The organism is Neobacillus piezotolerans (genome assembly GCF_003362805.1).
In the GTDB taxonomy this organism is placed as follows: Bacteria; Bacillota; Bacilli; order Bacillales; family Cytobacillaceae; genus Bacillus_D; species Bacillus_D piezotolerans.
The window spans coordinates 1-56,950 of the sequence record NZ_QNQT01000009.1; the positions used below are offsets into that span (position 1 = coordinate 1).

General features: G+C 46.5%; 63 protein-coding genes and 1 pseudogene (1 of these 64 cut by a window edge). 44 read left to right on the top strand and 20 right to left on the bottom strand.

Annotation, left to right across the window (positions count from 1 at the left end; translation table 11 throughout):
• Window positions 1-63: 63 nt before the first annotated feature.
• Complete coding sequence (locus DRW41_RS17145; protein ID WP_115453251.1) at window positions 64-1,494, bottom strand: recombinase family protein; 1,431 nt, start codon at window positions 1,492-1,494, stop codon at window positions 64-66.
• 4 nt (window positions 1,495-1,498) lie between these two features.
• Window positions 1,499-1,960, bottom strand: a complete 462-nt coding sequence (locus tag DRW41_RS17150; protein WP_181884622.1) for a helix-turn-helix domain-containing protein — start codon at window positions 1,958-1,960, stop codon at window positions 1,499-1,501.
• 167 nt (window positions 1,961-2,127) lie between these two features.
• Between DRW41_RS17150 and DRW41_RS17155 the strand changes: the two genes are divergently transcribed.
• The 16 genes from DRW41_RS17155 (at window position 2,128) to DRW41_RS17225 (ending at window position 11,655) form a co-directional block, all read left to right on the top strand.
• On the top strand, window positions 2,128-2,304 hold the full coding sequence (locus tag DRW41_RS17155) for a helix-turn-helix domain-containing protein (protein ID WP_245959485.1): 177 nt from the start codon (window positions 2,128-2,130) through the stop codon (window positions 2,302-2,304).
• Window positions 2,305-2,361: 57 nt separating this feature from the next.
• Window positions 2,362-2,487 (top strand): hypothetical protein, encoded by a 126-nt coding sequence (locus tag DRW41_RS23675; protein ID WP_281272330.1) that lies wholly within the window; start codon window positions 2,362-2,364, stop codon window positions 2,485-2,487.
• A 262-nt stretch (window positions 2,488-2,749) separates the two neighbouring features.
• The gene (locus DRW41_RS17160) at window positions 2,750-3,040 is read left to right on the top strand and encodes a hypothetical protein (RefSeq protein ID WP_115453254.1); all 291 of its coding nucleotides are present in this window, start codon (window positions 2,750-2,752) and stop codon (window positions 3,038-3,040) included.
• 28 nt (window positions 3,041-3,068) lie between these two features.
• Window positions 3,069-3,392 carry a hypothetical protein gene (locus tag DRW41_RS17165; protein ID WP_115453255.1) on the top strand — a complete coding sequence of 108 codons (324 nt, stop codon included), beginning with the start codon at window positions 3,069-3,071 and terminating at the stop codon, window positions 3,390-3,392.
• Between the two features lie 9 nt (window positions 3,393-3,401).
• Window positions 3,402-4,331 carry a hypothetical protein gene (locus DRW41_RS17170; RefSeq protein WP_115453256.1) on the top strand — a complete coding sequence of 310 codons (930 nt, stop codon included), beginning with the start codon at window positions 3,402-3,404 and terminating at the stop codon, window positions 4,329-4,331.
• An 18-nt stretch (window positions 4,332-4,349) separates the two neighbouring features.
• Window positions 4,350-4,550: a hypothetical protein gene (locus DRW41_RS17175; RefSeq protein WP_115453257.1), complete on the top strand. Its 201-nt coding sequence runs from the start codon at window positions 4,350-4,352 to the stop codon at window positions 4,548-4,550.
• A gap of 21 nt (window positions 4,551-4,571) precedes the next feature.
• Entirely contained in the window at window positions 4,572-4,862 is a 291-nt protein-coding gene (locus DRW41_RS17180; protein WP_115453258.1) for a hypothetical protein, read from the top strand.
• 56 nt (window positions 4,863-4,918) lie between these two features.
• Window positions 4,919-5,383, top strand: a complete 465-nt coding sequence (locus DRW41_RS17185; RefSeq protein WP_115453259.1) for an ArpU family phage packaging/lysis transcriptional regulator — start codon at window positions 4,919-4,921, stop codon at window positions 5,381-5,383.
• A gap of 50 nt (window positions 5,384-5,433) precedes the next feature.
• Window positions 5,434-5,709: a hypothetical protein gene (locus DRW41_RS17190; RefSeq protein WP_115453260.1), complete on the top strand. Its 276-nt coding sequence runs from the start codon at window positions 5,434-5,436 to the stop codon at window positions 5,707-5,709.
• A 4-nt stretch (window positions 5,710-5,713) separates the two neighbouring features.
• Window positions 5,714-6,001, top strand: a complete 288-nt coding sequence (locus DRW41_RS17195; RefSeq protein WP_115453261.1) for a hypothetical protein — start codon at window positions 5,714-5,716, stop codon at window positions 5,999-6,001.
• Window positions 6,002-6,149: 148 nt separating this feature from the next.
• Window positions 6,150-6,746 carry a hypothetical protein gene (locus tag DRW41_RS17200; RefSeq protein WP_115453262.1) on the top strand — a complete coding sequence of 199 codons (597 nt, stop codon included), beginning with the start codon at window positions 6,150-6,152 and terminating at the stop codon, window positions 6,744-6,746.
• 3 nt (window positions 6,747-6,749) lie between these two features.
• Window positions 6,750-7,469, top strand: a complete 720-nt coding sequence (locus DRW41_RS17205) for a head maturation protease, ClpP-related (protein WP_115453263.1) — start codon at window positions 6,750-6,752, stop codon at window positions 7,467-7,469.
• Window positions 7,469-7,774, top strand: a complete 306-nt coding sequence (locus DRW41_RS17210; RefSeq protein ID WP_115453264.1) for a hypothetical protein — start codon at window positions 7,469-7,471, stop codon at window positions 7,772-7,774. Before DRW41_RS17205 ends, DRW41_RS17210 begins: the two co-directional genes overlap by 1 nt.
• A gap of 13 nt (window positions 7,775-7,787) precedes the next feature.
• The gene (locus DRW41_RS17215; RefSeq protein WP_115453265.1) at window positions 7,788-7,946 is read left to right on the top strand and encodes a zinc finger domain-containing protein; all 159 of its coding nucleotides are present in this window, start codon (window positions 7,788-7,790) and stop codon (window positions 7,944-7,946) included.
• A gap of 87 nt (window positions 7,947-8,033) precedes the next feature.
• The gene (locus DRW41_RS17220; RefSeq protein WP_115453266.1) at window positions 8,034-11,291 is read left to right on the top strand and encodes a phage tail tape measure protein; all 3,258 of its coding nucleotides are present in this window, start codon (window positions 8,034-8,036) and stop codon (window positions 11,289-11,291) included.
• A 4-nt stretch (window positions 11,292-11,295) separates the two neighbouring features.
• Complete coding sequence (locus tag DRW41_RS17225) at window positions 11,296-11,655, top strand: hypothetical protein (protein ID WP_115453267.1); 360 nt, start codon at window positions 11,296-11,298, stop codon at window positions 11,653-11,655.
• A gap of 240 nt (window positions 11,656-11,895) precedes the next feature.
• On the opposite strand, the gene DRW41_RS17230 is transcribed toward DRW41_RS17225, so the two are convergent.
• From DRW41_RS17230 to DRW41_RS17245, 4 genes are all read right to left on the bottom strand, one after another.
• Window positions 11,896-12,108, bottom strand: coding sequence for a hypothetical protein (locus DRW41_RS17230; RefSeq protein WP_115453268.1), 213 nt, complete (start codon window positions 12,106-12,108; stop codon window positions 11,896-11,898).
• Between the two features lie 264 nt (window positions 12,109-12,372).
• The gene (locus tag DRW41_RS17235; RefSeq protein WP_115453269.1) at window positions 12,373-13,020 is read right to left on the bottom strand and encodes a replication-relaxation family protein; all 648 of its coding nucleotides are present in this window, start codon (window positions 13,018-13,020) and stop codon (window positions 12,373-12,375) included.
• The gene (locus DRW41_RS17240) at window positions 13,017-14,165 is read right to left on the bottom strand and encodes an FtsK/SpoIIIE domain-containing protein (RefSeq protein ID WP_115453270.1); all 1,149 of its coding nucleotides are present in this window, start codon (window positions 14,163-14,165) and stop codon (window positions 13,017-13,019) included. The genes DRW41_RS17235 and DRW41_RS17240 overlap by 4 nt, the downstream gene beginning before the upstream one ends.
• Entirely contained in the window at window positions 14,162-14,350 is a 189-nt protein-coding gene (locus tag DRW41_RS17245; RefSeq protein ID WP_115453271.1) for a hypothetical protein, read from the bottom strand. The genes DRW41_RS17240 and DRW41_RS17245 overlap by 4 nt, the downstream gene beginning before the upstream one ends.
• 355 nt (window positions 14,351-14,705) lie before the next feature.
• Between DRW41_RS17245 and DRW41_RS17250 the strand changes: the two genes are divergently transcribed.
• From DRW41_RS17250 to DRW41_RS17260, 3 genes are all read left to right on the top strand, one after another.
• Window positions 14,706-14,942, top strand: a complete 237-nt coding sequence (locus tag DRW41_RS17250) for a helix-turn-helix domain-containing protein (RefSeq protein ID WP_115453272.1) — start codon at window positions 14,706-14,708, stop codon at window positions 14,940-14,942.
• A 373-nt stretch (window positions 14,943-15,315) separates the two neighbouring features.
• Window positions 15,316-16,209, top strand: a complete 894-nt coding sequence (locus DRW41_RS17255) for a DUF4747 family protein (RefSeq protein ID WP_115453273.1) — start codon at window positions 15,316-15,318, stop codon at window positions 16,207-16,209.
• Entirely contained in the window at window positions 16,206-16,739 is a 534-nt protein-coding gene (locus DRW41_RS17260; RefSeq protein ID WP_115453274.1) for a hypothetical protein, read from the top strand. Before DRW41_RS17255 ends, DRW41_RS17260 begins: the two co-directional genes overlap by 4 nt.
• A 66-nt stretch (window positions 16,740-16,805) precedes the next feature.
• Here DRW41_RS17260 and DRW41_RS17265 read toward each other — a convergent pair.
• Window positions 16,806-17,252: pseudogene (locus DRW41_RS17265) on the bottom strand (hypothetical protein); the annotation flags it as partial.
• A gap of 193 nt (window positions 17,253-17,445) precedes the next feature.
• Window positions 17,446-17,943: an antibiotic biosynthesis monooxygenase family protein gene (locus DRW41_RS17270; RefSeq protein WP_115453275.1), complete on the bottom strand. Its 498-nt coding sequence runs from the start codon at window positions 17,941-17,943 to the stop codon at window positions 17,446-17,448.
• A 244-nt stretch (window positions 17,944-18,187) separates the two neighbouring features.
• On the opposite strand from DRW41_RS17270, the gene hemE reads away from it, so the two are divergent.
• The 10 genes from hemE to DRW41_RS17330 all read left to right on the top strand — a co-directional run bounded on the left by hemE (window position 18,188) and on the right by DRW41_RS17330 (window position 30,418).
• Window positions 18,188-19,231, top strand: coding sequence for a uroporphyrinogen decarboxylase (gene hemE, locus DRW41_RS17275; protein WP_115453276.1), 1,044 nt, complete (start codon window positions 18,188-18,190; stop codon window positions 19,229-19,231).
• 250 nt (window positions 19,232-19,481) lie between these two features.
• Window positions 19,482-20,420: a ferrochelatase gene (hemH, locus tag DRW41_RS17285; protein WP_115453278.1), complete on the top strand. Its 939-nt coding sequence runs from the start codon at window positions 19,482-19,484 to the stop codon at window positions 20,418-20,420.
• Between the two features lie 27 nt (window positions 20,421-20,447).
• Window positions 20,448-21,866, top strand: coding sequence for a protoporphyrinogen oxidase (gene hemY, locus DRW41_RS17290; protein ID WP_115453279.1), 1,419 nt, complete (start codon window positions 20,448-20,450; stop codon window positions 21,864-21,866).
• 220 nt (window positions 21,867-22,086) lie between these two features.
• A complete protein-coding gene (locus DRW41_RS17295; RefSeq protein ID WP_115453280.1) occupies window positions 22,087-22,302 on the top strand; it encodes a hypothetical protein in 216 nt (71 codons plus the stop codon).
• Window positions 22,303-22,648: 346 nt separating this feature from the next.
• On the top strand, window positions 22,649-23,221 hold the full coding sequence (locus DRW41_RS17305) for a TetR/AcrR family transcriptional regulator (RefSeq protein ID WP_115453282.1): 573 nt from the start codon (window positions 22,649-22,651) through the stop codon (window positions 23,219-23,221).
• A gap of 75 nt (window positions 23,222-23,296) precedes the next feature.
• Entirely contained in the window at window positions 23,297-25,492 is a 2,196-nt protein-coding gene (locus DRW41_RS17310; RefSeq protein WP_245959480.1) for a YhgE/Pip domain-containing protein, read from the top strand.
• Between the two features lie 476 nt (window positions 25,493-25,968).
• The gene (locus DRW41_RS17315; protein ID WP_115453284.1) at window positions 25,969-26,703 is read left to right on the top strand and encodes an MBL fold metallo-hydrolase; all 735 of its coding nucleotides are present in this window, start codon (window positions 25,969-25,971) and stop codon (window positions 26,701-26,703) included.
• Between the two features lie 69 nt (window positions 26,704-26,772).
• Window positions 26,773-27,762 carry a lipoate--protein ligase gene (gene lplA, locus DRW41_RS17320; protein WP_115453285.1) on the top strand — a complete coding sequence of 330 codons (990 nt, stop codon included), beginning with the start codon at window positions 26,773-26,775 and terminating at the stop codon, window positions 27,760-27,762.
• 180 nt (window positions 27,763-27,942) lie between these two features.
• Window positions 27,943-29,505, top strand: a complete 1,563-nt coding sequence (locus tag DRW41_RS17325; RefSeq protein WP_115453286.1) for a fatty acid--CoA ligase family protein — start codon at window positions 27,943-27,945, stop codon at window positions 29,503-29,505.
• A 136-nt stretch (window positions 29,506-29,641) separates the two neighbouring features.
• The gene (locus DRW41_RS17330; RefSeq protein ID WP_115453287.1) at window positions 29,642-30,418 is read left to right on the top strand and encodes an enoyl-CoA hydratase-related protein; all 777 of its coding nucleotides are present in this window, start codon (window positions 29,642-29,644) and stop codon (window positions 30,416-30,418) included.
• Window positions 30,419-30,586: 168 nt separating this feature from the next.
• On the opposite strand, the gene DRW41_RS17335 is transcribed toward DRW41_RS17330, so the two are convergent.
• From DRW41_RS17335 to DRW41_RS17350, 4 genes are all read right to left on the bottom strand, one after another.
• Complete coding sequence (locus tag DRW41_RS17335) at window positions 30,587-31,651, bottom strand: DUF871 domain-containing protein (RefSeq protein WP_115453288.1); 1,065 nt, start codon at window positions 31,649-31,651, stop codon at window positions 30,587-30,589.
• 84 nt (window positions 31,652-31,735) lie between these two features.
• Complete coding sequence (locus tag DRW41_RS17340) at window positions 31,736-33,109, bottom strand: PTS transporter subunit EIIC (RefSeq protein WP_115453289.1); 1,374 nt, start codon at window positions 33,107-33,109, stop codon at window positions 31,736-31,738.
• Window positions 33,110-33,120: 11 nt separating this feature from the next.
• Entirely contained in the window at window positions 33,121-34,005 is an 885-nt protein-coding gene (murQ, locus tag DRW41_RS17345) for an N-acetylmuramic acid 6-phosphate etherase (RefSeq protein WP_115453290.1), read from the bottom strand.
• 198 nt (window positions 34,006-34,203) lie between these two features.
• A complete protein-coding gene (locus DRW41_RS17350) occupies window positions 34,204-35,052 on the bottom strand; it encodes a MurR/RpiR family transcriptional regulator (RefSeq protein WP_115453427.1) in 849 nt (282 codons plus the stop codon).
• A gap of 176 nt (window positions 35,053-35,228) precedes the next feature.
• On the opposite strand from DRW41_RS17350, the gene DRW41_RS17355 reads away from it, so the two are divergent.
• The 5 genes from DRW41_RS17355 (at window position 35,229) to DRW41_RS17375 (ending at window position 39,798) form a co-directional block, all read left to right on the top strand.
• A complete protein-coding gene (locus DRW41_RS17355; RefSeq protein ID WP_115453291.1) occupies window positions 35,229-35,963 on the top strand; it encodes an AzlC family ABC transporter permease in 735 nt (244 codons plus the stop codon).
• Complete coding sequence (locus DRW41_RS17360; RefSeq protein WP_115453292.1) at window positions 35,953-36,258, top strand: AzlD domain-containing protein; 306 nt, start codon at window positions 35,953-35,955, stop codon at window positions 36,256-36,258. The genes DRW41_RS17355 and DRW41_RS17360 overlap by 11 nt, the downstream gene beginning before the upstream one ends.
• 127 nt (window positions 36,259-36,385) lie before the next feature.
• Window positions 36,386-37,657: a M48 family metallopeptidase gene (locus DRW41_RS17365; protein WP_115453293.1), complete on the top strand. Its 1,272-nt coding sequence runs from the start codon at window positions 36,386-36,388 to the stop codon at window positions 37,655-37,657.
• Between the two features lie 148 nt (window positions 37,658-37,805).
• The gene (locus tag DRW41_RS17370) at window positions 37,806-38,996 is read left to right on the top strand and encodes a M14 family metallopeptidase (RefSeq protein WP_115453294.1); all 1,191 of its coding nucleotides are present in this window, start codon (window positions 37,806-37,808) and stop codon (window positions 38,994-38,996) included.
• Window positions 38,997-39,129: 133 nt separating this feature from the next.
• A complete protein-coding gene (locus DRW41_RS17375) occupies window positions 39,130-39,798 on the top strand; it encodes an SOS response-associated peptidase (RefSeq protein ID WP_115453295.1) in 669 nt (222 codons plus the stop codon).
• Window positions 39,799-39,857: 59 nt separating this feature from the next.
• Here DRW41_RS17375 and DRW41_RS17380 read toward each other — a convergent pair whose 3' ends face one another.
• Window positions 39,858-40,094, bottom strand: a complete 237-nt coding sequence (locus DRW41_RS17380) for an IDEAL domain-containing protein (protein WP_115453296.1) — start codon at window positions 40,092-40,094, stop codon at window positions 39,858-39,860.
• A 199-nt stretch (window positions 40,095-40,293) separates the two neighbouring features.
• Here DRW41_RS17380 and DRW41_RS17385 point away from each other — a divergent pair, with 199 nt between their 5' ends.
• Entirely contained in the window at window positions 40,294-40,866 is a 573-nt protein-coding gene (locus DRW41_RS17385) for a competence protein ComK (RefSeq protein ID WP_115453297.1), read from the top strand.
• On the opposite strand, the gene DRW41_RS17390 is transcribed toward DRW41_RS17385, so the two are convergent.
• Window positions 40,863-41,246 (bottom strand): YhjD family protein, encoded by a 384-nt coding sequence (locus DRW41_RS17390; protein WP_115453428.1) that lies wholly within the window; start codon window positions 41,244-41,246, stop codon window positions 40,863-40,865. The genes DRW41_RS17385 and DRW41_RS17390 overlap by 4 nt on opposite strands.
• Window positions 41,247-41,533: 287 nt before the next feature.
• On the opposite strand from DRW41_RS17390, the gene DRW41_RS17395 reads away from it, so the two are divergent.
• The 7 genes from DRW41_RS17395 (at window position 41,534) to addA (ending at window position 53,525) form a co-directional block, all read left to right on the top strand.
• A complete protein-coding gene (locus DRW41_RS17395) occupies window positions 41,534-43,528 on the top strand; it encodes a S9 family peptidase (RefSeq protein ID WP_115453298.1) in 1,995 nt (664 codons plus the stop codon).
• Between the two features lie 78 nt (window positions 43,529-43,606).
• A complete protein-coding gene (locus DRW41_RS17400) occupies window positions 43,607-43,861 on the top strand; it encodes a hypothetical protein (RefSeq protein ID WP_115453299.1) in 255 nt (84 codons plus the stop codon).
• Window positions 43,862-43,945: 84 nt separating this feature from the next.
• A complete protein-coding gene (locus DRW41_RS17405; protein WP_115453300.1) occupies window positions 43,946-44,884 on the top strand; it encodes an LCP family protein in 939 nt (312 codons plus the stop codon).
• Window positions 44,885-44,960: 76 nt separating this feature from the next.
• Window positions 44,961-45,569 (top strand): TVP38/TMEM64 family protein, encoded by a 609-nt coding sequence (locus DRW41_RS17410; RefSeq protein ID WP_115453301.1) that lies wholly within the window; start codon window positions 44,961-44,963, stop codon window positions 45,567-45,569.
• 22 nt (window positions 45,570-45,591) lie between these two features.
• Window positions 45,592-46,143 (top strand): signal peptidase I, encoded by a 552-nt coding sequence (lepB, locus tag DRW41_RS17415; protein WP_115453302.1) that lies wholly within the window; start codon window positions 45,592-45,594, stop codon window positions 46,141-46,143.
• A 127-nt stretch (window positions 46,144-46,270) separates the two neighbouring features.
• Window positions 46,271-49,768, top strand: a complete 3,498-nt coding sequence (gene addB, locus DRW41_RS17420; RefSeq protein WP_115453303.1) for a helicase-exonuclease AddAB subunit AddB — start codon at window positions 46,271-46,273, stop codon at window positions 49,766-49,768.
• Window positions 49,761-53,525, top strand: coding sequence for a helicase-exonuclease AddAB subunit AddA (gene addA, locus DRW41_RS17425; protein ID WP_115453304.1), 3,765 nt, complete (start codon window positions 49,761-49,763; stop codon window positions 53,523-53,525). Before addB ends, addA begins: the two co-directional genes overlap by 8 nt.
• Before the next feature lie 57 nt (window positions 53,526-53,582).
• Here addA and DRW41_RS17430 read toward each other — a convergent pair whose 3' ends face one another.
• Genes DRW41_RS17430 through DRW41_RS17455 form a run of 6 tightly spaced genes read right to left on the bottom strand, consistent with a single transcriptional unit; the run spans window position 53,583 to window position 55,517 of the window.
• Entirely contained in the window at window positions 53,583-53,801 is a 219-nt protein-coding gene (locus tag DRW41_RS17430) for a spore germination protein (protein ID WP_115453305.1), read from the bottom strand.
• Between the two features lie 39 nt (window positions 53,802-53,840).
• Window positions 53,841-54,221 (bottom strand): spore germination protein GerPE, encoded by a 381-nt coding sequence (locus DRW41_RS17435; RefSeq protein WP_115453306.1) that lies wholly within the window; start codon window positions 54,219-54,221, stop codon window positions 53,841-53,843.
• Between the two features lie 4 nt (window positions 54,222-54,225).
• A complete protein-coding gene (locus tag DRW41_RS17440) occupies window positions 54,226-54,405 on the bottom strand; it encodes a spore germination protein GerPD (protein WP_115453307.1) in 180 nt (59 codons plus the stop codon).
• Window positions 54,402-55,001, bottom strand: a complete 600-nt coding sequence (gene gerPC / locus DRW41_RS17445; protein ID WP_115453308.1) for a spore germination protein GerPC — start codon at window positions 54,999-55,001, stop codon at window positions 54,402-54,404. The genes DRW41_RS17440 and gerPC overlap by 4 nt, the downstream gene beginning before the upstream one ends.
• Window positions 55,002-55,041: 40 nt before the next feature.
• Entirely contained in the window at window positions 55,042-55,281 is a 240-nt protein-coding gene (locus tag DRW41_RS17450; RefSeq protein ID WP_115453309.1) for a spore germination protein GerPB, read from the bottom strand.
• A 14-nt stretch (window positions 55,282-55,295) separates the two neighbouring features.
• Entirely contained in the window at window positions 55,296-55,517 is a 222-nt protein-coding gene (locus DRW41_RS17455; RefSeq protein WP_115453310.1) for a spore germination protein, read from the bottom strand.
• Window positions 55,518-55,726: 209 nt separating this feature from the next.
• On the opposite strand from DRW41_RS17455, the gene DRW41_RS17460 reads away from it, so the two are divergent.
• Window positions 55,727-56,914 carry a DUF418 domain-containing protein gene (locus DRW41_RS17460; RefSeq protein ID WP_245959481.1) on the top strand — a complete coding sequence of 396 codons (1,188 nt, stop codon included), beginning with the start codon at window positions 55,727-55,729 and terminating at the stop codon, window positions 56,912-56,914.
• Window positions 56,911-56,950, top strand: the 5' portion of a protein-coding gene (locus DRW41_RS17465) for a DNA topology modulation protein (protein WP_115453311.1). Its footprint extends 485 nt past the window's final position; 40 of the gene's 525 nt are visible here — the first part of the coding sequence; the start codon lies at window positions 56,911-56,913; the stop codon falls past the right edge of the window. Before DRW41_RS17460 ends, DRW41_RS17465 begins: the two co-directional genes overlap by 4 nt.

The following is a 56,950-nucleotide window of genomic DNA, read 5'->3' on the forward strand; positions in this document are numbered from 1 at the left end:
GGCGATCCCGTGGCCGAACAAGTTCATCGCCATTGCGACGCCAAGTGCCAACAAAGGAACCTGTTATTTAAGCGAGAATTCTCTTATTTTTACTGCAGCAGATTGGCGGGATCCACGCGAGTAATCGCTTGGGATATCAACCACAATGGTATCAAAAAGTTCATTAATAAAACTTTTCTTTTCAAAGTCGTTTGCAGTGCTCCAAAGGCCTGGAAGGGAGTTTAGAAGGTCAATAATGGAATCCCTATCGTAAGCAGTTTTCTCAACAGATAATTGGCCCAGCTGCTCTTTTATAAGTGCTTCCCTTTTTGCATCCTCTTGTGTCATTTCAATGTAATCCTCTTGAGAAATTACACCATTACCTAGAGATAACATCCAATTCTTTTTCCTGAGCTTGATTGCTGCAAGTTCCCTTTCCAGGTCCTTGATAAGTTCGGTTTCAGCGACGTTATCCTCGATGTCTAAGTTAAAATTCTTTGCCAGTTGGAAAAAGCGATCCGGATCTTCCGAGCTTACTTCTTGAAAGAATGTATCAGTTAGTGCGGTTTCTGTAAACATGGGAAGGTCACAAGTGCCTTTGTTCTTCTTGTTTATACAGATATAATGCTTGGAACCCCTTGCTTTTTTAAAATATCCGGAGAGCGCGGATCCGCACCTGGCACACCTCAAAACACCTGAAAAATGATAAGGAGAGGTGGCCTTTTTCCCTTCTTTGCTGTTATTGCTCCTAATTGCTTGAGCCCTTTCAAATACTTCTTCGGAAATAATGGCAGGGTGCTGGATTGAATCAGAAATAATTTCATCCATCTTGGAATTCTTACCCCATCGAATTTTTCCACAATAAACGGGATTCTCAATCATTCGGCCAATGGTCCTAATATCCTTGTTGACGTTGAATTGCTGTAAATAAAGGACAATGGACCGAATTCCTTTCCCTGAATTATAAAGCCTGAACATTTCCCTTACGAATCTTGCTTCCGCTTCGTTAATCACCAACTGGCCATCTTTCAAATCATAACCATAAGGGGCCCTGCCGCCGTTACGCTCGCCCAGGGTGGCTTTCTTGGCCATATTGACCACTACCCTTTCAGAGATCGTTTCGCGCTCCCATTGGGCCATAGAAGCAACCAGGAAGATGAAAAAGCGGCCCATTGCTGAAGTAGTATCATATACCTCAGTGACGGACCTTATTTTCACGTTGTATTCTTCGAAAGTTTTCAACAAGTAATCCAAATCGCCTACAGAGCGGACTAAGCGATCAAGCCGATAGAAAACAACGACATCAAATTTCTGAGCTTTTGCATCAGCTATAAGCCGTTGCATGGCTGGCCGATTAAGATTTTTGGCGCTGTATCCATCATCGACATAAGATCCAACCGGTTCCCATCCCTGAGATTGTATGAACTTAAAATTATTCTCTTTCTGGCTATCGATACTATAACCTGTTTTAGCCTGTTCATCCGTAGAAACACGGTCATAATCAACGGCTCGCACGGCATTAATCCTCCTTCAACCTACTTGCAAAGAGTGTATCTAAATACACCTTTATTAACTCCCTATCCTGGGTTGTTACTTCTCTATCCTTATAACTAATTTCCGGCAAGTTAAGGATGTTCGCTAAGTCTAAATAAAAATGCTCTTCGTTATCATCAGGATCCATACTTTCAATTTCTTTTCTTGCCTCAATATAACTTCCTTCGGTGACAAGCAGCTGTCCATCCGTCATTATGGTTCCTTTAGCTATATATCCAGCCTCTAGTAAAAGAAGTGCGTAATGTACTCCCAGATGTTTTGCCAATTTAATTAACACTTCCGATGATGGAAAACTTTTAAGTTTCCCATTCTCTATTTGAGAAATGTAAGGATGAGAAACCCCTGATAATTCAGCAAGCTTCGCTAGTGTTAATCCCTTATCTTTTCTAAGTTTTTTGATATAGGATCCAAAATCATTAATGTCCAAAACCCTTCCCCCTTTCCTCCCTATCATAACTTTTTTTCGTTGAAACAACAACAAACACAAAAAAATATTAACAAATATGTTGACGCGTCAACAATTAGATATTATATTTGATGTATCAACAATTTGTTAAAACATCAACAACGGAGGGGGTATGAAAATTGGAACGCATGACTGTTAAAGAAGCGGCACCTTATATCGGTTCTTCGGAATACAAATTAAGGGAGATGGCCCGCCAAAAGCAGATTCCTCACTACAGAGTAGGCAACCGCATCATGTTTAGGAAAACTTCACTGGACGTATGGATTTCAAAACAGGAAGAAGAAAACCTTCGCGAACAGGCCTAACGAATTGGATATTGGACAATCAGCGGCTCATAAATTGAAGGTAAGGAGGCGATCTAGTTGATTAAGATTCCAGCTGAGAAGTTGGCGGCCGCGGTGGAAAAACATTTACTTCCTGGATTGCTTAGGAGCTTGGCAGCTCAGCAAGCTGAAGAAAAACGCAAACCAGAATTGAAGGCTCAATGAAATTAGAGAAGAGGTGAAAATTTGATGAAAAAGGACCTACTACCTCAAAGAATTGCTTATTTTACCCGGAAATGTGCGGAAAAGGGTGCCGTTCACCCAGCAAGGAAGCAGCCAATAGCATTTAAGTACCGCAATAAGCGCCTGGCATTATACAAGAAACTAATGCACCAACAGATTGAAGCAGCCGGTTATAAATGAAACCCCTCGGGGTTCTTCTTTTTCAGTGGTTTGCAAAAATTGCAGAAACAGGGAGTGAAAAACATTGAATGATATCGAAACAAAAAAGGCAATTGTCGGAGGCCTGCTCGAAATCATGAAAGCGGCTGTCGAAGAAGAAAACCGCCTAATGTTAGTCGGGGTTAAATCAAAATTAGGATTTCTGCAGGATAAAGTTTGGGGATGTATTAAAGCTGTAGTCGGAATGCCAGTTGAGGAAGCTGCAGGAGGCTTTCAAAGCGATTTGTGGTTGAAGGATGCTTTGGACTTCGCTGTAGGGAAGCTTTCGAAAGAAGAAGCTGTAAACCGGATTGTTAACTGGGATAAACGGGTTTGAAAAATTACCATTGCAAAGGATGCTAGGCATGAACAAGAAAGTTGATATCGAATATGAAATTAAAAAGGTAATTGTCGGTCACTTAATGGATTTAATGTGCTATGCATGGAAGGAAAGTCAAAGGTTTTCTGATTTTGGAGTAAACATTCAAGCGTTTGGAGAAATGGAAGATAAATTATGGAAGAGCATTAAGTTTGTTGTTGGAATGCCGGAAATAGAAGAGCTTGGCGTTTGGGTTAGTGATTACTGGCTTGAAGTTTTTGCGGAGTATGTGAATGCGGAAATCCCAAAAGACAAAGCAATGCAAACAATAATCAATTGGCGTAACCAGGATTTCGACAATACAAAGTAGGTGAGGTGAATGAGCAATCCGAAAATTCCAGGCGGTTACATTATAGTTTCACGAAAGATTGTAGAAAGCGAGATATGGGGGAAACCGCCACTTTACCTAAAGGTATGGATATACCTTTTGACCCTTGCTCAGCATGCTAATTATAAAAATCTTAAGCGGGGGCAGCTGATAACTTCAGTCCCAGACATTGTAGAAGCATGCAAATGGAAAGTTGGCTATAGGACCGAACGACCAACCGAAAAAGAAGTTCGGGGAGTAATTAACTGGTTACGAAAGCTCGGCGAAGGGGAGCATGAAGGTCCAACGAAGGGAACCATGATAAGCACTACGAAGGTCACTCACGGATTCCTTATAAACATTGATAACTACAGCTTTTATCAAGACCCTAAAAACTACGAAGGTCACTCTGAAGGTAATAGCGAAGGCTTTACGAAGGACGAACGAAAGGAGGAGCAAGGTCACAATATAAACAAGAATGTAAAGAATGAGAAGAATGAAAAGAAAAAAGACTATTCTCTGCAAATTGCTAATTTGCGACAAAGGTATTCTTCAGAACAATTAAAAGCCATTGATGATTACTTTGAAATGCTAAGGCATACAAGAACAAGCGGAAAAGTTTCTGAAACAATTATTCTCAAGGCTTACCAGGATTGGGATAAGTTCCCGACTGTATGCGTTGAATATGGGGTTAGGACCCATACAATAAATCCTGCTTACCACAGTAGAAAAGAAAATTACACATTAGGGATTATAAGAAATACTTCAGCAGATGAAGCTGCAGCAAGGCTTTCTCAGGGGAATAAAAACTCTTCAGCTCCTATGGTGAAAAAGGATTCGAGAGATTGGGAAATTGCTTTTAATCAATGGGTGAATGAAGGGCACGATCCGAGTACCGAAGAGTTTCCATGGGACTGGTATAAAGGTAGGTTGGACAATTAGCCTTTAGGGGTTGGAGTTATGAGGAACAGCAAAAAATTAAAGAAAAAATTCCCGTTTCACCAATCGACTGACGAAGAAATAGAACAATACCTCAAAACAGCAAAACTCATGATTAATCAATACGTAAGAGAACGGGATTTCGATATTCATATTGTGGCGATGGGCATCACGTTAGTACAGCTGGAGGAAGAAGCGGAAATCAGAAAGGTAAAACACTAATTTAATAGGGGGATTCTTAAAATGAATCAAAACAAAATAGTCGGCCAGGTTGGACAAGACATCAACGTGCTTCGGGAACTGAGCTCTTTAAAAGCAAACCTTTTGACACTTGCCAGTGAGTTAATCGACGGTGGGGGCGGAATGACTAATCGCCAGATAGCTTATGACCTGCTAATGCAAATCGACCAGCTTGGTGATATAGAAAGACGGCAGATGGTTGGATCCAGGGGAAAGAGCTTCCGCCAGCTGTCCAACCTTTGTGAACAGGAAGAGGCTCTGGAAGAAACAAAAATGGCCGGCTCCACCCTGTGAGAAGTGAACCGACCCTTATATATCCACCCACATTATAGCATACGAGGGGTGGCTGTGTGAGTCTATTAAAATCTTTAACCACTGCTGAAAAGAAAAAAATTCAAAAGGCGGTAGAAAAAGAATTAGAGCGCTACAGGATATATTCAACAACCGCCTTTTTCAAAAGAGAAGCTAACCTAACCACATCCTATGTGCCACGTTATCATGGTTCCACAAACCAAACTGGGGACAGTACTGCAGCGGCTGCCATACATAATGCTGATGCAGAACGCAAAAGAATTGAGCACTGCCAACGGATTGATGAAGCTGTCAACCGGCTCCCAGAAATGGAAAGAAAGTTGATACAGGAGCGGTACATGGATAAAGACAGCGATTATATGACTGATTTGAAATACTACAGCTTTGTTATGGATCCACCTGTAAGCCAGTCGAAATTTAACTGCATACGGCAAAGCGCAATGATAAAGCTGGCTTTAATGCTCGGAATAGATGCAGGGGTGGATATATCCAGATTGCTTTAGATAAGGATCCAAAAGGGAGTGTACAAATATGTTTTGGAGATTAGTAGTAAGTGAGTTTTTATAAATTTCCAAGCGTTTGGAATTTTAAAGAAAGGGGGCGCGGACCTCCAAACAAGTGGGCGGTTCGGATGAAAATGGAAATTAAAAACGTATATGTTGCAGGCTTGATAGGCAAGAGACTGCAGGAGTTAGAAACATTGCAAAGTCGTTGCCATACTTTTATCGATATCCTGCAGAAGGATCTGGATGTAGTTAAACAAAACCTCAAAGAGTATCAGGCAGAACAGAAAGAGCTTGATGGCTTCTTAAAGAAGGAGAGGCGATAGAAGTGTGAGGAAGGAAATCTATGATGAATCCAGGTTAATAGAGCTTTGCGGCACTGTCAAAAGATTCATTAGCAAGAGCTATACGAAGATTATGTTTACTTTCGAGGACGAGATACACGGGGAATTAATCCTTGTCGCTCATTATGATTCGATTCTCTATTACAACTTAAAAAGAAAAGGAAAGTATCGGCTCTTTGTAGCATTGAAAGGCCATGTAAACCATAAAGAAAGCGGACAGATCTTCACCAACAACGCTTTGGTGGTGAGGAAAGTTGTACAACCCCCCCGGTAAAAAACTTTGCCCTTTTTTCTTTTTGCCGGGCACCGGGGGTGGGGTCTACTGTCCAAATTTTTTCTCAAAAAAACCCTCGTATTAGGGGGGTAGCAAAAAAAGAGGGGGGGGTAAGCGCCATCCCCTACACAAAAAAGGAGATGAAAAAATGAAATTAGATTTGCCAAGAACCAGAGAAATCTGGAGAAAATTCCAAGAGGCAACGAACACAGTTAATTTACACAGTAAACGGCAACAAATCATCAATCAGATGGTAGACGTAAACACGCAGCTAAATTTGGCGAAGACAATGGAGGAATATGATTCTTTGTCAGAAGATATGCAAGCACTAAAAAGGCAACTTACTGAGGTGGATATTCAAATTCGTGTTAAGCCGGTCCAGGAAAGAAGTGTACGAAACAATGAACTAAAGCAATTACCAAACGTGTACAACGAAGAATTCCAGCCATACTACGACAGTTATGTAAAGCTAGATAAGCAACTAAAAAAGCAGCTTGAAAAATTCGTTGAAGATACCGCACCAATCATAAACGAAATGCTTGCAATAGAAAATCTGGAAAGTTCGTTTCACAGTTTAAAAACAAATATTACAGACAGAGACGATTTTAGATCCCTTCTTCGATTACCGATTAATACTACATCATTTATTAGCACCAATCATTGGGAAGGAATCGATTATGGTATGGCTACCGGAGTAGCAAGGTTCATTCACCGAATCAAAAAGTTTCTGGGGCAGGTGAAGTAGATAATGGCAGCAGTAAAAATCAATGTAAAAGGTGCAATCATTGTCAATGATTACAAAGAAGTCTATGACTTTTATGAAATGGAATCAACTTGCCCAAATGATATTTTAGCAGCATTACCCGAAGATAATGGGCCAATTGAATTGACTATAAATAGCGGTGGTGGCCACCTCAATGCTGGAAGTGAAATTTACTATATTCTTAAAGATTATAAAGGCCAGGTTAATGTAAAGATAATCGCTTTAGCGGCAAGTGCGGCTTCTCTAATTGCAATGGCGGGCGATCACGTTGCCATCTCCCCGACTGCCCAAATTATGATTCATAACGTAAGCAGTATTGCCCATGGGGATTACAACGAGATGATTCACGCAGCCGGGGTTTTAAAAGAAATGAACCGAAGCATTGCAAACGCCTATATTTTAAAAACGGGTAAACCAGAAGCTGAGATTCTGGACCTAATGAACAAAGAGACATGGTTATCAGCAAAAAGTGCTATGCAGTATGGTTTTGTAGATGAAATTTTGGGGGTTTCGGCTGAAAACCTTTCAGAGTTCCTGGTGGCAAGCTCTCACACAGCGAATCTCCTTCCGGTCAGTGTAATTGAAAAATACCGCGAAATGAAAAATTCTTCTAATCCTGCGAAACCAACGCCGGCAAAGAAGAACACTGTCCATAATAATTTTGTAAGAACAATGCTTAGTTGGAACCCGGGGAGGAATAAATAATGTCAATTGAAGTCGCGATTAACGAATTAACCCAAGAATCACAGGAGATCAATCGGAAACTGGAAACCCTTAAGTTTCTTAAAGAAAACAGGTTCGAATCTTTGCTAAGCGAAACTGATGAGCTTGAATTAACAACAAATCGCTTAATAGAGAAGATAGACGAAGTTATCCAAAAGCAGATTGATAAAAATCCAAAAGAAATGGATGAAAGGCTAAGGCAGGTATGGTTTGCGAGCACAAATTCTAAACTGATCATAATCAAAAAAAAGATTGACGACTTGATTTCAGAAATCAGCAAGTTGTAGGAGGATTTTCCTAATGAAATCCCCACTTGATGAAGCCAAGGAATCAAAGGAACTCCAAGCCGTTCACTGTATGAAATGCGGAAAAATGCTTGGGAAAATTGAAGGTAAGGCTGAAATTAAATGCACTCGTTGCAAAACAATCAATGCCTACCACACAAAAATAGACGCTTAGACGTACCCAGAGGCTCCCGAAGTCCACCCACTAAAAAAGAGTGGGGGGGCTTTTTTTGTTCCTTCACTCCTGGGAAGGAAGCTGAACATGGAAGAAATAGGCGCGTTAAAAGTTAGTTTATCCTTGGAAAGTGCAGATTTTACCCGCTCCATGGCATCGATTGACCGGAACCTCAAAACACTTGGCGGCGAGCTGGCCACGATCAGAAACAAAGGAAAAGAGTGGGGAGAATCAATCCAAGGGCTGACCACAAAGCAAGATGCTCTTGGCCGTACACTAAACGCTCAGAAGATTAAGGTGGATCAGCTAAGTGATGCATATGAACGGTCTAAACGGGAAAAGGGTGCCGATGCAAAAGAAACCGAGCAGCTTGCTGTCAAACTGAATAAAGCCGTAGCGGAGTATACCAGGACAGAAACAGAACTTAATCAGGTTAATACCGCGCTGCAGAAGCAACAAAACGAACTCAAGCAAAGTAAGACCCACTGGGAACGAATGTCTGACTCTATGAAAGAGGCCGGGCAACGGCTTCAGGATGTCGGTGGCCGGATGCAAGCAGCTGGTCAGGAAATCGCCATGAATTTTGGGGCTGCCGCCGCTGCCATTGGCGCAGGCTTGGGGGTTGCAACCAAAAAGGCCATGGATTTTGAGTCGCAAATGTCCTCGGTTAAGTCGGTTATGTCCCCTGATGAAGCCAGGAAGTATGGTGCCGAACTTGAAAAACTGGCCATCGTAATGGGAGCTGATACAAAATATTCAGCATTGGAAGCGGCTCAGGGAATCGAGGAGCTTGTAAAAGCCGGGGTATCGATAACCGATGTACTAAAAGGCGGTCTTGAAGGTGCGCTGAATCTGGCAACCGCCGGAGAACTCCAATTAGCAGATGCCGCGGAAATCGCATCCACAGCCCTAAACGCATTTAAAGCGGATTCCATATCAGTCAGTAAAGCTGCCGATATTCTTGCGGGTGCGGCAAATGCCTCCGCAACATCAGTCAGCGAAATGAAGTTTAGTTTATCAGCAGTATCCGCGGTAGCAAGCGGGGTCGGTCTTAGCTTTAAGGATACGTCAACAGCACTTGCTGTAATGGCGCAGAATGGGCTTAAAGGGTCGGATGCAGGTACCTCCCTAAAAACCATGCTACTTCGCTTATCTCCTACAACCAAGTCGGCATATGAGGCTTTTGACCAACTCGGTTTGGCCACTTACAATAATGCGGCCGGTTATAAATATTTGATTGATAAGGGAATAAAGCCGGCAAGCCGTCATGTGGAGGATATTACAAAAGGACTTGAGGAACTAACTAAACAGGAGTTAGGATCCCAGGCAAGCAAAGCACAACTGAAAAAACGGTATGAGGAAAACTTGAAGGCATCCGGCCTTATGTCTAGTGCGTTTTATAACGAAAAAGGCGAACTGAAATCGATGGCAGACATTGCGGGCATTTTGCAGGATGCCATGAAAGATTTGAACAATGAGCAACGGCAAGTATACCTTAATGCCATGTTCGGAACGGATGCAATCCGTGCTGGAAACATCCTCTTTAAGGAGGGCGCGAAAGGTATTAATGATATGGCCGATGCAATGGACAAAATCAAAGCTGCAGATGTCGCGGCAGAGAAGTTGAATAACCTAAAAGGTAAGATGGAAGAACTCTCAGGAGCATTTGAAACGGGATTAATCAGCCTGGGAGATGCACTTCTTCCTGTCATTTCAAAGGCTGTTGAAGGTTTGCAATGGTTAGCTGATGGTTTTAACGAACTATCACCTGGAATGAAGCAGTTTATCGCCATTGGCGGGTTAATTACCACAGCGGTATTAGGGATGGTAGCGGCTTTCGGAGGATTCTTCGCTATTTTGGGTAGCGGTATATCTGGACTAGGAGCACTCGTCGGATTGCTTGGATCAGGTGCGGGATTAGCCGGGGCAGCCGGGGCGGCCGCGGGAGGCACTGGATTACTAGCTGGTGCGATTACTTTGTTAACTGGTCCCGTCGGGATAGCTGCTGCGGCGATAGCTGGCCTAACCATTGCAGGCGTAGCTTTATATAAGCATTTGAGCAAAGACTCAATTCCGGAAGTAGACCGGTTTGGAAATAAGGTTTCGGAAAGCACGAAAAAAGCATTGGATAGTTATTTTACATTGTCTGATGAAGCTACCAAAAGCCTTATGGAACTTTCGTTTAGCCAGCAGGTTGTAACCAAAGAAATGAAGGACAAACTGGTCGGAATTTACAAGGAAATGAATGGTCAAATCCTCGCTAAAATGGATGAACGCCATACTCAGCAGTTGGAACAGTTAAGGAAATTTTTCCAAGAATCTAATGCTTTGACAGTTACAGAAGAACAAAAAATCATTAATGAACAACTCAAGAAGCATGAGGAATCCATTAAGAAACAAAAAGAAAAAGAGGCTCAAATACTTGCTATCCTTGAAAAAGCAGTTAAAGAAAAAAGACAGATTACGGAAAGTGAAGGACTGCAAATCGCTGACATTAATCGTCGAATGAATGAGGACGCGATAAAATATCTCTCTAAAAACGAACTGGAATCCAAAGCAATACTGGAACGAATGAAATCAACAGCGGGTGATTTAACCGCACGACAAGCAGCGGAGGTTGTACAGTCATCCTATAAGCAAAAAGAAGAGGCGGTAAAAGCGGCTAACGAGATGGCTGATGAGAAAATAAAAGCTTGGATCAGACTCAGGGATGAAACTGGAGAAATTAATGCGGAACAATTCGAAAGGCTCAAAGCCGAATCAATTAAACAGCGAGATGAAGTGGTTTCCAAGGCCAAAGATATGCACCAAAAAGTTGTAGCAGCGGCAAAAGCCCAGGCGACAGAGCATGTCAATGAGGTCGACTGGGAAACCGGTCAGGTCCGTTCGAAGTTCGGGAAAATGCTCGAGGATATTAAAACCCAGCCATGGCACGAAACAGGTAAGGATATCATGGGTGGATTAATCTCCGGAATCCAAGTTATGATGAACCCGTTATCTGCGATCCTTAAAGGGGTTGCCAAAATGATTCCTGACACATTAAAAGACAAGCTAGATATCAATTCACCTTCTAAGGTACTTGCGGATCAGGTAGGTAAATGGATTCCTTTAGGAGTAGCGGAAGGTATCACCAAAAACTTAGCAGCTGTAAATATGGCAGCGATTAGAATGACAAGTGCCGCCGTTCCGTCGATGGGTCCAAACGGACCACTAGGAAACTCATATTCAACAGCAAGTAATACCTACCATATCGGTAACATCACTATCACTTCGGATGATATGATGAAAGCAGGACAAGTCGTTCGATTCTTTGAACTTTTACCACAGGCAATTAAAGCGAGGTAATAACATGTATCACCCGGTAGTACTTGGTGGTTTGGAATGGCTTTACAATGTGTACGAAAATCCCTCTGAATCTACTAACTTTCTCACTCCAGAAGGACGGTGGCTTTGGGAAAAGGAACAAGCGCAGATCCTGCAGCTCGTTAAAGGCGTGTTGGGAGAGGATTTAAAGACAGTGGGATTTTCCGGGAACCCTGAGTTTCCTCAAAAAAATCAAGCTATTGTTAAGGTGACAGCAACAGCGCAACTTGGGATAGAAGTGGGAACAGTTGAAACAAGAGGGCTTAAAATCCCACTTATTAACCGGAAAAATCATTGGTATGTAGACCTTCCAACCTTTGTGAAGTGGTACTTGGATAAAGAATGAAGAGAGGCTCCGGGAGTTATTCCGGAGCCGTTTATTATAAGCTTTTTAGTTTTAGGACAATCGGTTTTTCAGAGGGCAACCACCACCGGCGGGAATATTTTCTTTTCAGCCGGCTGCTAGGGTTCGGGCTTTGAGGGAAGAATTACAGGAGGCAAAAGAAGCGGGGCAACAAAAAAAAGCCCAGGAAGGGCTTCATGAGATGGTTCAGCGTTGAATAACAGGCATCCAAAAGGGTGCTTTTTATTCTTCCTTGGCAATCATTAAGCGACGACGATTAAGAAAGGGAAACCCAAATTCTTTACAGCTTTCAACTAAGTCTTCTAAGACTTTTATAATTTCTTTTTCCTCTTCTTCTGATAGGAGATAGTAATAACCAGGGTTAACTACAGCGTCTATATAAGAATACTCCTCGCCGGCCCACTTTAGCTGGATAGTAATTAAATCTTGACTCATTCTCATTCCACCTCCTTTTATATAATTCTAGCAAGCTAAAAGGGGCCATCGTTAGCAAAGGCGATAAGTTTTTTAAGATAGTCCTTTTTACACGAAACACTATACTAATTAGCAACGGTTAATGTTTGCTGATTGCAAACCGTTTGTAAGACAGGCATAATCCCTTGGCACATCAAGCTTTTCAACCAGTTACAAAGGATTCTTCCGTGAATTATTCTTCGGATTAAAATAATCCTCCTTGTAATCCATCAAATAATCTTTAAATCAGCCTGATTTAAGTTTCAAGGAACCGGTTGATTTTATTTCGGTTTGGGGTTCGTAAAGACTCACCAGCTGGCCGATATTTTGGATTTGAATGAACTTGACCACCGAACTATCTATTTTGTATCTGGAGTCCGTCACCAGGATAACAGGCGGGAACACTTTTCTCTCCGTAGGCTGCCAAGGCTCCTTTTGCCATTCCCCGCTTTGAAAATACGCTTCATACCGGTTCACCTTATCACCCATAACTCTTTCAGAATAGACTGATCGCTGTATCTCCACAAAAAACGGCGCCCGCTTCCAAATCATGAAGACGTCGGGCTCCATAAACCCTTTTCCGTATTTAGGTTCAACCAGGAAGGCTTTTGGAGGCTCATACTTGAGCAAATCCTTATAAACCTCCACAATCTTTAAAAAATGCGGGATTTTGGCGGAATCCTTCTTGACTCCTGGCGGGGAAGGGAAGTAAATATAGGGCTGCCGGTCTTTGTTCACCTCGATATGCCCATCCCTTCGCAACCTTTTCAGAACCGTATTGCAGCTTGTTATAGGCTGTTTTAAGCCATTGAAATGCAAGTCTATTATGTCATCCCTCGTAAGGCATCGAAACCGCTCCAAATCCCGGACAATGGCCATATCTCTTTTCCTCATATGTCCAACACCCCAAACACGTTTTCTTCCACTTCTTTCAGGTCAATCACAGAAGCTTCGGGTTGCCCTGTATTCGTTTCTTTTGGCTTTGGGCACCTGTACCCCTTCAATAGCTCCTTCGCTTCGCCTGTGCCCAAATATGGAGCCTGCACCTCTTTTAATTCGGTAAATGCTGGAATCTTTAGGAGCATGCGCCCAGATTCCTTCAACTTTTCGCTACCTGGAGTTCCTATGATTCTCGAATTAATCAAATCGGCACATTTAAAGCCCATCCGAACGGTAAGATTGTTCTTCAGCTTCCCATCCAACACGTTCCGATCGGGCCGCTGCATGGAGAGGATAAGGAAAACGCCCAGGGCGCGCCCTATTGCGCTAATCTCTTCGACAAGGGCCATGATCTTCTTCTCTGTCTGTAGCAGGGCCACCTCATCGATGCAAAGGACGATGTAAGGCAGCTGTTCCTCCAAATCGTCTATATGGGAAACCTCCCTGGAATCCAGGATGTCGCCTCTGCGCCTCATTTCCCTCTGAAGATAGTTCAAAACAGGCTCCATAGATGTAGGGGTGACGAATACCCCTCGCACATGTTCCACGTTCCTAAACAGATGGAATTCAGAGCGTTTTAAGTCACAAAGGTATAGTTCCAGCCTGGAAGGTGGCAAAGCCCGGATAAGGGTACTTAGGACGCTTCTCAGCTGTGTTGATTTCCCAGAACCTGTTTCGCCGGCAATAAGGATATGCGGGTTCTTCACAAGGTCGAAAGCAATCCAATTACCGCTCAAATCCATGCCCGCGATAATCGGCAATGCCAAGCCCTTAATAAGAGGTTCATAGGTTTCGAAATTGTAAGTGAGTTCCGAGGGGAGGGACGATGAAAAGACCTTTAGCAAAAAGGTTTTGACATCGCCTTCGAGTGATACGGAAGTTCCGAAAACCTGCTGGAATGCAAAGAAATTCTTGTTTAATAGTTTTGGATCTAGGCCCCCCGGGAGTGTAAAAACATACTCCGTCGAATGCGCCTCCGAGCGGATTGAACGGATTTTAGGGAAAATTTTTCGGTCGTCAGCTACGGTCTTATAAATGCCGGCATACCGGAACGCTTTAATGAGGTTGTGTCGCGCCTTCATGTTCGCCCAAAAGCTCATGGCAGCCACCTCAGCATAGGATTGAATTCAAGAAAATAAATACCCGCGGCAAAACCCGCCAAAGGGAGGACCAATTTTACAAACGTTCCAAGCCAATGATACCCCAAAGAATCCGCAAGTGAATCTGTTAAAGCTGTAACCATGATCCCGCCAGCTGCAATCAACAAAGGTGCCTCAAACAACATCAATATTCCTCCTCGGTTTTATATTACCAAGCGCTTGGAGATTGTCTGAACTTTTCGGACATCTAATTTTCAGAAAAATTGCAGACCCCCTCACACTCCCCCTTCAGGCCTTCCGGCTTCGCCTCCCTCTAAACACTTTTTCAATTGTTTTTCTTAACCGCTTCCAGGTGGCAATTACCTTGGTAAAGTTACTTTGGTAAATAACTTGATTAAAAACAAGAAAGCTTTTTACCAGGTACCTTGATAGATACTATTCAGCATAGATTGTCCATGTTTCACGTTTTTTGGATGTTTAGAAAATTAAATCCTTGGCCAAGCTGTTACCAATTTCAAAGAGGGGAAAGTGGTGACTTAGATGGATTGGTCATTTTTAGGGAAGAAGCGTTCAAAATTCGGGAGATTCCTGGATAAAAACGAACTTACTCAACAGGAAGTTGTAAAGAGAAGTGGGGTAAGCCGGGGGACGATCAGCCGGCTATGCCAGCCGGAAAGTGAAGATGGCCCAACAATGAAGAATGCATCAAAGATAATTCGTGCACTTAGGGATCTCACTGGTAAGGATGTGCATTTTGAGGATTTTTGGAGGATGTAATGTATAGAGAGAAAGAAAATTCGGAGAGGATTATTGAGATAACCGGCAGACACGGGAAAATAAATCTGGTAGTGCCCAATAGGCAACCAACAAAAGGACAACTAAACCAGTTGTACAGAGCGATTGCACAATCAATTTTAAACTCACATAAGAAAAAGTAAAGTATAGGGGACTTGGGACAGTGGTTTATTATCGAAAAAACGAACAATAATTCGAATAAGTGAAGCGACCTTTTATTAATGATGGATAAGGCTGGCGTTCTTGGCCAGGATAGAAAGCGAGAAAAGTAAAGGATAAGTCCAAAAGCATAAGAAGGAATTTGTAATAATTTGGCGAATTTAACCAATAAAACCGACTTAAAAGGGGAATTGGAATGAGAAGCCGAACTTTTTTTGCTGCCAAAATTAATATTCACGGAAATATATTTAGTCAAGATCTGGATGAATTAATCTTTGTACATATCCCTAGGGTGATACTTGAATCTGAATCAAAGAGAATACATTCCTGGAACTGGTCTTTTACCGATATAGAAAGCATAAATGTGGAAAATAGAAACCTCATTACTGGCAACTTAACAAAATCTAAACATGCAAATCAAAATGTGAAAGTTGGAAAGAAAACGGTAAAGAAAAAGTCAGAAGATGAATTAGCTCACACAGCTTTTTTTGTTTATGATATTTCTAATGAAATATTAGTACATGAAAGCACTGGAGCGATAAGCCAATTTGACTTTAGAAGAGTTTTTACTGATCTCCTTAGCCGGGATCCACTGGTAGGGGAAGTTAAAATACTCCCAATCCCAGAACCTCATAAGCTAAGGCAGGAATTGTTATCCATAGAAAAAATAACGACAGTAACATTTCATTTAATTCACCCTAATCCCGGGAAAAGGGAATTTGATCTCTATCAAAGTCTAATCCATGATTATGGTTTGAAAGAACTGGACATTTCAATGTCGAATAAAGAAGGATTCCCAGTTGTTGAGGATAAAGATAAAGACGGGGAAGCAGATTTTAAACCAGCAATTGAAAGTGGTATATCATTGGTTGAATCAGGTTATGGTGATGTGGAATTTGCTGGGTTTGATGAAGTTGTCGTTCAAGGGAAAAAGAAAAAACGGATTACAAGAAAAAAGAAGAGATTTTCTTCTCGACGCTCGGTTAGAAATATGAAAACTGAAGAAACTGATAAACCTAAGTTGCTGAGCAAGATAGCTTCTTTTATTATGAGTGTAAAAGATAAAAAGGACGTAGGTGAAAAATATTGAATGAAAAAGAAGAATATAAATTAACCTACGAAGAAACCACTTTTTGGGGATTATTTAAAATTACTGGCTTTAATGAGTTTAAAAATTGGTCCCTTCCATTGGCTGTTATTTTCACATTATGGATTTGTGGATTTATATTTAAAACCGGCAGATTTTCAGAAGGAGCCATTCAAGTATCAAAGGACATTGCTGGCGCTTTATTAGGCGCCTCAGGCGGGATATTTGGCATTGTAATTGCAGCCCTAACAGTAACCATCGCTCTTTTTCATCAAGCGCTTTTACCTGGTATGTTAAGATCGAAATTATTGCATTCTTACCTATTTCCATTTTGGAAGGCTGTTGGTCTGTGGGCTGTAAATATTTTTGTATGCCTGTTATTGATAATATTTAATTCAATAAAAATTAATTGTTACATACCGGCTTTAATAATATTTGAAATCTTCATCTTTTTATACTCCACTTTCTACACTGTGAAATTAAGCGGTCTGGTCATTCAATTGGCATTACAAAGAGCTCAAATTAAAGAATAACGGCCCCTTTATTAAAAAAAGGGGCTTTTTTTTGTTGATACATAAGCAGTATCTTTTGTTGACATTCGCCACGCCAAGCGCTGGAAGTCCGGCCCTTAGAGCAACAGGTAAAAGTACGGCACCAAGAAGCGCTACTGCCGGAGATGGCCAGAAAAACCAGGAAATGACCATCATCAGGATACCAATTGTCCAGTAGGCAAGTGTGGAGTTCCGAATCAGCTTTGTGAATGGGGATATCATGACATCGTTGATTCCTGTAGCAGTCAATGTTTTGCTCATCGCGACAATGATGGAGATAACGAGGATCGTCGACAGCAGCTCCGTGATGGCGTAAATAAAGCTGTTAAAAATACTGCTGATCGAGCCGCTCAAGGAACCAGTCGCAGTAATGGCAATCAGAAAGATGCCTGTAATGCATACAAGCGTTGTATCCCTCCTCATGACCATGAAACCGATAATAAGGCCGATAAAAACAACATAGATCCAGTGAAGAGCCGTAAGCTCCGCAACCATGGAAAAATCCTCCCTTCATTCATCGGAAAATGGGCCAATCCAACCGCCCATGCCCGATGTATTACAAGATATGAAAAAGGGAGGAAGGGGTGCGAGGAAAAAAAGGAGATGAAAACCCGAACAGTGCCAGGCACCGCCCGAAATTTGTCGAAAATACCACAGAAAAAGAACGAGGCGCGGGCCTCGTTCTTACCTATTCGGATTCGGATATGCTGTATTTTGTGATGTAGGGCTGGCCGGAGAAGATGCTTGGGCCTGCTTCAGGTTTGCTGTGGCCGTGTGATTTTCCGAATTCGGCCGATTCCTTCCAGCGCTGGAAGGCGAGTTCGTCGTCCCACGCGGTCAATATGACATACGTGTTTGACTTGATCGGCCTGAGGACGCGGATTGCCTGAAAACCGGGGGTATTCTCGATTTTCCCGGCGCGGTTTTTGAACCGGTATTCGAAAACGGGCCTTCCTTCATCGGTGACAGGAATGTTGTTCATAACGACAAGGCCAGGCCGTCCGAGACTTCCGCTGGATTCGAGCACCTCATATTTCCTTGGTGAAGCAAAGACGGTTTTCCCCTCCGTTTCATGAAGGAGAAGGGCGCCTTCCTCCCCCGACATCAACACCATGTGTTCTTCAGCATGCTTTCCCGCGAGCCTTTCCAAAAAGTCATACGTTCCAGAGGTCATATACAAATTCATACTATCAGCTCCAACTCCAACTATATTTTATGCTCTGTCTGCATTTGGTTCCCATTTTGATTGTTCCTTTTATTACAGACCTGCAAACACAAAAACGACTTTTTTTTGACAGTTGCCTGCTGTGCCTATACACTCTCTACTTTAACAGATATAGTGAAAACAGTATAAAACTGTGAAAGGTTTCTATTTTTACTGTGATTATATTAGAATGGTAAATGAGAAGTTGCGAAAGGTGGAAACTGAGATGAAGCAAATCAACGAAACATTCTTGAAGGCAGCGAGGGGTGAGAAAACAGGCCATGTTCCTGTATGGTATATGCGCCAGGCGGGAAGGTCCCAGCCTGAATACCGTGCCATCAAGGAAAAGTATTCCCTGTTTGAAATTACCCACCAGCCTGAATTGTGTGCGTACGTTACCCGCCTTCCGGTTGAACAATACAATGTCGATGCGGCAATTTTATATAAAGATATCATGACTCCGCTTCCGGCGCTCGGAGTTGAAGTGGACATCAAGGCAGGAATCGGCCCGGTCATCTCCAACCCAATCAAGTCGCTGGCCGATGTTGAAAAGCTAGGGGAAATCAATCCGGAGAAAGACGTTCCTTATGTACTTGAAACAATCAAAATTTTGACCGAGGAACAGTTGTCCGTACCTTTGATAGGTTTTTCCGGAGCACCGTTCACCCTTGCAAGCTATATGATCGAGGGTGGCCCATCAAAGAACTATAACAAAACGAAGGCGTTCATGTACGCCGAGCCGAAAGCATGGTTCGCCCTGATGGACAAACTTGCCGATACAACCATTACATATGTAAAGGCGCAAGTGAAAGCCGGAGTGAGGGCAATCCAGATTTTCGATTCATGGGTTGGCGCATTGAATGTCGCCGACTACCGTTATTATATCAAGCCTGTCATGGAACGGATTTTTTCCGAGCTTAGGGGAGAAAATGTGCCGTTGATCATGTTCGGAGTTGGCGCCAGCCATCTTGCAAGAGAATGGAATGACCTTCCGCTTGATGTCGTCGGGCTCGACTGGAGGCTTCCGATTAGCGAAGCGCGCAAACTCGGCGTAAATAAGACGGTTCAGGGCAACCTTGATCCGGCCATCCTTCTTGCTCCGTGGGAGTTCATCGAGGAACGGGCAAAGGCAATCCTCGATCAGGGAATGGAGCAGCCTGGCTATATTTTCAACCTTGGCCATGGTGTTTTCCCATCCGTAAATCCGGATGTCCTGAAGAGGCTGACAGCGTTCGTCCATGAATATTCATCTTCCAAGTTGAACGGTTAAACAATTATTTAAGATGTTGAAAGTTTAAATGGTGGTATACAGGCCATTTATTTGGCAAAATAAAGAGGGCCTTCCATCAGGGGAGGTTGTGGCCCACTGATGAAAAGTCCAATACTTCTGTCCTTTTTTAAAAAATAGTCTTGAATAAGGGGCAGGGGTACCATGGCGCAAACTCACATCGGCAGGGAGGAATCCCTGCCGTTTATGGTTAATTTCCAATAGAATACATAAAGCAATAAGAGGTGGGAACATGGCAAAAAAGACAATGGGCCTCCTGGTTATGGCATACGGCACACCGTATACCCTTGATGACCTCGAGCGCTACTATACCCATATCCGGCACGGAAGGAAGCCCTCCGATGAAATGATTGAGGAATTAAGAGGCCGTTACGAGGCGATTGGCGGCATTTCACCGCTTTCCCACATTACGGAAGAGCAGGCGAAAGACCTGGAAGCCAGGCTGAATGAAGTCCAGGACGAAATCGAATTTAAAATGTATCTTGGCTTGAAGCATATCGATCCGTTTATTGAGGATGCCGTCAAACAAATGCATGAAGATGGGATTAAAGAAGCGGTCAGCATCGTGCTAGCCCCCCATTTTTCAACCTTCAGCGTAAAATCGTATAACGGAAGGGCGAAGGAAGAAGCGGAAAAGCTTGGCGGGCCGAAGATTGTATCGGTCGAAAGCTGGTACGATGAGCCGAAATTCATTTCGCACTGGGCCAAAAAGGTTAAGGATATTTTTGAAAAAATGCCATCTGGCGAAAAGGATAAAGCGGTGCTCATCGTTTCGGCGCACAGCCTCCCTGAACGGATCCTCCAGTCAGGCGACCCGTATCCGGACCAGCTGAAGGAAACTGCCGATTTAATCGCTGCAGAGGCGGGTATAAACCATTACGCCGTTGGGTGGCAAAGCGCCGGCCAGACTCCGGAGCCTTGGCTTGGCCCGGATGTCCAGGACCTGACAAGGGAGCTGCACGAAAAGCACGGGTACAAGGCATTTGTTTATGTACCGGCGGGCTTTGTGTCGGACCATCTTGAAGTGCTTTATGACAATGATTATGAATGCAAGGTTGTTACAGACGAAATCGGCGCGGAGTATTATCGTCCGAAAATGCCGAACAGCCAGGCTGATTTTATCGACGCCATGGCGGCCGTCATCCTGAAAACACTCGGGAAAGGCGAATAGACTAAGGAAAAAGAAGAGGCGATAGATGTGGAAGGGAAGAAACGAATCGTAATCATAGGAGGGGGGATGGCAGGGCTTGCTTCAACCTACTACCTCCAGAAAGCTGCTCGCGAAAGGAATCTCCCTATAGAAGTGGTCCTCGTGGAAGCTTCCCACCGCCTCGGCGGAAAAATGCAAACCGTTGTCAAAGATGGGTTTATCATTGAACGCGGCCCGGATTCCTTTTTAGCCAGAAAAACGAGCTTGTCAAGGCTTGCGGCTGAAGTGGGGATGGCAGACGAGCTTGTCAGCAATTCCACAGGAAAATCCTATGTACTTGTAAACGACAGGCTCCATCCGATGCCTGGTGGGTCGATTATGGGCATTCCGACCGAAGTCGGGCCTTTCATCACAACCGGACTCTTTTCAATACCGGGGAAAATCCGGGCGGCAGCGGATTTCATCCTTCCGAAATCTCCCGCTGGAAAAGACCAGGCGCTCGGCCATTTTTTCAGAAGAAGGCTTGGGAATGAAGTTGTTGAGAACTTGATTGAACCTCTTCTATCCGGGATTTATGCGGGGAATATTGATAAGATGAGCCTTATGTCGACTTTCCCGCAATTTTACCAGGTTGAGCAGAAACACCGCAGCCTCATTCTAGGGATGAAGAAAACCGCTCCTCTAGCCGCGAAGCAGCCTGCCGCTCCGGTAAAGAGCAAGGGCGGCGGTTTCCTCACGTTCCGGACCGGCCTTCAATCCTTTGTCGACGCCATCGAGGAAAATCTTGAACTCAATTCAGTTCTAAAAGGGTATAAAGTCAGGAACATCGTAAAGGAAGAAGGGTATTATGAGGTGAACCTTTATAATGGGGAACCGATTATTGCGGATTGCGTCATTTCAGCCGTTCCCCACCATGTAGCCCAGTCCATCTTTTCCGATTACGCATTTTTTGACCCGCTGAAGGACATGCCTTCCACCTCCGTGGCTACCGTGGCGATGGCGTTTCCGGAAAGTGCGATTAAAAAGGATATTGATGGGACCGGGTTTGTCGTATCAAGGAACGCCGATTATACGATTACGGCGTGCACCTGGACGCACAAAAAGTGGGCCCACGCCGCACCGCCCGGAAAGGCGCTGCTCCGCTGTTATGTCGGAAGAGCCGGGGATGATACGGTTGTCGACCTGTCCGATGACAAAATTGTCCGGATTGTCCTTGAAGATTTAAATAAAACAATGGAAATAACCGAGCAGCCTGAATTTGTCATCATCTCCCGCTGGAAGGATTCAATGCCGCAGTACACAGTCGGGCACAAGCAAATGCTCGAAACATTGAGGGGACACATTTCGAAAGAACTGCCAGGCGTCTACCTCGCCGGCGCTTCCTACGAAGGAGTCGGCCTCCCCGATTGCATCGACCAGGGCGAAGCCGCTGTCCGCAATGTATTGGATTATCTAAAATTAACATAGGTTTATTGAACGCGCGGGATTTGGTTCCGCGCGTTTTTTGGTGTGGGAAAAAGCGAACAGTGCCTGTCACTCCCCGAATTTTCTTGTTTCACAGAGTGTTTCACAGCTGGAGGTACACGTGCACTACACCGCTTTTTCCGTAGAGGCTGGACCGTCGGACGGATAAATGACCCTCTTTCTGAATAGGATGGTTAAAACGATAATTCCAGGTGGTGGCAATATGAATAAGAAAGAAGACCTCGCAATCCAACAGCTGCTTTTTACTCCGCATAGGATGGAAACCGACGTTCCGATGGGGGCGCTCCCGGTTTATGCGGCATCGACTCCTCCCGTTCCTCCATTTTTACTAAACAGAAAGATAGGCAGATTCGCAGCTGATCCCCCATTAGGCCAGCAGGAAATCCTTTTAAAAAGCAATGTAAAGGGAAGGGATTGAAAGGATGGGCTGGGATTCTACCAGGGTGGATATGAACATTTACTCACAGGGGAAAATTGACCGCCTCGTCTATTCAACTTGCAACCTATGCTCGAATGGCTGTGGATGCTTCATTGCCGTGAACAGTGCCTTGTTATTTATACAAAAATGGTTGTCGAGGGCTATGGAAAGCGGGAATCCTTGTTCATCACACGCCGAAATTTCAGGAACTGGCCCTCCTTTGGTAAAATTTCGAGACTGTCCCTTGTATTTATGGAGTCCGTTTGTTATACTACTTTCTATACAAAATGACTAATATATTCATTTGGTCATTTTGGGAAAATGAGTACGAAATGGAGGTGGAGGTTTGGCAGTCGACCGCAGGCAGCAAATCATTGAAGCCGCGACAAAATCGTTCTCTTTATTTGGGTATAAGGCGACCACCATGGACCAGGTATCCAAGCTTGCCAATGTCGGAAAGGGCACGATTTATACTTTTTTTAAAAATAAGGAAGAGCTTTTCGATGAAATCATCACTTCATTGATTAAGGAAATGAAGGCAGCGGCGGACGCAGCCTTTGATCCTGTCCTCTCCTTTCAAGAAAATGTGCACCGTTCCCTGTTTAAAATGCTAGAATTCCGGAAAGAGCACCAGCTGACGATTAAGCTTTTCCAGGAAGAAAAGGAAATGGGGACCCCGGCGGTCATGGAGGTCATGGCCAGGCTTGAAAAGGCGATCATCACCTACATGAAGGACAGGGTGGCAGCCGCAATCGAGGCAGGCGAAATAAAGGAGTGCGACCCTGAAGTGACGGCATTTATTATTCTTAAGTTGTATATCGCGCTCATTTTTGACTGGGAAAAGAACCATGAGCCGCTCGAAAAGGCGGAAATCGCAAACCTATTTGAACGGTACATTTTTCAAGGATTATCAAACTGACGATAATCCTTAATTTTATCACTTGAATGACCAAATGAACAAAACGGTCACTTATTATCAGGAGGCGCAACAATTGTGAAAAACAACATGATTAAACAGGAACTACTTGCTGTTTTGAAAAACCGCAAACTGCTGATTCCGCTCATTGCCGTCATGTTCATTCCTGTTTTATACGCAGGGATGTTCCTGTGGGCATTTTGGGATCCTTATGACAAGCTGCCTGAACTGCCGGTCGCAGTCGTCAATAGCGACAAAGGAGCCGAATTCAACGGCGAACAGCTTCAACTTGGCGATGACCTTGTTGAAAAGCTGAAGGACAGCAATGAATTTAATTTCAAGATAGTTGGCAAAGAAGAAGGGTACAAGCAGCTCGAAAACCAGAACTATTACATGCTGATTGAGATTCCCGCCAATTTTTCCGAAAATGCAACAACTTTGCTGGAAAACAATCCGAAAAAACTCGATTTGATTTATGTGCCAAACGAAAGCTATAACTTCCTTTCCGCTCAAATCGGAGGAACGGCAATCGATAAAATCAAAGCATCGCTTTCCGCGAAAATCACAGAAACCTATGCAGAAACGATGTTTGATAAAATCGGCGACCTCGCTTCCGGTGTGGAGAAGGCGAGCGAAGGGGCCGGTAAGTTGAACGAAGGATCATCGGAATTGAAGAATGGTTCCGATAAACTGAATAAAAGCCTGCAAACACTTGCTTCGAAAGCAATCGAGTTTTCGGAAGGCGTAAACAAGGTGAATGCCGGAGCCGGTGAAGTAAGCAAGGGAACAAAACAGCTTGCATCCGGGCTTTCAGAACTTCAGGCCGGACACGGAAAAATCACGGCTGGTGCCGGACAGGTGAAGAACGGGGCGGATCAGCTTGCCGCTGGAGCTTCGCAAACAAGGCAGGGGCTAGAAACCCTGAATGGCAAAATGCCTGAACTCGTTGATGGGACAGCCAAGCTTCAACAGGGGGCGCAAGACCTTGCCGCGAAAACCGGGGAATGGCAAAAAGGTTCCATGGATACGGCTGCGGGGGCAGCGACACTTGATGAGAATATCGGAGCAATGGTTCAGCAGCTTCTGCCATTGATGGCCGGCCTTCCGGAAGAGCAGCAAAAAGCAATGAGCGAGAAACTACAAGCGCTTAAAGCGGGTAGCGCGCAGCTTGCTGCAGCCACTGGCCAGCTTAGTGATGGAGCTGGAAAAATCCAATCCGGCGCCGGTACACTTGCCGGCGGTTTGGGTGAGCTGAAAGAGGGTGAAATGCAGGCGCAGCAGGGAATTGGCGCGCTCGCAAAAGGAAGCGCCGCCCTTGAATCTGGCGCGAACAAACTTGTACAGGGACAAGGGGATGTTCTTTCCGGCCTGAAAACGTATGAATCGGAATTTGCGAAGGCCAAGGCGGGTGCAGATGAGCTTGTAGGGGGAGCATCCACGCTATCAGGCGGAACCGGACAGCTTGCATCCGGCACAGGAGCCCTTCAATCGGGTACCGGGAAGCTTGCCGCAGGTTCGGAAAAGCTTGCGCAGGGAACAACTGCCCTCGAGGATGGTTCCAAAGAGCTTGCCGATAAGCTTTCCGACGGCGCAAAAGAAGCGTCCGGCGTAAAAGCTGATGATAAAACGTACAATATGATGGCCGACCCGGTCAAGGTCGACAATCAGAAGATTAACACTGTACCGAACTATGGCACAGGCTTCGCGCCTTACTTCCTGTCACTCGGGCTGTTTGTCGGCGCGCTGCTTCTGTCAATTGTTTTCCCATTAAGGGATCCGGCCGGAGTGCCAAAGAGCGGCATCAGCTGGTTCCTCGGCAAGTTCGGGATTCTTGCGGGAACAGGCATCATCCAGGCACTGCTTGCCGATGCGATCCTTTTGGGCGCGCTTGGCATTCACGTCGAGAGCATTCCGTTATTTGTAGGATTCTCGATTGTGACGAGCCTGACCTTTATCACGCTTATCCAGTTCCTTGTCACAACACTAGGCGACCCGGGACGTTTCATCGCGATCATCATTTTGATTCTGCAGCTAACAACAAGCGCGGGAACATTCCCGCTCGAACTGATCCCGCACTTCTTGCAGAAATTTAACGCGTTCTTGCCAATGACGTATTCGGTCGCGGGCTTCAAGGCGGTCATCTCAAGCGGCGACTTCGCCTTCATGTCGCATAACATGCTTGTATTGTTTGGCTTCATGGCCGCGTTCGTCCTTGGAACATTGGGATATTTCACAACCATGCATAAGAAAAAATTCACCGCGATGGCGAATTAGAATCCAGCAGCCGCCCTTATTTTTAGTGGGCGGCTGTTTTTTCATTTGTTGGCGGGATTTTAGAAATAATAATCGGAACCTTCTTAATCTACTCATCCTATCGTTAGAATTAATGTATAGTTTTGGATATATGTTAGAAGTTTATTATGGAAAGATTGCTATTATTAACATGTATCGGCTTTGTCTCTAATTAGATGACCTTTTCCATTAGTGGTTTCTAGAAGGTCTGCTGCAGCAAGTGCTATTGTGAAATACCCCCTTATTTTCAAGGGAGGGCTATTGAAGACATAAAAACTAAAGGTTAATTACACCTTGATCGGCTGAATGCCTTTCGAGGTTTTTATTTTTGATCAAGTACTGTCCCAAAGGAATTCTCGTAAGCCTTCAATGTGAAGCCCTAAACAAGAAACATGAAAAAGTTTGCTTTTTTGAGTATAGTAAATACTAGGAAAATCAGCGATAATGGGGTGGAATGTATGAAATTGACGGTTATTGGCTTCTGGGGCGGCTACCCTAAGAAAAATGGCGCGAGTACCGGGTATTTGCTTGAGCATGTCGGCTTTAAGCTTCTGATTGATTGCGGCAGCGGCGTTTTGGCAAAGATGCAGAATGTGGTTCAGCCCGAGGAATTGGACGCGGTCATCCTTTCCCACTATCATCCGGACCATATTGCCGATATCGGTGTTCTATACCATGCGAGGCTTATCCAGGGATTTCTCAAAGGAAAGCTTCCAGCGCTTCCGATTTATGGCCATATACAGGATGAGGCCGAATTCAAAAAGCTTACCCATGATGGCGTGACAAAAGGAATCGCCTACAAACCGAATGCGGACCTCAAGCTTGGACCATTCGACATTTCCTTCCTGAAAACAGTCCATCCGGTTCCTTGTTATGCGATGCGGTTTGAAGCGGGCGGGAAATCCGTTGTGTATACGGCGGACACTGCTTTCAAGGAGGAGTTTGTTCCGTTCAGCAAAAATGCGGATGTACTGCTATGCGAATGCAATTTTTACGCGGATCAGTCCGGTCAGGGCGCGGGCCATATGACGAGCACCGAAGCAGGCCGCCTCGCGGAGAATGCAGGGGTCGGCGAGTTAATCTTGACCCATCTGCCGCATTACGGAAATGTTGAACAGCTCGTGGATGAGGCATCAAAGGAATTCGGGGGCAAAGTCCGCCTCGCTGAGGAGTTCATGGAAATTAATTTGTAATGACCCTGGGGTCCAATTTTTAAGCTTTTAAAAAAGCCGCCAGACAAATAGAGAAAAGGGGAATAGATTATGCTGTTTATTGACAACAAAGGAATTACCGATCCGCGCATCAATTTGGCAATCGAGGAATATGCACTGAAAAACCTTGATATTGACCAGACTTATTTGCTTTTTTACATAAACGAGCCATCCATCATCATTGGGAAAAACCAGAATACGATTGAAGAAATCAATACGGATTATGTCGAGGATAACGGCATCCATGTCGTCCGCAGGCTATCTGGCGGAGGGGCGGTTTACCACGATCTGGGCAACTTGAATTTCAGTTTTATTACGAAGGATGACGGGGAAAGCTTCCATAACTTCAAGAAATTCACGGAGCCGGTAGTGGCGGCCCTAGCCAAGCTCGGCGTAAAGGCCGAATTAAGCGGCAGGAACGATATTGTGGCCGAGGGGCGGAAAATTTCCGGCAACGCACAATTTTCAACAAGGGGCAGGATGTTCAGCCACGGCACACTGATGCTCGATTCCGAAATTGATGCTGTCGTTTCGGCGCTTAGGGTTAAACAGGACAAGATAGAATCCAAAGGAATCAAGTCGATCCGCAGCCGGGTTGCCAACATTTCCGAGTTCCTTGACAGGAAAATCAGCATGGAGGAATTCCGTTCCCTGCTCTTGAAATATATTTTCGACGGAGCAGACGATATACCTGAATACGTCCTGACAGAAAGCGACTGGGAAAAAATCCATGAAATCTCAAAGGAACGCTACCAAAACTGGGATTGGAATTATGGGAAATCGCCGAAATTCAATCTGCACCGCACACGCCGCTTTCCAATCGGGTCCATTGATGTTAGGCTTGAAGTGGAAAAGGGGATTATTGAGAACTGCAAGATTTACGGCGACTTTTTCGGGGTCGGCGAGGTCACTGAAATCGAGGAGAAATTAAAAGGCCTCCGGTATGACCGCTCTGAAATCGACCGCGCGCTTGAGGGCGTTGATATCAAGCATTACTTTGGGAACATCACGAAAGAAGAGTTCCTCGAGCTCGTTTATTAATAGTTTAATTCTAAGCCTCCGCCATGATTAGGGTGGAGGCTTTTCCGTTTTTAAGTGGGATGTCGGCCACGGTCAAACTTGAAGATGGTACCCCATATTCTCTATAATAAATTTAGAATATTTTTAATTTTATAGGCGATTGAATGAAAGGCCCGTTCACGCCTAAAGGGGGAGATGGAGTTGAACTTATCGTCCAAGCTTCACGAAACCGCGCAAGCATTGCCCGAAAAACTAGCCTATTATTTTATGGGAAAAGAGACATCTTACGGGGAACTGGACGCCGCGATTACGAAGTTTGCATCAGGGCTTGAGCAGCTGGGGATCAAAAAAGGGGACCATATCGCGCTTCTTCTTGGAAACTCGCCTTACTTTGTCATCAGCCTCTACGGCGCAATAAGGATGGGGGCAACTGTGATACCCGTCAACCCTATCTATAGTCCGGACGAAATCGGCTATATCCTGAATAATGGGGATGTGAAGGCGGTGGTCTCGCTCGATCTTTTGCTGCCAATAGCTGAAAAATCCCACCATCAGCTCCCTAAAATAGAACATTTTATAATCTGTGATTCGAATCAGCCTGAAGCTGCGGGAATAAACAAACAAGAACTCACGATTTACCCAAAAATGAGAGCGTTTACAGACGTGGTGGCTGCAGGCAGGCTTGATTACATCGGGCCGGAACTGCAAGAAGAGGAGACTGCCGTCATTCTCTATACTTCGGGTACTACCGGAAAGCCGAAGGGCGCGATGCTGACACATAAGAACTTGTATAGCAACGCCATTGATATTGGTACGTATTTGAATATGGATGAGAACGACAGGATGATCACAGTCCTGCCAATGTTCCATGTTTTCTGTTTAACGGTCTGTTTGAACGCCCCTTTGATGGCGGGCGCGACGATGCTCATCATTCCTAGATTCAGCCCTAAGGATGTTTTTGATATGGCCAGGGAACAGGGGGCGACGATTTTTGCCGGTGTTCCGACAATGTACAATTTTCTTTATCAATATGAATCCGGGAATCCGGAAGATTTCAAGACGATACGGGTATGTGCATCCGGAGGAGCCTCCATGCCAGTCGCTTTGCTTCTGAATTTCGAGAAAAAGTTCAATGTCCGGGTTTCTGAAGGATATGGGCTATCAGAAGCCTCCCCGGTTACGTGTTTCAATCCGCTTGACCGGGAGCGCAAGCCTGGTTCGATTGGCCTGTCGATTGTAAACGTGGAAAACAAGGTAGTCGATGAGCTAGGCGAGGAAGTTCAGCCTGGACAGGTTGGCGAGCTGATTGTCCGTGGACCCAACGTAATGAAAGGATATTACAAAATGCCGGAAGAAACTGACGCAACGATACGTGACGGCTGGCTGTATACAGGGGACCTGGCGAGGATGGATGACGAAGGTTATTTTTACATCGTGGACAGGAAAAAGGATATGGTCATCGTCGGCGGCTACAATGTGTACCCGCGCGAGGTCGAAGAAGTGCTATACGACCATCCGGAAATCATTGAGGCGGCAGTCGTCGGCATTCCGGATCCTGATTTCGGTGAAGCAGTCGTTGCCTACGCGGTTTCGAAAAATCCGGAATTAACGGAAAGGGAACTGCTTGCTTATTGCGATGAGCGTCTCGCGAAATATAAGGTGCCATCAAGGATTGAATTCCTCGAAGAATTGCCCAAGAATACAACTGGTAAAATTCTGCGTAGGGCACTCAGGTCGCAGGTCATTGAAGCCGCGAAGCAGTAGAGGGATTGCCGCAAATAGGACATCTTCAGCTTATAAGAAGATTAGTTAATAGAAAAATAGTTTAAACATATGGTGTAAAGGGGCAGGCTGCCGTTGTCTGCCCCTTGCCAATGCGAACCTGAAGGGAATGTGGACAATGGATCAGATTTTATTCGAACAAAAAGGCTATATCGGAATCATCACCATCAACAGGCCGGAAGCGATGAATGCATTCAATTATGATACATTGGTCAGGCTTCAGGAAGTTGTTGAGGAAGTGAGTGAAAACAATGACGTGCGGGTTGTGATTTTCACTGGGGCCGGCGGAAAAGCGTTCAGTGTCGGGGCGGATCTGAAGGAAAGAAAAACGCTGACAATTGAACAGGTGCTTCGGAATGTTGGGAAAATCAGCGAGGTATTCAACCTCGTGGACCTGATGCCGCAGCCGACCATTGCGGCCATCAACGGGTTCTGTTTCGGTGGCGGGATGGAGCTTGCCCTTGCCTGCGATTTTCGGATTGCCGAAGAGGGGATCCAGCTTGGCCTTACCGAAACAAGCCTGGCAATCATTCCGGGCGCCGGCGGGACGCAGCGGCTGCCAAGGTTGATTGGCCAAGCGAAAGCGCTGGAACTGATCCTTGGCGCCCACAGGCTGACTGCCGGGGAAGCGAACACGTACGGATTGCTGACGCGGATTGCAGGTGAAGGCAGAGCAATGGAGCAAAGCCTTGAATTTGCCGCACAACTGCTGAACAACGGCCCAATCGCTCTTCGCCAGGCAAAGCTTGCGATTAAAAAGGGAATGGATACCGATTTGCAAACCGGTTTGAAAATCGAGCGGCAGGCATACGAGGGACTCATCCATACGGAAGATCGAGTGGAGGCGCTTGTGGCATTCAGCGAAAAGAGGAAACCGAATTTCCAGGGGAAATAAGGGTTATTGAAGGCGGCAATCCGCTTTGGTTTATCAAGACTGTTTCGCTAATCTATCGAGCCAAAACGGTCTTGATCATTTTCACAGATGCAAGTTTTATAGAAAAAGAGCCAGCGCGCCTCCTCGGGCTTGCTGGCTCTTGCCTATTTTAAAAATTCCCTAACTCTCCTAAACCCACCTGAGCATGAATTTGCAGCCGCCTTTTATGAACGGAAGCAGCGGTAGGTCTTCCTCGATAATCCTTCCGACGACATTGACTTTCTCGTCGGCGGACAGATCTCTTTTCGTAATTTGCACTTCGCCCTGGTAGCGTCCGTAGCGTTCGTTGTCAATCGTGATCGAGCCTGTTACTCGCTCGACTGTATTGAGCGGGGGTACGTTTTTGCTGCCAATGAGCGCGTACATACGTGATTCCATCGAACGGATGACATCCCGCGCACTGTCCTGGCGGTTCGACTGGATGGCCGCGAGTGTTTCAAGGAGGCTTTGGTCTCCTGTAAATGGGCGGGCGCGAAGATAGAAGACGCCATCCCTGTACGCGGAAAATTGTTGTAGCGCCGTTTCGGATACTCCCGGGTCGCCGATAAGGATTTTATCGACGCCTTCATTATCCTTCAAGTCCAGAAAGGCAGCGAAAGGGGATGAAAACCTGTGGTCCTCCAAAGTAGGAAGCCCTTGGAATAAAGGCCCGCGCCTTGTTCCGTCTCCTGGAACAAACGCCATCACCGCAATGCCCTCATTCCGCAGCATGCGGTTTTTCTCCCTGAAGCTTTCCCGTTCCAGCCCGGTTTCCGGCCTTGGGTAAAAATTGTGCCATGCCTCAACGGAACCGGCATTCAGGCCATGGGCTTTCATTGCGCTGATTTCCTCTTGCGTCAGCGTGCTCGCGTTCAGAGCCACCTTCATTTTTTTCGATAGGAGGGCAATTGTTTGCGGCTCTACGCCATAATCGACGCGCAGCCCGCTAAGCCCCCACCCAAGCAGTGTATCAGCTGTTTCCCAAGTGCAGCCAAGGTGCCGCAGCGAATTCGGCGAAATATCCGGAATCAATTCCATATCAAGTTCCCGGGCAAGCTTGCCTAGATGCATCAACTCATCGCGGTAGACGGCCGGATTATCCTCTGGAATATGGAGGGACGTGAAAATCGAGCCGAAGCCATGTTCCTTCATTTTCCGAATATAGGCTTCCTGGCTGGCTACAGACTGTGATAAATAAACGGAAATTCCTAGCATACTCAAAAACTCCTTTCCTATCAGCCAAAAAAAGACCTGGCACCCCGGTAAAAGAGTGCCAAGCCGCTTTATACTTTTACTCTATTAAATATTCTCCGCCATTTCCTCTTTGAAACCAAACAGGTAGGTGAAAATAAATCCGAAAGCATAGGCAAGCAAAATGCCAATTAAATAATATACATATTTGTTATCAACAATTAGCGGAGTCAGGGAAAGCCCTGATACGCCGATTCCGCCCGCGGCTGTCTTCATGACCGCCTGGAATGCGCCGCCAACCGCACCGCCTAAACAGGCCGTGACGAACGGGCGTCCCAGCGGAAGCGTTACCCCGTAAAGGAGCGGTTCGCCAATTCCAAGGAATCCGACAGGAAGACCCCCTTTGATAATGTTACGCAATCTCTTATTCTTAGTTTTTGTGAAAATTGCAATTGCCGCACCAACTTGGCCTGCTCCAGCCATTGCCAGTATTGGAAGAAGCGGAGTGTTGCCAAGTGAGTTAATAAGCTCCAGGTGAATTGGTGTCAAGCCGTGATGAAGACCGACCATGACAAGCGGCAGGAAGAAGCCCGCAAGAATCGCGCCGGCGACAACACCGCCAACTTCAAGGATTGCCTTCAGGCCGGTCGTGATTCCGTCAGCAAGGACGCCCGCGACTGGCATGATAACGATTAACGAAAAGAATCCGACAATTAAAACTGATATGAGGGATGTAAAAATAATATCAACTGAGCTTGGAATAACTTTTCTTACACGTTTTTCAACAACTGTCATCAGCCAGGCGGCAAACATGACACCGAATAATCCGCCTCGGCCAGGTATGAGCGCTTCGCCGAACAATTTAATTTCGGCAAGCCCCGGGCTGAAAAGGACAATACCGGCAATCGCGCCAAGCACTGGCGTTCCGCCAAATTCCCTCGCGGTGTTCCAACCGACAAGGATTGCCAGCGATCCGAATACGGCGCCTCCAAGGACAAGAAGGATTTGCATCCATGTTTGGGTTGGGTCAACGCCGGCGTTTTTCGCGAAGTTTGCCGCCCCATTAATAATACCGGAAGCAACAAGCCCTGGAATAAGAGGGATGAAAATACTTCCGATTCGGCGAAGCAGGTTTTTAATCGGGGTGTTGTTTTTCTTTTTGATAGCCGATTGATTCAAGGCTGCCCTTTCCTCAAGGGTCAAGTCTTCGGGTTCCGCATCTTCGCCAACAACCAAACCTGTTTCCTGGCTCATTTCAGCTGCGACCTTGTTGACCGTGCCTGGGCCGACAACGATTTGAAGGTTGTCATCCTCGATGACGCCCATAACGCCGTCGACTTTCTTCAAAGCTTGGATGTCTGCCTTGGAATCATCCTTCAGATCAAGGCGAAGGCGGGTCATGCAGTGGGCAAGCCTCCTGACATTGTCCTTGCCGCCGATATGCTGAAGGATATCATTGGCCATGCGTTGTTCTTTTTTCACATTTACTCCTCCTATTTTGTCTTTCTTATAAAACCGTTGGACTGTTCAAGCTTTTCCCTGGCTTCCTCATAGGAGGAGCCAAGTAAGATCATTACGATTGCCGCCTTTACGTCTTCGTTGGCTTTTTCGTAAAATGCAGAAGCGGTTTCGTAATCTGTTTCAGTTGCCTGCATGATGATTCGCTTAGAGCGTTCCACCAACTTTTTGTTTGTTGGCTGGACATCCACCATAAGGTTTTTATACACTTTGCCGATTCCAATCATCGATGCGGTGGAAATCATGTTAAGGACCAGCTTCTGTGCGGTTCCGGCCTTTAGCCTTGTCGAGCCGGTGAGGACCTCAGGGCCTGTTTCGACTTCGATGGCGATGTCGGCATACTTGCTGATTTCGCTGTTTTTGTTGCAGCTGAGGCTGACGGTTGTCGCGCCTTTGGCTTTGGCATGCTTCAACGCCCCGATTACATAAGGCGTCCTGCCGCTTGCGGCTATGCCAATGAGTGTGTCATTTTCGTTGACCGAAATGTTATCCAAATCCTCGACGCCGAGCGCCTCATTGTCTTCGGCGCCCTCGACCGCCTTTGTGAACGCTTTCATTCCTCCCGCGATAAAACCCTGAACCATTTCTGGTGGGGATCCGAATGTTGGAACGCATTCAACGGCGTCAAGCACTCCAAGCCTCCCGCTTGTCCCCGCGCCCAAGTAAATCAGGCGGCCGCCTTTGCGAAAGGAAGAAATGGCTTTCTGTACTGCCTCTTCAATCTGGGGAATCTCGCTTGCCACAGATTGGGGAACGGTGAGGTCTTCCTTATTCATTGTTTCAAGGATTTCCTTTACCGACATGAGGTCGAGGTCCATTGTCTTCTCGTTCCTTTTTTCTGTTGTCAGTTTATCAAGCATAGAATCATCCTTATTTTTATTAATGCGTACAACTCTATTTTATTCCTGTGAAATTTAAAGTCAATATAATTTTATTTTTGATTGAATGTAAATTTCAATTATTTCAATATTAAAAAATTAAAGGCGCCTGCCTTTTTGAAGTGCAGCCGCCTGTTTTTAAACTTATTCTTAAAAAGAGCATTTAGATTACTTCAACCATTAGCGCCTTAGTTTCATAACTTCGTCACGCGCTTCGTGGTAGTGTTCGACGACCTTTTCGCCGACTAGGTTGAACACGCTTAAGTAGAGCGCGTCAATAATATTCAGCTGCGTCATTCTTGAAGAAATGGTCCCGACCCGGAAATCCTGTTCAACCGCCGGGGTGCAAAGCCGAATGTCCGCCATTTTATATAAAGGCGATTTATCAAGGTTGGTAAGCGCAATGACAGTTGCGCCTTTTTTTTGTGCGAATTCGGCCAGCTCCAGGACATCCTTTGTTTTTCCCGACATGGAGATGGCTAAAAAGATGTCATTGGCCGATAGGTAGGGAATCAGGGACAACAGGTAATGGAAATCATGCGACATGACCGAATGGTATCCCAGCTTGGAAAATTTATAATGGGCGTCAAAGGCGACGGTCGCCGATCCGCCGACGCCAAAGAAAATCATTTTTGATGCGTTTGAAACTGCCTGGACGGCCCGCTCAAGTTCCTTCCTGTCAAGGGAGGCGAGTGACGATTCGATAGCCGATTTATTTGTATACGTAATCCTGTGGAACAGGTCGTACGGAGAGTCTTTATGCTGCAAAATTGAAAAATCGGTCAGGCTTGTACCCGAAAGAGCGTTGTGTTTCGCAAGTTCCAGCTTGAACGATTTGAAGCTCCCGATTCCGATGGACTTGCAAAAGCGTACGACACTTGACTCGCTGACCCCGGTTTTTTGCGATAAATCTTTTGTTGTCATGTTCGGAACAAATTCGGGATGGCAGATAATATACTTTCCGATCATCCGCTCCGCTTCCGATAAATTTTCCAGTTCGCGCTCAATCCTTGCCAACAGAGTATTCACATTTTCCAGCTCCCAGGTTAAATTCGCTATTACCATCATAGGGTGAAAAATGTCCCGGCGCAATATTCACCGGTGTGTCCTTTTTAGTAAAATTTCAGGCTACCCATTTCCTGAAAATTTGATAAAATGTATTTTTAAATAATAGTTCATACATAAAAAGGAACGGGGGATTGGAAATGGCAGAAACAACGGCAGGGAGGATTTCACCTTCCACCGACTTTAAAGCCGGTTCACAGGCTGGCATCAGCATCGCAATCGGCTACTTTCCAATAGCCCTGACATTCGGGCTTTTGGCTAAAACTGCCGGACTATCAATAGGGGAAACATTCCTGATGAGCCTTGTGGTGTTCGCGGGGGCTTCGCAGTATATATCGTTAAGCCTCCTTACTCTTGGGACGGGCACCTTTGAAATCGTCCTGACAACCTTCATCGTCAATATCAGGCATTTCCTGATGGCGACCTCGCTGAACGAGAAGGCGCAGGAAGGGGATGTCGCCGCGAAAGCTGTCTATTCATTCGGTTTGACCGATGAAACCTTTTCGGTCGCGGCTACGAAGGAAGGGGAAGTCCGGAAAGGATATATGTTCGGCCTTGTGCTCATTTCGTATTTTAGCTGGGTTATTTTTTCCGGAGTCGGCCATTTGATTGGTGCGAATCTTCCGAAGATCCTTCAGGAGAGTATGACGGTCGCGCTGTATGCCATGTTTATCGGGCTGCTCGTTCCTTCCATGAAAAAAAGCGCAAAGGCGATTTATCTAGCTGCAATGGCAGCGGCCTTCAATACGATTTTTACAATGGGGAAAATCCTTGAACCGGGCTGGGCGATTGTCGTTGCGACCCTGTTGGCCTCCATTATCGCGGAGGCGGTTGTATACCTGAGGGGAAGGACGGTGCCTGGCCATGAAGAGTGAGATTGTCTGGATGATTATCGGTATGGGGATTGTAACGTATCTTCCGCGGATGCTGCCATTTGTCCTTTTTAAAGGAAAGGAATTGCCTTCGTTTTTACAGGGCGTATTGAAAAATGTGCCATTCGCAACGCTTGGCGCGCTTATTTTTCCGGGAATTCTTTTCATACACGAAGATATACGATATGGAATCATTGGTGCGGCGGCCGCTTTCATCGCCGCATTCCTTGGTGCGAATGTCATCGTCGTCGTTCTAGGCTCCATCGCCGTTTTGACCGTCTTTTCGGGAATGCTATAATAAATGCCGGTTCCAAGCGGGCCGGCTTTTCTTTTGGAAAATACATAAAACAAGGACAAACTGTTCTAAACACATTCATTTTTACTAAACTAATAAGAGACAGGCTGTACAAAAAGGAGGACAATTTATGGCAAGGAAGATGGGGGTCTTCTCAATCCTGGCTTTTGCGCTTTACGGGCTTTTCTTTTATTGGTACTTATTCCATTTGTCAAGTTCCTCCCTGCCGTTTGAATACCAGGGGACGAGCGCCGATCCCGTCACATTCATGAATGGAAGGGAACTCATGCTCACCGAAGAATATTCGAAAACGAGGAATTTGCTGTTTTTCCTCTCATCTCCTTGGGAATGGCTTTTTTACATCCTTATTTTGCTAACAGGGCTGAACAGTTGTTTTAAGCGATGGGCGGAAGAGGCCACAAAGCGAAAAATTTTCAGGCTGCCGATTTATTTATTCTGGCTCTCGTTTGTCGGCTACCTTGCCGCCCTTCCGTTAAGCTATATTAGCTATTCCCTTTCCAAAACATACAATATATCAACCCAGACATTTCCATCTTGGATGAAGGATGAATTAATTGATTTCTGGCTCAATTACGGGCTGCTGCTCATTATCGTGCCGGTGCTGTACTTTCTTTTAAAAAAGAGCCCAAAGCGATGGTGGGTGTTTGCATGGCTGTTGTCGGTCCCATTCACGCTGTTCATGATGTTCCTTCAGCCAGTCATTATCGATCCGCTTTACAACGACTTTTACCCTTTGAAAAATAAAGAGCTTGAGGCGAAAATCCTGGACCTTGCCTCCAAGGCCCATATACCGGCCAAGCATGTTTATGAAGTGAATATGGCTGAAAAAACAAACGCGATGAATGCCTATGTCACGGGAATCGGCTCGAATTCCCGGATTGTCCTTTGGGATACCACGCTGAACAAACTTACAGATGACCAAATCCTGTTCATCATGGCCCATGAAATGGGGCATTACGTGGAGAAGCACCTGTACTTCGGGATCGCCGGCTATTTGCTGTTGTCGCTGCTTGGCCTTTATTTGGTCCATACCCTCATGCAGCAAGTACTTGCGAAATGGGGGCGTGAAGTGAAAATTCCGGCCGCATCGGATTACCGGAGCCTCCCGCTGATTTTGCTGCTCCTGTCGATGCTCATGTTTTTCTCAAGCCCGTTCTCGAATGTCGTTTCGCGCTACCAGGAAGCCAGGGCCGATACGTATGCGCTTAATATGACAAAAAATCCGGGCGCTGGAATCGGCAGCTTTCAGCAATTGACCAAGGCCGGGTTGAGCCAGGTGAATCCTCCTTTCCTTGTAAAAATGTTCCGATACGGCCATCCTACGATGCTTGAGCGGATATCGATGCTCGATGAGTATGAAGTGAAACATAGGAAGGATTGACGCGTTTATAAATTGTTTATATTTAGGGCCGGATCTCCGGCTCTTTTTTGTTTTCTAAAAGCATAAATTGTCCGCAGTACCCGTGGGATAAAGACCCAGTCCATTTCATATAGTTACGTGAGTGATATTTTAAAGGGTGGTGGGCGGTATGGAGATTACGGTGAGGAGAGGAGATTCTTTCTGGTATTACAGCCAGTTATATAAAATTCCCCTTCAGCTCATAACTGATTCGAATCCGGGGATAAGCCCGTCGGCGCTTTCGGTTGGCCAGAGGGTGCGGATTCCCGGCTTTGTAGCGACCGGCTATCAAATAAGGGCGGGCGATACGTTGTGGGGGATTGCCCGAAGCCGGAATCTTCAGCTAGATGCCCTTCTATTGGCCAATCCCGGCATCAACCCAAACCAAATTCGAATTGGGCAAATGATTCGCCTCCCTACTCGAATAACCTGGAGGCTTGTCCAAGGGCGGCGGAATTATGACCACCAGGCAATGATGAACGATCTGGGGAGGCTGCAGAATGTGTATCCCTTTCTCCAGGTGTCTTCCATCGGGAATACTGTTGTAGGAAGGAATATTCCGGAAGCCATTGTCGGAAAAGGGCGTAAAAGGGTTCATTATAATGGGTCTTTTCACGCGAATGAGTGGATTACCACTCCAGTCCTAATGACATTCTTGAATGATTATCTTTTAGCCTTAACCAACCAAACGGGCATTAGGGGAAGGGCGGCATTGCCGTTATACCAGCAGTCCACACTATCCATTGTCCCGATGGTTAATCCGGACGGGGTCCATTTAGTGATAAATGGGCTGCCGGAGAACGACCCTTGGAGGAGCAGGGTAATTGCCTGGAACAAGGGGAGTACAAATTTTTCAGGCTGGAAGGCCAATATCAGGGGAGTAGACCTGAATGACCAGTTCCCCGCCAGATGGGAACTTGAACGGGCACGAAATCCCAAAGTGCCCGGCCCAAGGGACTACGGCGGAGAAAGGCCTCTGTCCGAGCCGGAAGCCATTGCCATGGCGGATCTGACTAGAAGGCGGGATTTTTCCAGAGTCATTGCCTTTCATACCCAGGGACAGATTATTTATTGGGGATTTGAAAATCTTGAACCGCCTGAATCGGCTGCACTTGCAAGGGAATTTGGGAGGGTAAGCGGTTATGAACCGGTCAAGACAATCGAAAGCTACGCTGGATACAAGGACTGGTTCATCCAGGATTGGCGCCGGCCTGGGTTTACTGTTGAATTGGGGAGGGGAACCAATCCGCTGCCGATTGCCCAATTTGATGAGATTTACCAAGACACCCTTGGAATTCTTTTAGCGGGCCTGTATAGCTGATTTTTAAAGGTTTAAAATTTATTAGGTTACGGCGCTAAACGGGCGCTTGCGCTTTTCTAATAAGACGGGAATTTTTTCTTTTCCGCTCCGTTCATGCTAAAATTTTGGCAATGATGAACGGAGGCTGATGGCCATGTGCGGAAGATTTTCATTAATTACGGATGTATATGCGTTAATGCGGCAGTATCAATTTGAATTCGATGGAGAGTTCGAACCGCGCTACAATATCGCCCCGGGAACGGATATCATGGCGATTGCCTGCAATGGCGGGAAACGGGTTGGCGGTGAATTGCGCTGGGGGCTGATCCCCTTTTGGGCCGATAATGAAAAAGTCGGCTATAAAATGATCAACGCCCGCGCCGAGACCGTCCATGAGAAAGCAAGCTTCCGGAATCCGCTTAAATCAAAGCGGTGCCTTATTCCGGCTGACGGCTATTTTGAATGGAAGAGGGAAGGGAAGGCGAAGCGCCCTTTCCGTTTTATAAATAAGGACAATAGCCCTTTCATGTTTGCCGGGCTTTACGATGTATGGGATAAAGGGGGAACGCCGATTTTTTCCTGCACCATCATTACGACAGCGGCGAACGAAAAGACTGCTGAAATCCATGACCGGATGCCCGCCATCCTTACGCCCGATGAGCAGGATGTCTGGCTAGACCCGGCCATGAGTGATACCATTGCGCTTACCTCTCTTTTAAAACCGTATCCTTCCGAAAAAATCGATTTCTATGAAGTTTCAACACTTGTCAATTCGGCAAGGAATGAAAACAGAGAAATCATCGCCCCATTGAACAGCAAGTAACGAAGAGAGCAACGCAGTATACAAAAAATCCGTCCCGCGTCCGGGACGGATTTTTGGGGTTAAGCCCCAAATCTCTTTTTTAAATTGGCCAGGGAATGGGTCAAATTGATAAATGCCGGTTTGTCGCCTTGATCAAGTGCTTCATCGATCGTGCGCAGCAATTTTTCTTTTTCAATGTTCAACTGGATTTCATTCAGCAGCATCTCAATGTATAATTCCTGAAGCGACGACTGTTTTGCCTTCTCCCTTTTCATGGCGCCGATTTTCATCAGCTCTGTGTAGGATTTCTCATTCATTTAAATCCCCCCTGCTGCTTTTTTTAATTATATTGCCATCAGGGGCCAAAATCAACTTAGTTTTTATAATTTTCTGATAAATATTTATCAGTTTTTCACCGATATTATGAATAAATTCGCAACATTTTCATAATAATGAGAAATTATGGAAGAATAATGGTATGATATTTCCGTATATTAACAAACTAGGAGTGGGAGAATGAGGCAAAGACAAATCGAAGAATATGAAATCAATCCATGCACCATGTTCATTAAGCCGTTCATGTATGGAACAAAGGTTTACTCGCAAATAGCAGAAATTGATGACGAGTACCTTTCACCCTTCAAGCCGATCGAGATTATCAAGAAGAGCTGCGAATACTTCGGAAGCTCTTTTGAAGGGCGTAAAGAAGGAACAAGGCAGCTCATCGGCATCACCCATAAGGTTCCCATTGTCATAGACCCTACGAACTTCATTTATTTTTTCCCCACCACCTCGCCAAACCGGCCTGAGTGCATCTGGATTTCCCATGAACATGTATTGCACCATACCCGGACATCCACCGAAGACACGCTCGTCACTTTCCGAAATAAACTTTCCTACCCGTTCCCTATTTCCTACAGTTCCTTTGAAAACCAATTGCTTCGCACGGCGTTGCTGAGGACCAAGCTGATGCAGCGGATTGAGCATATGGAGAGGAAGTCCTTCTATTTCCAAAAATCAAAAATGATGGAAGCCTCGGAACAGCACCGTGAATATGGACAGTTTATTGATTACCGGAACAGGGGCTAGTGGATCGATTCTCCTGGACGGGACAGATGCCTGCCAATCAAATAATATTCCATCAGTTCCTGGACTTTGTTCCGGATGCGCGGGTTAAAGTAGTTATGATATTCCTCATAGCCTTTATACAGGAACAGGAACATAGTAAAGGCATCGTCCCGTTTCGTTTCCATCACTTTCAGCTGATGGGTTTTCATATACGCTTTTACCCCCGCAAGTTCCTTCTGGACTGCCTTCATTGTTTCCTCAACCAATTCCAGGTAAGGTTTCCTCAGTTTGAACGGGCTCGCTTGAATGACGGAAAGATCCCGGTTCAGGACAGTCAGCACCATCGGCAGGTAAATGGCCTGCTCCATCATATCCCGGTCTTTCTCAGGTATTCTTGTCATCTTACCCCGGCTCCCTTCACAAAAACAGAACGTTTGTTCGTAATAATCATACAAAATCTGTTTGGAAATCGCAATAGCCAAGGAGGGGGCACTGGGCATATGGGTATTAATAATCCAGAAAACCTTATTTCTTTTAAAAATTTCCTCCCCTTCCAATCAAGTAGTATTCCTTTCAGTTCTTCTTTTTATCGAGGAGCGGAAAGAATTTTTTCTATTTTAAGAAAATAAGAAGGAAAAAGTATTTCTGTTATCGAAATACTTTATTACTACATAAAGAAGGTGGGAAAATGATGGGCGAGACAGGAATTAAAGCGGAGCATTTATATGAATTAAAGTCGCTTGCCGACCCGAGGCTTTCACCTAACGGCTCGGTTTGCGCCTTTACGGAAACAGGCATTTGCGAAGAAAAGGGAGATTACTTTTCGAATATTTTCACAGTGGATACAGACGGGAATAAGCGTCCAGTCCAATGGACATACGGAAAAAATAAGAACCATTCGCCGCGCTGGTCCCCGGACGGCTCGCAGCTAGCCTTTGTATCCAATCGAAGCGGTAAGAACCAAATCTATGTCATCGGTACGGGCGGCGGGGAAGCAAAGCAGCTGACCGACCTTCCGAATGGAGCGGGGTCACCTGTATGGTCCCCGGATGGAAAACGCATTGCTTTTCAGGCCTCGGTGGAAAATGGGAAAAAGGTAACCGATAAAGAGGAAGAAAAGAAAGAGAAAGACAAGAACAAGCTTGAACCGCTTGAAGTAACCAAAATGAAATATAAATCGGATGGGGAAGGTTTCTGGAAAGGGAAATACAGGCAAATCGCGGCGGTTGATGTGGAAACCGGCGAAGTCACCCAGCTGACGGACGGGCAGTACGACCATTATCTGTTCTGCTGGGCCCCCGATGGAAAGCGACTCGCAGTAGGCGCAGATTACAGCGAGGATAAGGATAACTCATTCAGGCTCGACCTTTACTTCCTTAATCCGGAATCGGGCGAGCTTAGGAAAATCGATTCGGGAGAACTCTCCTTCTCAAATGCTTCCTGGTCCCCGGACGGAAGGACAATCGCACTGTCGGGCCATAACATGGAGTATAAAAATGCGACATTGTCGAGGGTTTGGCTGTATGATGTTGAATCGGAATCGTTTACCTGTGTTACAGGCGATCTTGATGCGACGATCGCGCCGGTGCTCGGGGGCGATTTCCTCCAGGGCACCGTTCCGCCGGGAATCCTTTGGGCGGACGACAGCAAGAGTTTTTATTTTATCGTCAGCGACCTTGGAAACACGGTAGTCTATTACGGAAACGTAGATGGGGAACTTTACCCCGCCCTTCTCGAAAACCAGTATGTATATGGGATGTCGCTTGACGGCAAAAACCAGCGCGCCGCGGTTGCCATCAGCAGGCCGGATGAACCGGGCGACCTGTATACGCTCGAGATTACAACCGGCGAGCTGACGAGGCTTACTTCAATCAATGAAGAATTTTTGAAAGACAAAAGCCTTTCCGTGCCGGAAGCGATCAGCTTCGAAGCGGAAGACGGCGTTGAACTCCATGGCTGGATCATGAAGCCTGCCGACTTCGAGGAAGGGAAGAAATATCCGCTCATCCTTGAAATCCACGGCGGCCCGCACACGATGTACGGAAATACGTACATGAATGAATTCCAGATCCTTTCTTCAAGGGGATATGCAGTTCTTTACATCAATCCGCGCGGGAGTCACGGTTACGGTCAGGAATTTGTCGACGCGGTCCGTTCCGATTACGGCGGCGGGGATTACAGGGATTTGATGAGGGCTGTCGATTACGCATTGGAAACGTATGACTTTATCGATGAAAACCGCCTCGGTGTTACGGGCGGGAGCTATGGCGGGTTTATGACCAACTGGATCGTCGGCCACACGAACCGTTTCAAGGCGGCCGTTACCCAGCGTTCAATTTCCAACTGGGTCAGCTTCTATGGTGTCAGTGATATCGGCTACTATTTCACAGAATGGCAGATTGGTTCGGGCCTCGAGGATATTGAGAGGCTTTGGAAGCATTCGCCGCTCGCCTATGTTGAAAATGTTGAAACCCCGCTGTTGATCCTTCATAGCGAGAAGGATTACCGCTGCCCAATCGAGCAGGCCGAGCAGCTGTATATTGCCCTGAAGCGCCTGAAAAAGGAAACGAAATTCATTCGCTTCCCTGAGGAAAACCACGAGCTTTCACGGAGCGGCAGGCCCAACCTGCGGATTGCCCGCCTGAACTATATTGTTGACTGGTTTGATGGGTATTTAAAGTGATTCAACTCGTTTGCTCTTTATGATTCAAGATTGGAAAAGCCCCTTTTCAATGGAGTATTGTTAAAAGGGGCACTCAATTTGGATAGTAAATTTTATGAAAAGCCGTCCGTCATCCGCGGGCGGCTTTCTGTTGGTTCTAAAAAAGATTCGGACAGCAAACCGCGTTTTGACCGGATGCGTGTCCAAATCATGTGGGGATTCGGACAGCAAACTTATTTTTCAACGGGTCCGAGTCCAAAACAGGGAGGGGGGAGTAAGTCCCCGTTCAACGCCATTCCTGAATATTCGACTTATTTCATCATCAAATTAGGAATACGGCGAAAAAATTGGTAAGATAAATCCATCTGACATGCCGTATCCAGCATTTAAGGGACGGCACCACTATTCATCGAATTCATAGGATTGGACGGGATCTGGATGAGATACGAACAAAGGCAACAGCGCAGAAGGAAAAAAAGCGTTTGGAAACCCATTCTCGGCATCATTGCCCTCCTGATTTTAAGCATAGGGGCATATTCCTATTTTCAATATAAGCAGGGGGTTAAGCAGTCCGAAAAAGTGATTGGCGACAAGAAAAAACAAGAATACACATTCTCCGGCCAAAAGGACCAGTATGGCGGAACCAATATCCTGCTCCTCGGCATTGATAAGGATGGCGGCAGGAACTCAAGGTCCGATTCGATCATGATTGCCCACTACAATCAGGGAAAGGGCACGTACAAATTGACATCGATCATGCGCGATTCGTATGTGGACATCCCGGGACATGGGAAGCACAAAATCAATGCAGCATTCGCAATGGGCGGGCCTGAGCTTTTAAGGAAAACGATCAAGGAGAACTTTGATCTGGACATCCAATATTATGCAATCATTGATTTCCAGGGCTTTGTGCAGGTAATCGACGAGGCCTTCCCTGAAGGAGTTGAAATCAATGTTGAGAAAGAGATGAGCGAATACATTGGCGTGAGGCTCGAGCCTGGGCTTCAACGCCTGGATGGGGAGCATTTGCTTGGCTATGCCCGCTTCCGCCACGATGCGGTTGGGGATTTTGGCAGGGTTGAACGCCAGCAAAAAGTAGTCAGCAAGGTTGCCAGCGATTTATCAAGTGTGGAAATGGTTCCGAAGCTTCCGAAACTGGTCGGCATTGTCGTCCCGTTTGTCAATACGAACATGAGCACCGGCGATATGCTGTTCATGGCGAAAGGTTTCATTGGAAAAGGGAAAGAGGATATCCAGACCTTCCGGATTCCTGTTAAAAACGGTTATTCGGATGCCCGGGTTAGCGGAGAAGGCGCTGTCCTTAAGATTGATGTCCAAAAAAACCGGGAAGCGCTTCACCAGTTTATTACAGAATGATGATATTTTGCCCCCAAAAGATTAAAAAAGAAGCAAAAAGGATATAAAAAAAGAAGCTGGCTATAAGGAGTTTCAAATGGATGTCGAAGTACTGAAATCATGGTTTACACTGGAAAACATCATGGATCTTATCCGGGAGTACAGGTCTTTCGGTCCAATCCCCGGAATCATTTTGCCGATGCTCGAAGCATTCCTGCCATTCCTGCCTTTATTCCTGTTCGTGATGGCAAACGCGAGCGCATTCGGCCTTTGGTTTGGATTCCTGTATTCGTGGGTGGGAGCCTGTACAGGGGCCATGCTCGTTTTTATCCTGTTCCGGCGCTATGGCCAAGGAAGATTCCTGGCCTTTTTGCAAAAGCATCCCGCAGTCAGGAAGCTAATGAATTGGGTCGAACGGCATGGATTTGGGCCGCTGTTCCTTATGTTGTGTTTCCCGTTTACTCCTTCCGCGGTCGTAAACATCGTAGCCGGCCTGTCAAAAATCAGCATTAAGCAGTATATGCTTGCTGTCCTGGCGGGTAAGATGGTAATGATTTTTACAATTAGCTTCATTGGCTATGATATCCATTCGCTCTTTACCCAGCCAATCAGGACGCTGGCTATGGCTGTGATCATCTTCATTCTCTGGCTTGCCGGCAAGCAGATTGAACGAAGGCTTAACATGGCAACTAGAAAGCGCGAATGACTTTTTGCGGGGGCGGTACGTTTTGGCACGATGGAAAAAGGAAGCAGTCGAGTGGATAAAGGCCTTCCTGGTTGGGATCATTATTTTTGTATTGATCAGGTCCTTCTTTTTCGCGAATTATGTGGTCGAAGGCGAATCGATGATGCCTACCTTGAAGGATGGAAATAAGCTTGTCGTGAATAAAATCGGCTACCAGATTGGAGACCTGCACAGGTTCGATGTGATTGTCTTCCATGCGAACAAGCGTGAAGATTATGTAAAGCGCATCATAGGGCTTCCGGGAGATGAAATTGAATACAGAGCCGACCGCCTATACATCAACGGGAAGGAATTCGACGAGCCTTTTCTGGAACCGTACAGGAAGGAAATCCTTGGCGAGGCGCTTACTGGCGATTTCACCCTTAAGGAACTTACCGGGAAACTGAAGGTGCCGGAAGGGAAACTGTTCGTCATGGGCGACAACCGGCTTGAAAGCTGGGACAGCAGGCATTTCGGATTCATTCCCGCGAAAAATGTAGTTGGGAAAGTAAACCTTCTATATTGGCCAATCACGGATTTAGCCGTTTCTTTGTAAAAACCCTGCGCAGCGGGGTTTTTTACATTTCATCTATTTCCTTCATGTGGCAGTTCCCGGGCAAACATTTGTGCCCCTTTTTATGGTAAAATAAAAAGTATGATGAAAAAGGACGGAGGGGACACGAATGTCTCTTAGAATGCTGATTGGGAGAGCCGGCAGCGGAAAGACGCTTACATGCATTGACGAAATAAAAAGCAGGCTGGCCGAAAGCCCGGAAGGCCCGGCAATCATCTATCTCGTACCGGAACAAATGACGTTCCTGTCGGAATATAGGCTTGCAACCGATCAAACGATCGGCGGGATGATCCGCGCCCAGGTGTACAGTTTCACAAGGCTTGCATGGCGGGTTCTCCAGGAGACGGGAGGTTCCAGCAGGTACCACTTAAGCAGTGTCGGCTTGAATATGCTGATCCGAAAAATCATTGAGGAGCAGAAGGACCAGCTTCGCCTCTTCAAGCGCGCGGCCGACAAGAACGGCTTTATCCAGCAGGTCGAGGAAATGCTCATGGAGTTTAAACGTTATTGTATTGATCCGGAAAACCTTGCCGCGAGCCGCGCCAAGATAGGGAGCGAAGGAAGGATGGACAAATCGCTCTCCGACAAGATGCACGATTTGGAAATCATTTATAAACATTTTCAAGATACAGCTTCCGGAAAATACATTGATTCAGAAGATTACTTCCGACTGCTTGCCGAAAAAACAGCAAGTTCACGGTATCTTAAGGACGCCGAAGTCTATATTGATGGATTTTACAGCTTCACCCCCCAGGAATACCGGATTATTGGGGAGCTATTAAAGGTTTGCAAAAGCGTGACCGTCACGCTCACCCTTGACAGGCCGTGCCCGGACAAGGCACCGGATGAGCTGAATTTGTTCAGGATGTCCGGCGAAACGTGCAAAAACCTCTTTGACCTAGCCCGGAATGAACGGATTGAAATGGAAGGCCCAATCATCCTCGGCGACCAAAGGCGCTGGACGAATGGCGGGCTGCGGCATTTGGAGGGCCATTTTGACTCCAGGCCGGCGAAGCCGTACGAAGGAGATTGCGGCATAACCGTCATTCAGGCCGTCAACCGGCGCGCCGAGGTTGAAGGGATCGCCAGGGAAATTAGGAGGCTTGTAAGGGAAGATGGATACCGCTATCGTGATATTGCGATTCTCATGCGGAATGGGGGCGACTATCATGAAACGGTTGAACCTGTTTTTTATGATTATGAGATTCCATATTTCATAGACCAGAAAAGGACGATGCTTAATCATCCGCTGGTCGAACTGATTCGATCCTCCCTTGAGGCAGTCAACGGACATTGGGGTTATGAGGCGGTTTTCCGGGCGGTTAAAACAGAGCTTTTATTCCCGCCGGGCGTCAGCACGGCGAGGATGAGGAGGCAGATGGACAAGCTAGAAAACTATGTGCTGTCACATGGGATACAGGGGAAAAAATGGACAGGGAAGGAACGCTGGAGGTATAGGAGGATACGTGGGCTCGATTTTGTTTCAACGGTCCAGACAAACGAGGAAATCCGGATGGAACAGGAGCTTAACGAACTCCGCCTGATCATCTCAACTCCACTTATGAGGCTTTCAAGAAGGCTGAAACGGGCGGGGTCCGGCCGGAAAATGTGCGAGGCTGTCTTTCTTCTCCTGGAAGAACTGGATATTCCCGCGAAGCTTGAAAACTGGAAAGCCGAAGCGGAGGCGGAAGGCAATCTTGTCAAGGGCCGGGAGCACGACCAGGTGTGGAACGCCATTATCGATTTATTGGACCAGTATGTTGAAATGCTTGGCGACGAACCTGTTGCCCCGCGCCAATTCGCTTCCATCTTGGACGCGGGCCTTGAGTCGCTGGAATTTTCGCTCGTCCCGCCGGCAATTGACCAGGTAATGGTAGCGAACCTCGATAAATCGCGCCTTGCCGAAATTAAAGTCGCTTTTGTGCTTGGCTTGAACGAAGGAGTCCTGCCGGCGAAGATTTCCGATGACGGCATCCTCGGGGACGCTGATAGGGACATGCTCGCGCTGGCTGGGGTGAAGATTGGCCCTGGCAGCACGGAACGCCTGCTTGATGAAAATTTTATCGCCTACAAGGCATTTGTGACCCCAGCCGACAAACTGTACATCAGCTATCCGCTCGCCAATGCCGAGGGAAAGTCGCTGATTCCGTCTTCCTATATTAAAAGAATGGAAGACTTGTTTCCGGGCTGTGATAAATGGATGATTGTCGCGGATCCCGCGGATTTGAACGAGGAGGAGCAGCTTTCGTTTGTGAGCAGCAAGGAAACCGCGCTAGCCTATTTAACGTCCCAGCTGCAGCTGAAGCAGCGGAATTACCCAATCTACACCTTCTGGTGGGATGTGTACAATTATTTTGCGGAAAACCCTCGCCTGAGGGGGAAGGCGCGAACGGTACTTTCAAGCCTCTTCTATACGAATAGGACCGTGAAACTTCCTTCCAGCCTGGCCGCGGAGCTGTATGGGGAGGATATCCAGGGAAGCGTGTCAAGGATGGAGCTATTCAATAGCTGCCCATTCTCCCACTATATTCAGCATGGCCTTAAGCTCCGCGACCGCCAGATTTACAAGCTCGATGCCCCGGACATTGGCGAATTGTTTCACGCGGCCTTGAAATATATTGCCGAGACGGTAAACGAGCAGAATATCTCATGGGCGGACCTGTCAAAGGTGCAATGTGAAAATCTCGCCAAAAGCGCAGTCGCGGCAATCGCGCCGCGCCTTCAAAATGAAATCCTGCTGAGTTCGCAAAGGCATCACTACATTAAGAGGAAGCTCGAACAAATCATTACTAGGGCATCCGTCGTGCTAAGCGAGCATTCGAAATTGAGTGAGTTTGAGCCAGTTGGCCTTGAGGTTGGGTTTGGGCGTGGTGGAAAGCTTCCCCCTCTCGAATTCAATCTTAAAAATGGCAGCAGAATGGAGCTCACCGGAAGAATCGACCGTATTGACAGGGGCGAAGGGAAGAATGGCGAGTATTATTTAAGGGTTATCGATTATAAATCTAGCAGCAGAGGCCTTAACCTGTCGGAGGTCTATTACGGCATTGCCCTTCAGGTGCTTACTTATCTCGATATCGCCATATCGAACTCGGCGCTATTGGTCGAAAAGGTAGCGGAGCCGGCAGGCGTGTTCTACTTCCATGTGCATAATCCGATGGTCAATACGACGCGGAGACTGTCCGAAGAGGAAATCGAAAAGGAAATTCTGAAGAAGTTCAAGATGAGCGGCCTCGTCCTTGAAGATGAGGAAGTGATTCGTCTTATGGACAAGAGCCTTGAGAGCGGGGACTCACAAATTATTTCCGCGGGTTTTAAAAAGGACGGAACCCTGACAAAAGCGTCTAAAACAGCGACTGCCGAGGATATTGAGGATCTTCGCAAATTTGTGCGGAAAGTATACAGTGATACAGGAAACGCGATTATTAGCGGGGAAGTCGGGATTGATCCATACAGACTGAAGGATAAGAGCCCGTGCACATTTTGTTCCTTTAAGCCTGTCTGCCAATTTGATGAATCAATCGATGGCAGCAAGTACCGCAGGCTTGTTCCGCAAAATGACGAAGAAGCGCTTGAACTGATTAGAAGGGAGGTTAGGGAAGATGAGTAACGTTTCGATACCGCCGATGCCGGCGGGCCTGAAATGGACCGGCGACCAATGGAAAGCCATTATGGCGAAGGATACCGACATCCTTGTCGCCGCAGCGGCAGGTTCGGGAAAGACAGCCGTCCTGGTTGAACGGATCATCCAGAAAATACTGTCACCGGACGACCCTGTTGATGTGGACCAGCTCCTCGTTGTAACGTTTACGAATGCATCCGCAGCGGAAATGCGCCACCGGATTGGGGAAGCGCTTGAGAAAGCCATCAACGAAGACCCGGATTCGAAGCATTTGCGAAGGCAGATCAGCTTGCTGAACAAAGCGGCGATTTCGACCCTTCACTCCTTTTGCCTTGATGTAGTGAGGAAATATTATTATTTGATCGACGTGGACCCTGGCTTTAGGATTGCAGATGAAACGGAAGCCCAGCTTCTCCGTGATGAAGTCCTCGATGGCCTGTTCGAAGAGGAATATGGGACAAAGGATAATGAGCCATTCTTCCGCCTCGTCGATACTTTTACTTCAGACAGGACGGACGATGCACTGCAGGAGATTGTCGCAGCGATTTTTGATTTTGCCCGCTCCAATCCGGATCCTGACCGATACCTTGATGGCATTGTTTCCATGTATGGCACAAAGAATATATCAAAGATTGAGGAGCTTCCGTTTATCGGTTCGCTTCTTTTCGATATTGAACTCCAGCTAAAAAGCGCGCGTCAATTCGCGGAAAAAGCTATGGCGGTCACGATGCTTCCCGACGGTCCGGCTCCTTACGCGGATGCCTTGGCGGACGATATGAGGCTGATCGATTCACTGCTTGCGGCCAGCGACTCATGGGATGCGCTGTATGCGGCGATGCAAACGATCGATTTTACAAAAGCAAAGTCCATTAAAAAGGGAACAGCGGATGAAGAACTAAAGAAGAAAGCCGGAAAGTTCCGTGATAAAGCCAAAAAAATCGTTACATCCCTAAGAGATGAGTTGTTTTCAAGAAGGCCTGAAAGCTTCCTCCGGGACATGGAGGAAATGAAACCGGTCATTGTGACGCTTACTGGCCTGGTCAGGAAGTTTTCGATAAGATTCGAAGAGGCAAAACGGGAAAGAGGCATTGCCGATTTTTCCGACCTTGAGCATTATTGCCTGGAAATCCTCGTCCAGGGCGGGGTGGAAGAGGGATTGGCTCCTTCGGCCGCGGCGCTATCATTCCAGGAGCGGTTCCGAGAAGTGCTCGTGGATGAATACCAGGATACGAACATGGTCCAGGAAACGATCCTGAACCTTGTTTCGGGAGGCCATGGTGAAAGAGGAAATCTGTTCATGGTCGGGGACGTCAAGCAATCGATCTACCGATTCAGGCTAGCGGAGCCCAACCTGTTCCTCGGAAAATACAACCGCTTTTCCAAGGATGGTTCGGCAGGAGGATTAAGGATTGACCTGGCTAAAAATTTCCGGAGCAGGCAGGAAGTCCTGGATGCGACAAACTATTTGTTCAGGCAGATCATGGGCGTAAAAGTAGGAGAAATTGAATACGGTGAGGATGCGGAACTGAGGCTTGGGGCCGATTATCCGAAAGAGCCATTCCCTGTCGAGATGCTGGTCATTGACCAGGGTTCGAAAAACGGAGGAGCGGACGAGGACGATGTTGAGCCGGAAGGCGAGGAACTGGATGCCGAAGAATTGGAGCAGTCACAGCTTGAAGCGAGGGCAATGGCAGCGCGGATAAAGGAAATGATTGCAGCCGGGCGGCAGGTCTATGAAGCAAAGACAAAAACAACGAGGCCAATCCGCTACCGTGACATTGTCATCCTGCTGCGCTCGATGACGTGGGCGCCGCAAATCATGGAAGAATTCAAACAGCAGGGATTACCGATTTATGCAAACCTGTCAACGGGTTACTTCCAGGCAACAGAGGTCGCGGTCATGATGTCCCTCCTCAGGGTAATCGACAACCCGTACCAGGATGTTCCGCTTGCGGCCGTCCTGAGGTCGCCGATTGTCGGACTGGATGAGAAGGAACTGGCAATTATTAAAATCCATGATAAAAAGGGTGCGTTCTGGGACAGTGTCATCGCGTTTTGCGCATCGAACCCCCCTCTGGAACAAGAAGGGCTCCACGAAAAAATTTGCCGATTCAGCGAACAGCTCGAAGGGTGGAGGTCTCTCGCGAGGCAGGGATCCCTGTCCGAACTAATCTGGCAGCTTTACAGGGACACCGGATATTATGATTTTGCCGGCGGACTGCCTGGGGGAAAACAGCGGCAGGCAAACCTCCGCGCCCTTTATGACAGAGGAAGGCAGTACGAGGAAACGTCATTTAGGGGATTGTTCAGATTCCTCCGTTTCATTGAACGGATGATTGATCGGGGGGATGATCTGGGGGCGGCAAGGGCGCTCGGGGAACAGGAAGATGTTGTCCGCATCATGACCATCCATTCAAGCAAGGGGCTGGAATTCCCAGTTGTATTCATTGCGGGACTTGGCAGGAGTTTCAATATGATGGACATACGCAGCTCCTATATGCTTGACAAGGAATTCGGGTTTGCAACGAAATATATCAACCCCGAAAAGAGGATTGCCTATCCATCACTTCCCCAGCTCGCATTCAAACGGAAGAAACGGATCGAAATGCTCGCCGAGGAGATGCGCGTCCTTTATGTCGCGATGACTCGGGCAAAAGAAAAGCTGTACTTGATTGCCACCGTCAAGGATGCTGAAAAGAAATTAAGCCAATGGGAAGATATCGCATCCTATCCCGGTTGGCTGCTGGAGGATGCCGACAGGGCTTCTGCGAAAGGATATTTTGATTGGATCGGGCCGGCGCTTGTCCGTCATAGGGATTGCGCTGTGCTCCGCTTTGGGGAATCAAGCCCGGGGGTGCCCGGTTCAATTTCTAACGATGAATCCCGATGGTCAGTCGCGCTGCTTGACGCTGAAGATCTAAGAGGCGTGGGTGAGCAAGCTGAAACGGCTGGGGATGATTTAATGGAGCGGGTGCGGGACATTCAGCTCGTGCCTGAAACCTCAAACCGGGAACCTGAAGTAAGGGCGAGGCTGAATTGGGAATACCACTACCGTGATGCCTCGAGCCACAGGGCAAAGCAGAGTGTGTCAGATATGAAACGGAATCGGGAATTGGCGGATGAGGCAAGCGGAACCGACCTTATTAAAAAGGCAAGAAAGACCATTCTTGAACGGCCACGGTTCATGCAGGAAAAATCACTGAGCGCAGCCGAGCGAGGCACCGCATTGCACAGTGTCATGCAGCATGTGAGGCTAGACCAGCCAATAACCGAGGATTCCATCGCATTGCTGGCCAGCCAAATGGTTGCGGCGGAGCTTTTGACTGAGGAGCAGCGCGAGGTCATCGAACCTTCCCTGATTGTGAAATTCTTTGAATCCAGGCTGGGCCAAAGGCTCCTTTCCGCGAAAAAGGTTTACCGGGAAGTGCCGTTTACCGCTTCACTTGCCTCTAAGGAAGTTTATCCTGACTGGAAGGATGAAAATGAACAAATTTTTATACAAGGGATCATCGACTGCCTTTTTGAAGATAGTGAAGGGCTGGTCATGATTGATTTCAAGTCCGACCGGATTACAGGGCGTTTCCAGAGCGGATTTGAGGGCGCGGCGCCAATCCTTGCCGACCGTTACCGCCTGCAGATTGACCTGTATACCAGGGCGCTCGAGAAAATCTGGAAGCGCACTGTCGATGAGCGGTACCTCTTCTTCTTTGATGGTGCCCACATCCTGAAAATTGAAAGGGAATAGTGAATCGGCAAAAAAAAGACATGAACCGCTAGTTCATGTCTTTTTTAAATTATTTTCTTATTTATTCCCCGTCATTGGCTGGTCGATCAGCTTCGTATCAAGGACATTCGTTCCGCTGACCGCGCTGCCGGTCGCGACGAAAATGCCTATGTTCGCGCTGCCTGCGCCGTCAAAGGACTTTGAAGTACTTTTGGGGGAAATATTTAAAACGTCTCCAAAATTGACAGTTCCACCAGTTAAATTTTGAATAGTTACCGGTCCAATCAGTGCCGGCATAAACTCACACGCCTTTCGTGCGCTGTTGTAAAAAACGATTTATTTGGTTTCCTCCCGTTCCAGGAGCTGCCTCAGATGATGGATCCGGGCTTCCATGCTGATATAGGGGGTGCTCCCAACCTGTATAATGGATGCCGCCGAAAGCCCTTTGACATTGATGGTGCCCACTCGGATGACCGGTTTCTCCTGGAACGTATCCATGATGACAGGTTCATGAATGACAGGGAGGGGAACCGGCTCTGAAAATACCTTGAACTGCGCAAAATCCCCTTCGTCATCAAAAAAGAGTTCCGCTTCCCGCTGGACGGCAAGCGCCCGGGAATTCCCGAATATTCTCATCGCGTCCCCGATTAGGATTGTCGAAGAAAATAAGGCTGATTTTACAAAAATTGAATCAACTTTCGATATCCTTTGAAGCATGATTTTACGATCCTCGGCTCAAAGGAACAAATGGCCCGATAATCAGGGATTCCGCCGGGGTATCAAACGCCGATGCAAGCTGGATGGTTTGCGCGTCCCCAACGAGGAGCATGGAGGAACTGGAAACCCCAATGATCCGGATGCTGCCGACTGAAAGTTCCCTGTTGTACGTTTGAAAAATCATTGTTGTTCACCTTCTTTCATATTGGCGGGCAAATTAGTGAAAAATGCGACAACCCCATTTTCAATTTCCTTTTTCAGGGCTTCTGCGGTTTTAGTGATTGAAGCTTCATCTTGCCCGGCTCCACCAGCCTTCCTTAAATGGGCTTCAATCCTGCCGTGGAGCTGTTTTTTTATGTCATTTTGAATGAAGGAAAGGTAGGACCCTGCATGCTGCAGGCCCAGTTTTGCTTCCTGTGAGGAAACAAATCCCGGCAGCTCCGACTCAATGTACCGGTTGATTTCTTCCTCGACTTGCATACCCCTCTTCATCATTTCCATTGGTGGGAGGGCCATCCCAGGCTGGCCATTCTGAATGGCAAAATCCTCGATTCCTTGCAAATCCTGTGGATTAAGGCCAATGCTGAGCGTACCCTCCAATGTTTCAACTTTCAGCTGATCAAATTTATATTGAATCGTTCCTACATGGATTGGCGGTTTTTCTTTCAGCTGCCTTATTTCATCCTCGGCGCACCTAAGGGAATTTTCGAGGACTGAAATTCTTTGTTCATAGAGTTGGAGTTGGCCTTGCATCCATTGGAGAATTTGATAGAAATCCACGGTTCACACCTCTTTTCATCAACCTGGCAACTGATCCCTTTTAAAGGGGAACAGCAGGAGTTTCAATCAATGGCAGTTTTTCTTCTTCGCCAGGGGCGGGCGCCGGAAAGCTGAACGGTTTTTGCGCAGCCGGGGCAGGCCCGGTGAAACCTCCGGTATTGGCAAGATAGGAAGCGGGTTTAATAATCCCGGCGCTCCCGATTTGAAAAACGGAGGAATTCGAAATCCCGCCGATTCTTATGGAATTAATCTGGATTGTTTGCTGGATATAAAAATTCAATGCCGGCCACCTCACTAAATATTGAATGCGATAGGCTGGTCAATCCCATCAGTGTCATACACATTCGTTGAACTTACGCTATTCAGGTTGCTAATAGCTTCCCCGGTATTAAAAGACCCGGCTCCGGAAAAAGTTTTCGCGCTGGAGATGGGAGATAGGTTGAGGACATCCCCAATGTTCATAACGGCGCTCGATGCAATGTTAATGACCTGGACAATCCCTACGATCGCTGGCATAGACTACACCCTTTAAATTATTCTTCTATTATCGTATGTACATAGCCCGGGAATGTGAGAGGCGTGAGTTAAAAACAGAAATTGGATAGGAAAATGAGTGCGAATTGGCAATAACTACTATATAATTACGGAATGCCCAGGAAATAACCGGGGTGGCGGATTTTTTTAGAAAAATACTTAAAAATGCAAAATGGACGGGGGAGTGCGTTTTGGACGTTAAACTGGAACCGATTGTGGAAGGAAAACGGATTGCTTCATTGGATATAATGAGGGGGTTTGCGATACTTGGAATTTATCTTGTCAATATGCTGAGCTTCCACTCCCCGTATGTATTCATCGACCCGCTCGCATGGTGGAACAAAGGTATTGACCGCATCACTTATGTGTTTATAGACGTATTTGCCCAGGCGAGCTTTTACCCGTTGTTCTCGATGCTTTTTGGGTACGGGCTCATGCTAATGAGGGAACGGGCAATCGGGCGAGGAGCCAATTTCAGAGTGTTCTCCGCGAGAAGGCTTTCCTTTTTACTCGCCGTGGGTATAGTCCACGCATTCCTCGTATGGCCGGGGGATATTTTGATTACTTACGCTTGCATTGGTTTTATTGCCCTGTTTTTCTTGCGGTTTAGCGCCAAGGCGATTCTTATTTCTGCCTTAACAATCTATATTGTTCCAAATTTGCTTCTTGGCCTTCTCCTGTTGCTTGCTGACACGGTTGGACCGGTTGAAAACCCATGGCAATTATACAAAGCTGATGCACAAAAATCGCTTGAAGTTTATGGGAATGGTTCATACCAGGCAATTACGGATATGAGGATATACGAATGGAACTTTGCCAATAGCCCGGATACAATCCTAATTACCTTATTCACTATTTTGCCGCTCTTTTTGATAGGGGCCTCTGTTGCAAAATTCAGGTGGCTCGAGGAACCGGAAAGGCACTTGAAAAAGTTTAAGGCGGTTGCATTCGGGCTGATTCTGCCAGCCATGGCTCTGAAAACATTGCCGTATTACGGGTGGGAAGGCTACAGCGCGGACTTTTTCCAGGACTTTTTCGGAGGGCCGCTGCTGGCTATATGGTATGCGGCAATTATAGTCCTTACCGCTGGGAAAATGCGGTCCGCGACTAGCCTGCTTGCCAATGTTGGCAGGATGTCGATGACAAATTATTTGTTCCAATCCGTTTTGTCCACGTTCATTTTTTATGGATATGGAGGCGGTCTTTATGGCAAGGTATCGGCTACGCAGGGAACCCTTCTTGTTTTGGTTGTTTTCATAATTCAAATCGTTATTAGCAGCATTTGGCTGAATAAATACCGGTACGGCCCTATGGAATGGATGTGGCGGAGTTTCACGTATTTCAAGCTTCAAAAATTGCGGAGGAGGGAGAATGCGTGAAAAGGATTGCAATCATTGGAAGCGGCGGAGCAGGGA

Bases quoted from the DNA above. Each gene is read 5' to 3' on its own strand.
- DRW41_RS17375 (WP_115453295.1), top strand. From the start codon at position 39,130: ATGTGCGGAAGATTTTCATTAATTACGGATGTATATGCGTTAATGCGG.
- DRW41_RS17315 (WP_115453284.1), top strand. From the start codon at position 25,969: ATGAAATTGACGGTTATTGGCTTCTGGGGCGGCTACCCTAAGAAAAAT.
- DRW41_RS17175 (WP_115453257.1), top strand. From the start codon at position 4,350: ATGAGGAACAGCAAAAAATTAAAGAAAAAATTCCCGTTTCACCAATCG.
- DRW41_RS17355 (WP_115453291.1), top strand. From the start codon at position 35,229: ATGGCAGAAACAACGGCAGGGAGGATTTCACCTTCCACCGACTTTAAA.
- DRW41_RS17180 (WP_115453258.1), top strand. From the start codon at position 4,572: ATGAATCAAAACAAAATAGTCGGCCAGGTTGGACAAGACATCAACGTG.
- DRW41_RS17245 (WP_115453271.1), bottom strand. From the start codon at position 14,350: ATGTTGTTTGAGGCACCTTTGTTGATTGCAGCTGGCGGGATCATGGTT.
- DRW41_RS17225 (WP_115453267.1), top strand. From the start codon at position 11,296: ATGTATCACCCGGTAGTACTTGGTGGTTTGGAATGGCTTTACAATGTG.
- DRW41_RS17205 (WP_115453263.1), top strand. From the start codon at position 6,750: ATGGCAGCAGTAAAAATCAATGTAAAAGGTGCAATCATTGTCAATGAT.
- DRW41_RS17250 (WP_115453272.1), top strand. From the start codon at position 14,706: ATGGATTGGTCATTTTTAGGGAAGAAGCGTTCAAAATTCGGGAGATTC.
- murQ (WP_115453290.1), bottom strand. From the start codon at position 34,005: ATGCTTGATAAACTGACAACAGAAAAAAGGAACGAGAAGACAATGGAC.
- DRW41_RS17430 (WP_115453305.1), bottom strand. From the start codon at position 53,801: ATGCCGGCACTGATTGGACCGGTAACTATTCAAAATTTAACTGGTGGA.
- DRW41_RS17230 (WP_115453268.1), bottom strand. From the start codon at position 12,108: ATGAGTCAAGATTTAATTACTATCCAGCTAAAGTGGGCCGGCGAGGAG.
- DRW41_RS17370 (WP_115453294.1), top strand. From the start codon at position 37,806: ATGGAGATTACGGTGAGGAGAGGAGATTCTTTCTGGTATTACAGCCAG.
- DRW41_RS17380 (WP_115453296.1), bottom strand. From the start codon at position 40,094: ATGAATGAGAAATCCTACACAGAGCTGATGAAAATCGGCGCCATGAAA.
- lplA (WP_115453285.1), top strand. From the start codon at position 26,773: ATGCTGTTTATTGACAACAAAGGAATTACCGATCCGCGCATCAATTTG.
- addB (WP_115453303.1), top strand. From the start codon at position 46,271: ATGTCTCTTAGAATGCTGATTGGGAGAGCCGGCAGCGGAAAGACGCTT.
- DRW41_RS17335 (WP_115453288.1), bottom strand. From the start codon at position 31,651: ATGCTAGGAATTTCCGTTTATTTATCACAGTCTGTAGCCAGCCAGGAA.
- DRW41_RS17235 (WP_115453269.1), bottom strand. From the start codon at position 13,020: ATGAGGAAAAGAGATATGGCCATTGTCCGGGATTTGGAGCGGTTTCGA.
- DRW41_RS17360 (WP_115453292.1), top strand. From the start codon at position 35,953: ATGAAGAGTGAGATTGTCTGGATGATTATCGGTATGGGGATTGTAACG.
- DRW41_RS17395 (WP_115453298.1), top strand. From the start codon at position 41,534: ATGATGGGCGAGACAGGAATTAAAGCGGAGCATTTATATGAATTAAAG.
- DRW41_RS17200 (WP_115453262.1), top strand. From the start codon at position 6,150: ATGAAATTAGATTTGCCAAGAACCAGAGAAATCTGGAGAAAATTCCAA.
- addA (WP_115453304.1), top strand. From the start codon at position 49,761: ATGAGTAACGTTTCGATACCGCCGATGCCGGCGGGCCTGAAATGGACC.
- DRW41_RS17155 (WP_245959485.1), top strand. From the start codon at position 2,128: ATGACTGTTAAAGAAGCGGCACCTTATATCGGTTCTTCGGAATACAAA.
- hemH (WP_115453278.1), top strand. From the start codon at position 19,482: ATGGCAAAAAAGACAATGGGCCTCCTGGTTATGGCATACGGCACACCG.
- DRW41_RS17220 (WP_115453266.1), top strand. From the start codon at position 8,034: ATGGAAGAAATAGGCGCGTTAAAAGTTAGTTTATCCTTGGAAAGTGCA.
- DRW41_RS17410 (WP_115453301.1), top strand. From the start codon at position 44,961: ATGGATGTCGAAGTACTGAAATCATGGTTTACACTGGAAAACATCATG.
- DRW41_RS17330 (WP_115453287.1), top strand. From the start codon at position 29,642: ATGGATCAGATTTTATTCGAACAAAAAGGCTATATCGGAATCATCACC.
- DRW41_RS17210 (WP_115453264.1), top strand. From the start codon at position 7,469: ATGTCAATTGAAGTCGCGATTAACGAATTAACCCAAGAATCACAGGAG.
- DRW41_RS17270 (WP_115453275.1), bottom strand. From the start codon at position 17,943: ATGAATTTGTATATGACCTCTGGAACGTATGACTTTTTGGAAAGGCTC.
- DRW41_RS17215 (WP_115453265.1), top strand. From the start codon at position 7,788: ATGAAATCCCCACTTGATGAAGCCAAGGAATCAAAGGAACTCCAAGCC.
- DRW41_RS17240 (WP_115453270.1), bottom strand. From the start codon at position 14,165: ATGAGCTTTTGGGCGAACATGAAGGCGCGACACAACCTCATTAAAGCG.
- DRW41_RS17295 (WP_115453280.1), top strand. From the start codon at position 22,087: ATGAATAAGAAAGAAGACCTCGCAATCCAACAGCTGCTTTTTACTCCG.
- DRW41_RS17435 (WP_115453306.1), bottom strand. From the start codon at position 54,221: ATGCTTCAAAGGATATCGAAAGTTGATTCAATTTTTGTAAAATCAGCC.
- DRW41_RS17365 (WP_115453293.1), top strand. From the start codon at position 36,386: ATGGCAAGGAAGATGGGGGTCTTCTCAATCCTGGCTTTTGCGCTTTAC.
- DRW41_RS17405 (WP_115453300.1), top strand. From the start codon at position 43,946: ATGAGATACGAACAAAGGCAACAGCGCAGAAGGAAAAAAAGCGTTTGG.
- DRW41_RS17385 (WP_115453297.1), top strand. From the start codon at position 40,294: ATGAGGCAAAGACAAATCGAAGAATATGAAATCAATCCATGCACCATG.
- DRW41_RS17255 (WP_115453273.1), top strand. From the start codon at position 15,316: ATGAGAAGCCGAACTTTTTTTGCTGCCAAAATTAATATTCACGGAAAT.
- DRW41_RS17165 (WP_115453255.1), top strand. From the start codon at position 3,069: ATGAACAAGAAAGTTGATATCGAATATGAAATTAAAAAGGTAATTGTC.
- hemE (WP_115453276.1), top strand. From the start codon at position 18,188: ATGAAGCAAATCAACGAAACATTCTTGAAGGCAGCGAGGGGTGAGAAA.
- DRW41_RS17455 (WP_115453310.1), bottom strand. From the start codon at position 55,517: ATGCCAGCGATCGTAGGGATTGTCCAGGTCATTAACATTGCATCGAGC.
- DRW41_RS17440 (WP_115453307.1), bottom strand. From the start codon at position 54,405: ATGATTTTTCAAACGTACAACAGGGAACTTTCAGTCGGCAGCATCCGG.
- DRW41_RS17170 (WP_115453256.1), top strand. From the start codon at position 3,402: ATGAGCAATCCGAAAATTCCAGGCGGTTACATTATAGTTTCACGAAAG.
- DRW41_RS17390 (WP_115453428.1), bottom strand. From the start codon at position 41,246: ATGACAAGAATACCTGAGAAAGACCGGGATATGATGGAGCAGGCCATT.